The 57,671-nt window shown below is 70.5% G+C and carries 47 protein-coding genes and 3 rRNA genes (2 of these 50 only partly in view); 25 read left to right on the top strand and 25 right to left on the bottom strand.

All coding sequences use genetic code 11. The annotated features are described in order from the left end of the window. Positions 1 to 100, top strand: the 3' portion of a protein-coding gene (locus tag G569_RS0116705; protein ID WP_028064249.1) for an ABC transporter ATP-binding protein. The gene continues 1,082 nt to the left of window position 1, outside the view; 100 of the gene's 1,182 nt are visible here — the last part of the coding sequence; its start codon lies off the left edge, out of view; it ends in the stop codon at positions 98 to 100. Here G569_RS0116705 and G569_RS0116710 read toward each other — a convergent pair. Then, on the bottom strand, positions 97 to 1,755 hold the full coding sequence (locus G569_RS0116710; protein WP_028064250.1) for a right-handed parallel beta-helix repeat-containing protein: 1,659 nt from the start codon (positions 1,753 to 1,755) through the stop codon (positions 97 to 99). The genes G569_RS0116705 and G569_RS0116710 overlap by 4 nt on opposite strands. A gap of 87 nt (positions 1,756 to 1,842) precedes the next feature. On the opposite strand from G569_RS0116710, the gene G569_RS0116715 reads away from it, so the two are divergent. Beyond that, the gene (locus G569_RS0116715; protein WP_028064251.1) at positions 1,843 to 2,028 is read left to right on the top strand and encodes a hypothetical protein; all 186 of its coding nucleotides are present in this window, start codon (positions 1,843 to 1,845) and stop codon (positions 2,026 to 2,028) included. A gap of 67 nt (positions 2,029 to 2,095) precedes the next feature. Then, a complete protein-coding gene (locus G569_RS58180; RefSeq protein WP_053226485.1) occupies positions 2,096 to 3,919 on the top strand; it encodes a methyl-accepting chemotaxis protein in 1,824 nt (607 codons plus the stop codon). A 19-nt stretch (positions 3,920 to 3,938) separates the two neighbouring features. Here G569_RS58180 and G569_RS49120 read toward each other — a convergent pair whose 3' ends face one another. From G569_RS49120 to G569_RS0116740, 4 genes are read right to left on the bottom strand one after another with little or no spacing between them, the layout of a single operon-like run. After that, positions 3,939 to 4,805, bottom strand: coding sequence for an ABC transporter permease (locus G569_RS49120; protein WP_037497221.1), 867 nt, complete (start codon positions 4,803 to 4,805; stop codon positions 3,939 to 3,941). Next, complete coding sequence (locus G569_RS0116730; protein WP_028064252.1) at positions 4,806 to 5,669, bottom strand: ABC transporter permease; 864 nt, start codon at positions 5,667 to 5,669, stop codon at positions 4,806 to 4,808. Then, positions 5,666 to 6,823: an ABC transporter substrate-binding protein gene (locus G569_RS0116735; protein WP_028064253.1), complete on the bottom strand. Its 1,158-nt coding sequence runs from the start codon at positions 6,821 to 6,823 to the stop codon at positions 5,666 to 5,668. Before G569_RS0116735 ends, G569_RS0116730 begins: the two co-directional genes overlap by 4 nt. Continuing rightward, positions 6,816 to 7,922 carry an ABC transporter ATP-binding protein gene (locus G569_RS0116740; protein WP_028064254.1) on the bottom strand — a complete coding sequence of 369 codons (1,107 nt, stop codon included), beginning with the start codon at positions 7,920 to 7,922 and terminating at the stop codon, positions 6,816 to 6,818. Before G569_RS0116740 ends, G569_RS0116735 begins: the two co-directional genes overlap by 8 nt. Before the next feature lie 102 nt (positions 7,923 to 8,024). Here G569_RS0116740 and G569_RS49125 point away from each other — a divergent pair, with 102 nt between their 5' ends. Continuing rightward, the gene (locus tag G569_RS49125) at positions 8,025 to 9,689 is read left to right on the top strand and encodes a PucR family transcriptional regulator (RefSeq protein WP_037497223.1); all 1,665 of its coding nucleotides are present in this window, start codon (positions 8,025 to 8,027) and stop codon (positions 9,687 to 9,689) included. On the opposite strand, the gene G569_RS49130 is transcribed toward G569_RS49125, so the two are convergent. The 7 genes from G569_RS49130 to G569_RS0116780 form a co-directional block, all read right to left on the bottom strand. Beyond that, positions 9,670 to 10,128 carry an NADH-quinone oxidoreductase subunit B family protein gene (locus G569_RS49130; protein ID WP_053226487.1) on the bottom strand — a complete coding sequence of 153 codons (459 nt, stop codon included), beginning with the start codon at positions 10,126 to 10,128 and terminating at the stop codon, positions 9,670 to 9,672. The genes G569_RS49125 and G569_RS49130 overlap by 20 nt on opposite strands. Beyond that, entirely contained in the window at positions 10,128 to 11,495 is a 1,368-nt protein-coding gene (locus G569_RS49135; RefSeq protein WP_053226488.1) for a hydrogenase large subunit, read from the bottom strand. Before G569_RS49135 ends, G569_RS49130 begins: the two co-directional genes overlap by 1 nt. Next, positions 11,492 to 12,913 (bottom strand): proton-conducting transporter transmembrane domain-containing protein, encoded by a 1,422-nt coding sequence (locus G569_RS49140; protein WP_053226489.1) that lies wholly within the window; start codon positions 12,911 to 12,913, stop codon positions 11,492 to 11,494. Before G569_RS49140 ends, G569_RS49135 begins: the two co-directional genes overlap by 4 nt. Continuing rightward, positions 12,906 to 13,502, bottom strand: a complete 597-nt coding sequence (locus G569_RS58185; RefSeq protein ID WP_053226490.1) for a hypothetical protein — start codon at positions 13,500 to 13,502, stop codon at positions 12,906 to 12,908. Before G569_RS58185 ends, G569_RS49140 begins: the two co-directional genes overlap by 8 nt. A 70-nt stretch (positions 13,503 to 13,572) precedes the next feature. Further along, the gene (locus G569_RS61155; RefSeq protein ID WP_028064255.1) at positions 13,573 to 14,439 is read right to left on the bottom strand and encodes a respiratory chain complex I subunit 1 family protein; all 867 of its coding nucleotides are present in this window, start codon (positions 14,437 to 14,439) and stop codon (positions 13,573 to 13,575) included. After that, positions 14,436 to 16,331 (bottom strand): proton-conducting transporter transmembrane domain-containing protein, encoded by a 1,896-nt coding sequence (locus G569_RS49150; RefSeq protein WP_053226491.1) that lies wholly within the window; start codon positions 16,329 to 16,331, stop codon positions 14,436 to 14,438. Before G569_RS49150 ends, G569_RS61155 begins: the two co-directional genes overlap by 4 nt. Positions 16,332 to 16,333: 2 nt before the next feature. Beyond that, a complete protein-coding gene (locus G569_RS0116780; RefSeq protein ID WP_028064256.1) occupies positions 16,334 to 16,690 on the bottom strand; it encodes an ArsR/SmtB family transcription factor in 357 nt (118 codons plus the stop codon). A gap of 121 nt (positions 16,691 to 16,811) precedes the next feature. Between G569_RS0116780 and G569_RS0116785 the strand changes: the two genes are divergently transcribed. Next, the gene (locus G569_RS0116785) at positions 16,812 to 18,209 is read left to right on the top strand and encodes an aspartate aminotransferase family protein (RefSeq protein WP_028064257.1); all 1,398 of its coding nucleotides are present in this window, start codon (positions 16,812 to 16,814) and stop codon (positions 18,207 to 18,209) included. Then, positions 18,206 to 19,612 carry an NAD(P)/FAD-dependent oxidoreductase gene (locus tag G569_RS0116790; protein ID WP_028064258.1) on the top strand — a complete coding sequence of 469 codons (1,407 nt, stop codon included), beginning with the start codon at positions 18,206 to 18,208 and terminating at the stop codon, positions 19,610 to 19,612. The genes G569_RS0116785 and G569_RS0116790 overlap by 4 nt, the downstream gene beginning before the upstream one ends. Here the strand turns inward: G569_RS0116790 and G569_RS64615 are convergent. The 6 genes from G569_RS64615 to G569_RS0116820 are packed head-to-tail and all read right to left on the bottom strand — an operon-like array spanning position 19,609 to position 26,734. After that, positions 19,609 to 23,046 (bottom strand): hypothetical protein, encoded by a 3,438-nt coding sequence (locus G569_RS64615; RefSeq protein ID WP_028064259.1) that lies wholly within the window; start codon positions 23,044 to 23,046, stop codon positions 19,609 to 19,611. The two genes, G569_RS0116790 and G569_RS64615, sit on opposite strands and share 4 nt — an antisense overlap. A gap of 47 nt (positions 23,047 to 23,093) precedes the next feature. Next, positions 23,094 to 23,339: an FmdB family zinc ribbon protein gene (locus tag G569_RS0116800; protein ID WP_028064260.1), complete on the bottom strand. Its 246-nt coding sequence runs from the start codon at positions 23,337 to 23,339 to the stop codon at positions 23,094 to 23,096. Beyond that, complete coding sequence (gene fmdA, locus G569_RS0116805) at positions 23,339 to 24,583, bottom strand: formamidase (RefSeq protein ID WP_028064261.1); 1,245 nt, start codon at positions 24,581 to 24,583, stop codon at positions 23,339 to 23,341. Before fmdA ends, G569_RS0116800 begins: the two co-directional genes overlap by 1 nt. A gap of 18 nt (positions 24,584 to 24,601) precedes the next feature. Further along, positions 24,602 to 25,216: an acetate uptake transporter gene (locus tag G569_RS0116810; RefSeq protein ID WP_028064262.1), complete on the bottom strand. Its 615-nt coding sequence runs from the start codon at positions 25,214 to 25,216 to the stop codon at positions 24,602 to 24,604. Between the two features lies 1 nt (position 25,217). Continuing rightward, complete coding sequence (locus G569_RS0116815; protein ID WP_028064263.1) at positions 25,218 to 26,240, bottom strand: alpha/beta fold hydrolase; 1,023 nt, start codon at positions 26,238 to 26,240, stop codon at positions 25,218 to 25,220. Positions 26,241 to 26,296: 56 nt separating this feature from the next. Further along, entirely contained in the window at positions 26,297 to 26,734 is a 438-nt protein-coding gene (locus tag G569_RS0116820) for a MarR family winged helix-turn-helix transcriptional regulator (protein WP_211233012.1), read from the bottom strand. A gap of 25 nt (positions 26,735 to 26,759) precedes the next feature. Here G569_RS0116820 and G569_RS0116825 point away from each other — a divergent pair, with 25 nt between their 5' ends. From G569_RS0116825 to G569_RS49155, 4 genes are all read left to right on the top strand, one after another. Then, a complete protein-coding gene (locus tag G569_RS0116825; RefSeq protein WP_037497227.1) occupies positions 26,760 to 27,809 on the top strand; it encodes a substrate-binding domain-containing protein in 1,050 nt (349 codons plus the stop codon). Next, positions 27,810 to 28,436 (top strand): YukJ family protein, encoded by a 627-nt coding sequence (locus tag G569_RS0116830; RefSeq protein WP_028064266.1) that lies wholly within the window; start codon positions 27,810 to 27,812, stop codon positions 28,434 to 28,436. Next, positions 28,437 to 28,832 (top strand): PPOX class F420-dependent oxidoreductase, encoded by a 396-nt coding sequence (locus G569_RS0116835; RefSeq protein WP_028064267.1) that lies wholly within the window; start codon positions 28,437 to 28,439, stop codon positions 28,830 to 28,832. It abuts the gene before it with no gap. A gap of 143 nt (positions 28,833 to 28,975) precedes the next feature. After that, the gene (locus G569_RS49155; RefSeq protein WP_053226492.1) at positions 28,976 to 30,550 is read left to right on the top strand and encodes a 2-isopropylmalate synthase; all 1,575 of its coding nucleotides are present in this window, start codon (positions 28,976 to 28,978) and stop codon (positions 30,548 to 30,550) included. Here the strand turns inward: G569_RS49155 and G569_RS0116845 are convergent. From G569_RS0116845 to G569_RS0116860, 4 genes are all read right to left on the bottom strand, one after another. Then, positions 30,547 to 32,157 (bottom strand): hypothetical protein, encoded by a 1,611-nt coding sequence (locus G569_RS0116845; protein WP_028064268.1) that lies wholly within the window; start codon positions 32,155 to 32,157, stop codon positions 30,547 to 30,549. The two genes, G569_RS49155 and G569_RS0116845, sit on opposite strands and share 4 nt — an antisense overlap. A gap of 38 nt (positions 32,158 to 32,195) precedes the next feature. Continuing rightward, on the bottom strand, positions 32,196 to 33,326 hold the full coding sequence (locus tag G569_RS64620; protein WP_157592102.1) for a right-handed parallel beta-helix repeat-containing protein: 1,131 nt from the start codon (positions 33,324 to 33,326) through the stop codon (positions 32,196 to 32,198). A gap of 33 nt (positions 33,327 to 33,359) precedes the next feature. After that, complete coding sequence (locus G569_RS64625) at positions 33,360 to 34,481, bottom strand: collagen-like protein (RefSeq protein ID WP_053226494.1); 1,122 nt, start codon at positions 34,479 to 34,481, stop codon at positions 33,360 to 33,362. An 86-nt stretch (positions 34,482 to 34,567) separates the two neighbouring features. Next, positions 34,568 to 35,500 carry a patatin-like phospholipase family protein gene (locus G569_RS0116860; RefSeq protein ID WP_028064269.1) on the bottom strand — a complete coding sequence of 311 codons (933 nt, stop codon included), beginning with the start codon at positions 35,498 to 35,500 and terminating at the stop codon, positions 34,568 to 34,570. Positions 35,501 to 35,549: 49 nt separating this feature from the next. Here G569_RS0116860 and G569_RS0116865 point away from each other — a divergent pair, with 49 nt between their 5' ends. Genes G569_RS0116865 through G569_RS0116900 form a run of 8 tightly spaced genes read left to right on the top strand, consistent with a single transcriptional unit; the run spans position 35,550 to position 43,050 of the window. Next, positions 35,550 to 36,134, top strand: a complete 585-nt coding sequence (locus tag G569_RS0116865; protein WP_028064270.1) for a helix-turn-helix domain-containing protein — start codon at positions 35,550 to 35,552, stop codon at positions 36,132 to 36,134. Then, positions 36,131 to 37,498 carry a 3-isopropylmalate dehydratase large subunit gene (gene leuC, locus G569_RS0116870; protein WP_028064271.1) on the top strand — a complete coding sequence of 456 codons (1,368 nt, stop codon included), beginning with the start codon at positions 36,131 to 36,133 and terminating at the stop codon, positions 37,496 to 37,498. Before G569_RS0116865 ends, leuC begins: the two co-directional genes overlap by 4 nt. Then, positions 37,498 to 38,058, top strand: a complete 561-nt coding sequence (leuD, locus tag G569_RS0116875; protein WP_028064272.1) for a 3-isopropylmalate dehydratase small subunit — start codon at positions 37,498 to 37,500, stop codon at positions 38,056 to 38,058. The genes leuC and leuD overlap by 1 nt, the downstream gene beginning before the upstream one ends. Continuing rightward, positions 38,055 to 38,423: a VOC family protein gene (locus G569_RS0116880; protein ID WP_028064273.1), complete on the top strand. Its 369-nt coding sequence runs from the start codon at positions 38,055 to 38,057 to the stop codon at positions 38,421 to 38,423. Before leuD ends, G569_RS0116880 begins: the two co-directional genes overlap by 4 nt. A gap of 17 nt (positions 38,424 to 38,440) precedes the next feature. After that, positions 38,441 to 39,469, top strand: a complete 1,029-nt coding sequence (gene leuB, locus G569_RS0116885; protein WP_028064274.1) for a 3-isopropylmalate dehydrogenase — start codon at positions 38,441 to 38,443, stop codon at positions 39,467 to 39,469. Further along, positions 39,466 to 40,392, top strand: a complete 927-nt coding sequence (locus tag G569_RS0116890) for a branched-chain amino acid transaminase (protein WP_028064275.1) — start codon at positions 39,466 to 39,468, stop codon at positions 40,390 to 40,392. The genes leuB and G569_RS0116890 overlap by 4 nt, the downstream gene beginning before the upstream one ends. Before the next feature lies 1 nt (position 40,393). Beyond that, positions 40,394 to 41,947 carry a citramalate synthase gene (gene cimA, locus G569_RS49170; RefSeq protein ID WP_037497230.1) on the top strand — a complete coding sequence of 518 codons (1,554 nt, stop codon included), beginning with the start codon at positions 40,394 to 40,396 and terminating at the stop codon, positions 41,945 to 41,947. Beyond that, positions 41,944 to 43,050, top strand: a complete 1,107-nt coding sequence (locus G569_RS0116900) for a DegT/DnrJ/EryC1/StrS family aminotransferase (RefSeq protein ID WP_028064276.1) — start codon at positions 41,944 to 41,946, stop codon at positions 43,048 to 43,050. Before cimA ends, G569_RS0116900 begins: the two co-directional genes overlap by 4 nt. On the opposite strand, the gene G569_RS58200 is transcribed toward G569_RS0116900, so the two are convergent. After that, the gene (locus tag G569_RS58200; protein ID WP_028064277.1) at positions 43,032 to 43,646 is read right to left on the bottom strand and encodes a GNAT family N-acetyltransferase; all 615 of its coding nucleotides are present in this window, start codon (positions 43,644 to 43,646) and stop codon (positions 43,032 to 43,034) included. The two genes, G569_RS0116900 and G569_RS58200, sit on opposite strands and share 19 nt — an antisense overlap. Positions 43,647 to 43,668: 22 nt before the next feature. Here G569_RS58200 and argH point away from each other — a divergent pair, with 22 nt between their 5' ends. Next, complete coding sequence (gene argH, locus G569_RS0116910; RefSeq protein WP_028064278.1) at positions 43,669 to 45,036, top strand: argininosuccinate lyase; 1,368 nt, start codon at positions 43,669 to 43,671, stop codon at positions 45,034 to 45,036. A 215-nt stretch (positions 45,037 to 45,251) separates the two neighbouring features. Continuing rightward, positions 45,252 to 45,815, top strand: a complete 564-nt coding sequence (locus G569_RS0116915; protein ID WP_028064279.1) for a DNA-3-methyladenine glycosylase — start codon at positions 45,252 to 45,254, stop codon at positions 45,813 to 45,815. Between the two features lie 305 nt (positions 45,816 to 46,120). Here G569_RS0116915 and G569_RS0116920 read toward each other — a convergent pair whose 3' ends face one another. Further along, on the bottom strand, positions 46,121 to 48,532 hold the full coding sequence (locus G569_RS0116920; RefSeq protein WP_028064280.1) for a transglycosylase domain-containing protein: 2,412 nt from the start codon (positions 48,530 to 48,532) through the stop codon (positions 46,121 to 46,123). 114 nt (positions 48,533 to 48,646) lie between these two features. On the opposite strand from G569_RS0116920, the gene tyrS reads away from it, so the two are divergent. The 5 genes from tyrS (at position 48,647) to G569_RS64630 (ending at position 55,896) form a co-directional block, all read left to right on the top strand. Continuing rightward, positions 48,647 to 49,810 carry a tyrosine--tRNA ligase gene (gene tyrS, locus G569_RS0116925; RefSeq protein WP_028064281.1) on the top strand — a complete coding sequence of 388 codons (1,164 nt, stop codon included), beginning with the start codon at positions 48,647 to 48,649 and terminating at the stop codon, positions 49,808 to 49,810. Between the two features lie 492 nt (positions 49,811 to 50,302). After that, positions 50,303 to 51,849: ribosomal RNA gene (locus G569_RS0116930) — 16S ribosomal RNA — on the top strand. Between the two features lie 280 nt (positions 51,850 to 52,129). After that, positions 52,130 to 55,116 (top strand): 23S ribosomal RNA (locus G569_RS0116935). 79 nt (positions 55,117 to 55,195) lie between these two features. Then, positions 55,196 to 55,312 (top strand): 5S ribosomal RNA (rrf, locus tag G569_RS0116940). Together the 16S, 23S and 5S rRNA genes form the textbook arrangement of a ribosomal RNA operon. Positions 55,313 to 55,569: 257 nt before the next feature. Then, complete coding sequence (locus G569_RS64630) at positions 55,570 to 55,896, top strand: GNAT family N-acetyltransferase (RefSeq protein ID WP_306765065.1); 327 nt, start codon at positions 55,570 to 55,572, stop codon at positions 55,894 to 55,896. Positions 55,897 to 57,112: 1,216 nt separating this feature from the next. On the opposite strand, the gene G569_RS49185 is transcribed toward G569_RS64630, so the two are convergent. Continuing rightward, a protein-coding gene (locus tag G569_RS49185) for an alpha/beta hydrolase (protein WP_053226496.1) crosses the window boundary here: on the bottom strand, positions 57,113 to 57,671 show its 3' portion. 1,823 nt of this gene lie beyond the right edge of the window; only the last 559 of its 2,382 coding nucleotides appear in the window; the start codon falls outside the window, past its right edge; it ends in the stop codon at positions 57,113 to 57,115.

The raw sequence follows: 57,671 nt of genomic DNA on the forward strand, positions 1-57,671 counted from the left end.
GCTCACCGTCGACGCCGCCCGCCTGCACGGCTTCGACCTCGAGTCCGGAGCCGCGCTCGGCAACGACGTCGAGCCCGCGCGCGCCGCCGTTCCCGCCTAACCGCTCACGCGGAACGTCGCGGTCGACGGCGCGCCGACGTTGCCGGAAGGATCGGTCGCGACGACGGTCGCCTGATACGTGCCCGGACGCAGCTTGCGTGTGCCCACGGTGCCGGTGAAGCGGATCCGGTTCTCGCCGGCGACCGCGTCGCGGCGTATCACGCCGATGGCGACGAGCCGCTGACACGCTCGGCGGCGCTTTCGCGCGCGGCTGTCCGGCAGGCAACGCTTGCCGACCCGCCGGCCGCGATCGAGGCGGCCGATCCGGATCTCGAGGCGCGCGGGCTCGGAAGACCGCAACGCGATGGTCGTCCCGCGGCGCACCGTGAACGTCTTCGGCTTCACGGACAGCCGAGAGAGCACGGGCGCCGTGGTGTCGCGGACCGGAGCGGGGACGGGCGTCGCGGTCGCGGCGGGCGGAGGCGGGCCGGCCAGCACGCACTTGGAGAACTCCGACGTCCCGTCCGCCGTGGTCGCCGTCGCCGCGAACGCGGTGCGGTCCGCGACGGCCGAGATGCTCACACTCGTCGAGGCATGCCCGGACGTGTCGGTCGTCGAGGTCGTGGAGCCCACGAAGCGCTCACCCTCGCCGTTTCCTGACGGGTCGCAGGCTTCCGAGGCGAACAAGTCGACGGCGACCTGAGTCCCTGGCGCGCCGTCGAATGTGCCCGAGACCGTGGTGACGCCGGCGCTGGTGACGGCACTGGTCAGGACCGGGTAGTTCTGGAGGCCGTTCGGCCCGGTGTCGACGTCGAGCGGGTCGTTGGGCAGCACACCGGGCGCGTCGAGGTCGATGCCGAGACCGCCGTTGTCCTCGAACTCGGTCCCGCGGATCTCGTTTCCGGCCCCGGAGACGACCGCGACGCCCGGCCCGCGACTGCCGTAGACGGCGTTGTCCGTGACGAGGTTGTCGGATCCGCGCACCCGTACGCCGGTCGAGTTGCCTCCGTAGAAGCCCGACGGCCCGACGAGGTTCAGCTCGACGGTGCTGTCGCGCGTCGCCGGGGCGAGATCGACGCCGATGAAGTGCGCGGCGATGATGTTGCCGATGACGTCCGTGCCGGCTGCGGCGGTACGGACGCCGATCGAGCCGCCCACGAGGTTGTTGGTGTCCTTGATGGCTAGCCCCCCTATCGTCGCGTCGGATCCGCCGGCCACGTCCACGACCGGCGAGAGCTCGGCCAGCGGATAGCTGCCACCGGTGTCACCAAGCACCGAGCCCGTGATCGACGTGTTCCGGCCCGAGGTCACGCGGACCGCGGGACTGAAGTCCTCGAACCACATCGCGTTGATGGTCACGTCGTCGGAGCGGACGTCCAGACCCGGCGAAGCGTTGCCAGACGGATTGAAGACCAGGAAGCTCAGCGTCGCGTTGAACCCGGCGGGATCGGTGTTGTCGACGTGTCCCGGATTGGTCGCCCCGTCGATGACCAGGGGCGCGGTGATCGCCGGCAGTGGCGAATCGAGGTTGATCTGCCTCGCCGTGAGGTTGAACTGGATCTCATCGCGCACCGGCGTGTCGTTCGCGTCGAGGATCGCCTGCCGCAGGGTGTTCGCGCCGGCGGACTGCTCGCTCGTGACGACGAACGTCGTCGCGTGCGCCGGAGCGGCGAAGGCCAGACAGGCGGCTGCTCCGAGGAGACATCGGAACACCATTCGCCGACCCTCTCACCCCAGGGCTGGCGACGCAACCGCGAGAGATCGATCGTCGGCCAGGCGCTCCGCGGCCGCCGCGACGGGGTCGTGCTCGAGACCAAGCTCGTGTTCGGACTGGGGGACGATGCCGATCCCAACCGGCGCGGAGCGCCGCAGCGCTGGATCGTGCAAGCCGTCGAGGACCCGCTGCGGCGCCTGGGGACCTACCCGGCGTCGCTGATCGTCGACGGCTCGCGACCATCGCCTGGTGCGTCCGCACACCGGCGCCGGTGATGCCACCGGCGTCGCATTGCGGACACCTACGGTCGACCGCATTCCGGTGCGGCCGATGACCCGATGCATGACCCGCCGTTTCTCCATCCGCGCCAAGCTGTTCACGCTGGCCGGCGTCCTGCTCGCGTTCGCCGCGGTGCAGGGCGTCATGTCGATCCGCAACCTCGGCGCCGTCGATGCGAAGGGCGGGTCGATGTACCGCGACCGCGTCGTGCCCGTCCGCGACCTCGGCCAGGCTCGGAGCCTGCTGGGTGACATCGACAGCCAGATCCTGCGGACGTTCGGCACCACCGCCGACGAGCAGCCGATGCTCGCCGCCGCGCGCAAGGATCAAGCGGGCGTCGACGCGCTGATCAAGACGTACGAGTCGACGTACCTGGTCGCGGAGGAGAAGGAAGGGCTCCGCGGCTTCCATTCGGCGTGGGACCAGTACACGCAGGCCTACGCCCAGGTGGCGCAGCTCGGCGCCGCGCACCGGGACGCGGAGGCGTCGAAGCTCTACCTCGCACAGGCGGCGCCGCTCTACGCGAAGGTCGACGGCCAGCTCGCCAACCTCGTGCACGTCAACGACCACGTCGCGCGCGGGCTCAACGAGGACATCGCCGCCACCTACGGCTCGAGCCGCACCCTGACGATCGCGCTGCTGCTCGCCGCCCTGGCGCTCGGCGCCGGGCTCGCCTGGCGGGTCTCGGCCGGGATCGCGGCCGGCATCGGGCAGATGCTGCGCGCCGCCCGCGGCCTCGCCCGCGGCGACACCGAGCAGGAGCTGACCGTGCGCTCGCGCGACGAGATCGGCGAGATGGCCGAAGCCTTCGAGGAGATGATCGCCCACCAGCGCGCCATGGCCGCCACCGCGGGCCAGATCGCCGGCGGCGACCTCACGGTCACGGTGACGCCGAAGGCGCCCGAGGACCAGCTCGGGAACGCGTTCGCCGAGATGGTCGCCAACCTGCGCGACCTCGTGGGCGAGGTGGCGCACAGCGCGGGCACGCTCTCGAGCACCTCGCAGCAGATGGCCGCGACCTCGGAGGAGACCGGCAGCGCGGTCAGCGAGATCGCCGCCGCGGTCGCCGACGTCGCCCAGGGCGCCGAGCGCCAGGTGCGGATGGTCGAGTCCACCCGCCACGCGATCCAGGAGGCCGCCAAGGCCGCCGACGAGAGCGCCGGCACCGCCCAGGCGACCACCGAGGCCGCCGGCGAGGCCCGCCGGGTCGCCGGCGACGGCGTCACCGCGGCCGCGCACGCCACCGAGGCGATCCGCGGTGTCGCCGACTCCTCACGTCAGGTCGCGGCCGCGATCGAGGAGCTCTCCGAGCGCTCCCGCCAGATCGGCGGGATCGTCGAGACGATCACGGGCATCGCCGAGCAGACGAACCTGCTCGCCCTCAACGCCGCGATCGAGGCCGCACGCGCCGGCGAGGAGGGCAAGGGCTTCGCGGTCGTGGCCGAGGAGGTCCGCAAGCTCGCCGAGGAGTCCGAGGGCGCGGCCGGGCAGATCGCGTCGCTGATCGGCGAGATGCAGACCGAGACCGCCCGCGTCGTCGGCGTCGTCGCCGACAGCGCCAAGCTCACCGAGGACGGCGTCGCCACCGTGGACCGCACCCGCGACGCGTTCGAGGCGATCGGCGTCGCGGTCGAGGACATGACCTCGCGCGTCGGCGAGATCGCCACGGCGGTACATCAGATCAGCGCCGAGACGCGTCAGGCCGAGCAGGACGTGGCCGAGGTCGCCGCGGTCGCCGAGCAGTCCTCCGCCTCCGCCGAGCAGGTCTCGGCCTCGACCCAGCAGACGTCCGCGACGACGCAGGAGATCGCCGCCTCCGCCGACTCACTGGCCCGCACCGCCGGCCAGCTCGAGGAGCTGGTCCGGCGGTTCAAGGTCAGCGCGTAGATAAAGGGGTCAGGCCCCTTTAGGTTTCGGTGCGGATCCGGTCGCGTCGGGCCAGGCGCTTTTGGACGAGGACGTTCAGGCCCATCAGGACCAGCACGGCGAGCAGCAGGATCGTCGCCAGCACGTTGACCTCGGCGGGGACGCCCTGGCGGGTGGCGCCGAAGATGAACAGCGGGAACGTCTGCGTCTGACCCGCGTTGAACGAGGTGATGACGTAGTCGTCGAAGGAGATCGCCGCGGCCAGCATCGCCGCGGCGGCGACGCCCGGGGCGATCATCGGCAAGGTGATCTTTCGGAACGTCACCCACTCGGTCGCGCCGAGGTCCATCGACGCTTCCTCGATGTGTCTGTCCATCCCCTCCAGTCGCGCTTTCACCGTGACGACGACGTAGGAGATGGTGAACATCACGTGGGCGATGACGATCGTGATGAAGCCCGTGTTGACGTTCAGGGTCAGGAACATCGCCAGCAGCGCCGCGCCGAGGACGACCTCGGGCGAGGACAGCGGCAGGAACACGAAGAAGTCGACGGTGCTGCGCCCGCGGAAGCGGTAGCGGACGAGCGCCATCGCCATGAACGTGCCCAGCGCGGTGGCGATCGCGGTGGAGATCAGCGCGATCTCCACCGAGTTGGTCAGCGCCTTCGACAGGTCGCTGTCCGCGAACGGGTGCTGCCAGTGGCGCAGGGTGAAGCCCTGCCAGGTGAAATTGAACCGGCCCTTGTTGTCGTTGAACGAGAACAGGACGACGATGAAGACCGGGATGAACAGGTACAGCAGCGCGAGCCCGGACCAGATGCCGAGCGCCCAGTGGCGGAGCTTGTCGTGTGAGCGGCCGCTGACGACGGGCGGCGCGGCGGGCGGCGCGGTCTGTTCGGCGACCGCCATCTAGATCGCCGCCTCGGTGAGGTTCTGCGCGCCGAGCAGACGGGCGTACAGGAAGATCCCGACGAGGATCATCAGCATCAGCGTGAACGACAGCGCGGCCGCGGTCGGGTAGTCGAGGATGTTGATGAACTTCGACTGGATGACGTTGCCGATCATGTACTGGCGCGGCGTCCCGAGCAGCGCGGCGTTGACGAAGTCGCCGCAGGCGGGGATGAACGTCAACAGCGAGCCGGCGAAGATGCCCGGCAGCGCCAGCGGCACCGTCACCTTGCGGAACGCGGTCGCCCGTGACGCGTAGAGATCGGTCGCGGCCTCCAACAGCCGCCGGTCGATCTTCTCCAGCGCCACGTAGAGCGGCAGCGCCATGAACGGCAGGAAGTTGTACGTGATGCCGGCGATCACCGCCGTCCGCGTGGCGAGCAGACGCCCGTCGTCGCCGAGCAGGCCGATCGTCCGGAAGAAGCTCACGACCGCGCCGTCGTCGGACAGGATCAGCTGCCAGGCGACCGTGCGCAGCACGTAGGACATGAAGAACGGCAGGATGATCAACAGCAGGATCAGCCCGCGCCAGCGACCCGCGTGGAACGCGGCGAAGTACGCCAGCGGGAACCCGATGATCAGGCACAGGCAGGTGGCGATCGCCGCGTAGGCGATCGAGCGCCCGAACTGCTCCTTGTAGCCCGAGATGGCGTCCCAATAGGTGTGAAACGCCCAGGTGAGCGTGTACCCCTGCTCCGGGTTGCCGCTCATCAGCGACACGCTCGCCTGATTGAGCAGCGGATACAGGAAGAAGATCACCAGCCAGAGCAGGCCGGGACCGAGGAACAGCCAGGGGAGGAGCTTGCGGCGGGTTGCGAGACTCATGCGCCCGTCACCTTCGCCATCGCCTCCTTCATGGTGCGCTCGTCCGTGTCGGAGAGCGCCGGGTACGGGTGCAGCTTCTTGAGGATCTCGTCGGGCGGGAAGATCAGCGGGTTGTTGGCGATGTCGGGGTCGGTCTTCTCGACGATCTCCTTCACTCCCTTGACCGGCGAGAGGTAGTTCACATAAATGGCGACCTTCGCGGCGATCTCCGGGTCATAGAGGAAGTTCATCATCGTCTCGGCCGCGAACACGTGCTCGGCCTTGTTCGGGATCGTCATGTTGTCGGTGAACGTCATCGCCCCCTCGTCGGGGTAGATGAACTCGAGCTCCGGGTTGTCGGATTGGAGCTGGACGATGTCGCCCGAGTAGGCCAGCGCGACCCAGATGTTGCCCTTGGTCAGATCCGTCGAGTAGTCGTTGCCGGTGAAGCGCCGGAACTGGCCGGCGTCGTTGGCCTGCGAGATCTTCTCGATCGCCTTGAGGATCTGGTCGATCTTGGCCGTGGTCGGGTTGATGCCCATGCCGAGCAGCACGGAGTTCGCCGAGTCATACGGCTCGGAGAGCATCGTCACCCGACCCTTGAACGCCGGGTCGAACAGGTCATTGATCGAGTTGAGCTTGCGCTTGGTGTTCTTTGGGTTGTAGCCCAGCCCGATCGCGCCCGACTGGTACGGGACGGTGAACTGCCGCTTCTTGTCGTAGGGGATCGACCGGAGGTTGTCGACGAGGTTCTTCTCGACGTTCGGGAGGTTCTTCTTGTCGAGCGCCTGCACGTAGCGGTTGCGGACCCACTTGCCCATCATCGGGTCGGTCAGCACGACGATGTCGCGGTTGATGGACTCGTTGGCCTGCAACTGCTGGCGGACCTTGCCGTAGAACTCGTCGTTGTCGTTGATGTCCTCGACGTACTTGACGTGCCCGCCGTAGCGCTGGTCGAAGGTCTTCAGAACCTTCTTGTCGATGTAGAGCGGCCAGTTGGAGAACGTCCAGTTGCCGATCGGCACCTTCGGGTGGGTGACCGTCGGGACCGGGGTCGCCTGCTTGGCCGCGCGCTCGAGCGTTCCCTCGATCCCGCAGCCGGCCAGCGACGAGGCCAGCGCGAGCGACCCCGCGCGGCCGAGGAAGACGCGCCGCGTCGTGCGCGGGTCAGCCACGGGCGACCACGAACGTGTGCTCCGGGCTCCAGGCGAGTTGCACGTCGCGGCCGACGCCGAGCGAGTCCGGCTCGGCGCCCTGCGTGTTCTGCGTGAACACGTTGAGCTCCTCGCCGGCCGCGGTCTGGATCACGTACTGGATCGAGACCCCGAGGAACGCGGCGACCACGACCTTCCCGCGCAGGACGTTCGAGCCGTCCGGCACCGGCTCGCCCTCGGGGACGAGCGTGATCTTCTCCGGCCGCACGCCGACGCTGACCTCGTCCGCGCCGTTGCAGCGCTCCGACGGGACGTGCAGCGCGGCGCCGTCGTGCGTCTCCACGCGCGCGTGGCCGTTGTCGCGCGCCTTGATGCGGGCGTCGACGAGGTTCGAGATCCCGAGGAAGTTGGCCACGAAGGCCGTCTGCGGGCGCTCGTAGAGGTCGGTCGCTCCGCCCGCCTGCTCGATCCGCCCGCCGTTCATCACCGCGATCGTGTCGGCCATGCTCATGGCCTCCTCCTGATCGTGGGTGACGTGCACGAACGTGATCCCGATGTCCTGCTGGATGCGCTTGAGCTCGATCTGCAACTGCTTGCGCAGACGCAGGTCGAGCGCGCCGAGCGGCTCGTCGAGCAGCAGCGCGCGCGGCCGGTTGACGAGCGCGCGGGCGAGCGCCACGCGCTGCGCCTGGCCGCCGGAGAGCTGGCCCGGCTTGCGCTTGGCCAGGTGGGAGAGCTGGACGAGCTCGAGCGCGTCGCCGACGCGCTTGCGGACCTCTTCCTTGGAGACCTTCTTGCGCTCCAGGCCGAAGGCGACGTTCTTCTCGACCGTCAGGTGCGGGAACAGCGCATATGACTGGAAGACGGTGTTGACGTCGCGCTTGTACGGGGGCGCGTCGGTGACGTCCGAGCCACCCAGGAACACGCGCCCCATCGTCGGGTTCTCGAACCCGCCGATCATCCGCAGCGTCGTGGTCTTGCCGCAGCCGCTCGGCCCCAACATGGCGAAGAAGTTCCCGCGCGGGATCGAGAGCGTGAGATCGTCTACCGCCGTCATATCGGCGAAGCGTTTCGTCACACCCTCGAGATGGATGTCGGCCTCGGCCTGCGTTGCTGCCACCCTCGCTCCTTCCGTCTGACCATTGCCCACCCTTCCGGTTGCGGCGGACCCCCGCAATGGACACTGGGTCGGATGTTCCGTAATGATGCATGACGAAGCGTCATGCTGAGCCTTGCCGACGTGTTGGATCTCCCCGTGGTGCGCCGTGCGCTGCCCGAAGTTGTAATCGGCGATGCCGCGCTCGGAAGGCCCATTCGCTGGGCGCACGTGGTCGAGATGCGCGATCCCGACGATCTGCTCAAAGGCGGTGAGTTGGTCCTGACGACCGGGCTCGGCGCCGGCGACGAGGCGCGCCATCAGGCGGTGTGGACGGGGTCGCTGATCGAGCAGGGGATCGCGGCGCTGGCCGTGGAGCTGGGCTCGAGCTGGCGCGAGGTCCCCGCGCCGGTCGTGGCCGCGTGTGCGCGCGCCAACATCCCGGTCGTCGCCTTCCACCGCCCGGTGCGCTTCATCGAGATCACCGAGGCGGTGCACGGCGCGGTCGTCAACGCCCAATACGACCTGCTCGCGCGCGGTGAGGAGATCCACCGCCGCTTCACCGAGCTGATCCTGCAGGGCCGCGGCGTGCCCGAGATCCTGGCCGAGCTGGTCGGCGCGGTCGAGAACCCGGTCGTGCTCGAGGACGCGGGCGGCGCGCTCGTCTACTACGTGTCAGGGCCGTACGGCGACGATCTCACCCTCTCGGCATGGGCGGACGTGCACCGCGCCGAGGACCGCGGCGAGGCCGCCGAGGGCATGTTCGCCGCCGAGGTCCGGCTGCTGGACTCCTCGTGGGGCCGCCTGGTCGCCCTCGCACTCGAGAACCCGCTCGACGACTTCGACCGCGTGGCGATGGAGCGCGCGGCGCTGGCGGTCGCGATCGGCCTGCTCGCCCAGCAGCACGACGAGCAGCTGCGCGCGCGCTCGCGCGGGGCGTTCCTCTCAGACCTCGCAGACGGGCGCGTGGAGGAGGCCGACGCCCGCCGGCGCGCCGAGGCGCTCGGGCTGAACGCGTCCAACCGCGGCGCGCTGCTGCCGATCGTCGCCACCTGGCGCGCCCCGTCCTTCGCGCGGCGGCGCGGCGGCGTGCGCGAAGCGGGCGGGCGGCGCGCGCTGGGCGACACGGCCGAGCCGCAGGTCGCCGACGCGATCACGTGGACGCGGCTCTCCGGCGAGCTGCGCACCGCGCTGTCGTCGACGGGCCTGGCGGTGCTGCTCGGCCCGCGCGACGTCGACCTGCTGATGGTCGTGGCGCTCGGGGCGCGCGAGTACGACGCGGCGCTGGCCGAGCACATCGCGCACCTCTTCCACGGTGCGCTGGACCGTCACGGGCTCGGCCCTGACGACGCCGCCCTGGCGATCGGGGCACCGGCCGACACGTGGGCGGCTGCCGGTCAGGCCCTGCGGCGGGTGCGGCGCTCGGCCGGCGCGGCGACCGCGCTCACTCCCGCCCGCTGGCACGACGCCCGCCGACCCGGCGTCGCCGACCTCCTGCACGACCTGCGCGACACACCCGAGCTCGATGCCTTCGTCGAAGAGCAGCTCGGCCCGCTGCTGAACGACACGACGCCGCGCTCGCGGGCGCTGCTGGAGACGCTCGAGGCGTACCTGGCGGCGGGGGCGCGCAAGGCCGAGGCCGCGCGCGTCCTGCACCTCGAGCGCCAGTCGCTCTACCTGCGGCTGCGCCGGATCGAGGAGGCGCTCGACGTCTCACTCGACGACGAGGACGTCGTGCTGGGGCTGCACCTGGCGGTACGCGCGCGGCGCTTCAGGCGCGCCCGGCGTTGAGTGCGGCGAGCAGGTGCTCCGCGATCGCCTCCGGCGTGGGCGGGCAGCCGGGGACGCGGATGTCGACGGGCAGCACCGCATCCAGCCGGCCGATCAGCTCCTCGGGGTCGCCGAGCACGCCGCACCCGAGCGCGCAGTCGCCGAGCGCGGCCACGAGACGCGGCTCGGGCATCGCGTCGTAGGCGGTGCGCAGGGGCCCGGCCATCCGCGTCGTGACCGGGCCGGTGACGAGCAGGATGTCGGCGTGGCGCGGTGAGGCGACGATGTCGAGGCCGAGCCGCGGCAGGTCGTAGAACGGGCTCGAGACCGCCCCTAGCTCGTGCTCGCACCCGTTGCAGGAGCCCGCGTCGACGTGGCGGATCGCGAGCGAGCGCGGCGCGCCCCGGCGCAGCTTCGCCTGGTGACGGACCGTCTGCAGCTGGCGGAGCAACACGAACATCAGCGGTCCACGCAGGCGTAGCAGAGCTCGAAGCTCTTGTTGATCAGGGGGAAGTCCGGCAGCAGGCAGCCCGCGGCGGCGTGCGCGACCGCCGGCCAGTTGGCGTAGGAGGCGGTTCGCAGCCGGATGCGGGCGATCCGGCCGGAGCGGAGCTCCACCGCGCAGGTCGTCGCGCCGCGCGGGCACTCGACGCGGCCGACCCCGACCGATCCGGCGGGCGCCTGCGCGCTGACCGCGCCCGCGCCGGCCGGGTGCGCGAGCAGATCGTCGAGCAGCTCGAACGTCGTCGTCAGCTCAGCGGCACGCACCTGCAAGCGCGCGGCGACGTCCCCGCGCTCCTGAAGCGGTCGCGCCGGCACGAAGCCGCCGTACCACAGGCGCGGGCTGTGCTCGCGGGCGTCCTCACGCACGCCTGAGGCCCGCGCGGCAGGGCCGACGGTGCCGAGCCGCAGCGCGTCCTCGCGGGTGAGTACGCCGACTCCGTCCAGGCGTGCCTGCAGCGAGGTGGCGAACTCCAGCTCGCGCCACGCCGCGGCAGCGTCGGCGCGCAGGTCGCGCAGGTCGGCGCGGGCGCTGTCGGCGGGAACGAAGACGCCTCGGCCGACGGCGATCGTGCCGAACAGGAACCGGTGCCCGCAGAGGCGAGCATTCAGCCGCTGCGCACGCTCCTTGAGCGCGGCGAACGCCATCGTGCCCGCGGCGAACCCGACCCCCGCGCACAGCGCGCCGATGTCGTGCAGGTGGTTGTACAGACGCTCGAGCTCGAGCAGGGTCGTGCGCGCGACGCGCAGATCGCGGTCCGGCCACAGCCCGAGCGCGTCCTCGACGGCCTGGGCGTAGGCCACGGTGTTGGTCACGGCGCACGCGGCACACGCGCGCTGGACGTGGGCCAGAGCGGCTTCCGGGTCGCGTCCGCGCGCGGCCTGCTCGAGCCCGCGGTGCTTGTAGAACAGGCGCGGGTCCATCGCCAGGACGCGGTCGCCGACGGTGTGGAAGCGGAAATGGCCGGACTCGATCACGCCGGCGTGGATCGGGCCGACCGCGACCTCGTGCACCCCGTCGCCGGTCACGGGCGTCGTCCAGCCTTGATCCGGATGGGCGACCAGCGCCCGCAACGGCGCGTGGCCTTCGAAGCGCAGGCCGGCGAGATCGTGCGCCTCGCGCTCGTCCCAGGCGGCGGCCTCGACGAGGTCCACGATCGTCGGCGCGTCGGCGGCCGGGGTCGAGAGGACGCGCAGCGTGCCCGCCGTCTCGAACGCGGCGCGCCACTGGCCGGCCGAGGCCCAACCGGCGGCGAAGCGCCCTCCGCTCGCCAGCACACGGCCCACGGCGTCGCGCCAGTCGGCGACGGTCTCGACCTGGGTCACAGCAGCCGCTCCATGAAGGCCGAGCCCGGCAGCAGCGCCGCGGCGGCGGTCAGCGAGAGCAGCCCGACGCCGAGCACGCCGGTCAGGGCGAGCATCGAACGGTCGCCGCGGCGACGCTCCCCGGTACCGGTCAGCACGCCCTCGAAGAGCGCGTGCAGGAGCCCGAGGAACCCGAGCGCCAGCGCGAGCACCGCGACGGCGACGACGACCGGCTCGCCCGCGTCGACGCCGCCGAGCCCGATCAGCAGCTCCGACGCGAACAGCGGCGACGGCGGGAGCGCCGCGAGCGCGATCAGGCTGACGCCCATCGCGGTCGCAGTCGGGACGCCCGCGCGCCCGGTGGGCGGCCGCGAAGCCGCTTCCGGGTCCGCGCGCAGCAACGGGAGCGCCGCGTAGAACCCGAGCGCCTTGGCCAGCGCATGCCCGGCGACATGGACGAGCACGCCCGCGATCGCGAGCGGCGTGCCGAAGCCGATGCCGAGCGCGATCACGCCCATGTGCTCGAGGCTCGAGTACGCCAGCAGCCGCTTCCACGGCAGCGAGCGCCAGAGGAACGGCACGGCCACGATCATCGATGCCAGGCCGAAGCCGATGAACAGCGCGCCCGCCGCGCCGGGTCCCGCGACGGGCGCCAGCGCCGTCTTCACCCGCCAGGCGACGAGCGCGACGGTCGGCAGCAGGGCGGCCGAGAGGAGCGCGCTGATCGGCGCGGGCGCCTCGCTGTGGGCGTCCGGAAGCCAGTTGTGGACCGGTGCCCAGCCGATCTTCGTCGCCAGCCCGGCGACGATCAGCACCAGCGCCACGAGCGCCGTCTCGCGCGGGAGCGTGGCCTGCTCGAGGGCGTGCCAGTCGAGCGCGCCGAGCCCGTGCTCGCCCTGGCCGATGGCGAGGATCACGATCCCCAGGAGCGCGATCGCGAGGCCGAGCGTCGTCAGCACGAGATATTTCCAGCCCGCCTCCAGCGCACGCCCGCTCCCGCTGAAGGACACCAGCAGCGCCGAGGCGCCGGTGGTGGCCTCGATCACCAGCCACGCCAGCGCGAGGTTGCCGGCCAGCGGGACGAAGAGCAACGCGGCCCAGAAGGCGTGCAGCGCCGCGTAGTAGGCGCGACGCGAGCGTGCGGCGGTGAACCAGCTGCGGCCGCTCGTGCGCAGGTACGCGGGCGAGACGAGCGCGCTGCACAGGCCGACGGCGGCGATCACGGCCACGAAGACGCCGCTCGCGCCGTCGATCTCCAGCCAGCGAGTGTGCCGTTCTTCGCCCGCGATCGCGAGCGCGGCGAGGACGAACGCGGCGAGTGCGGTCGCGAGGGCGGCGATCGAGTTGAGGCGGTCGGCCTGCGCGGGCGTCCGGGCGAGGCACGTCAGCAGGCCGCCGGCGAGCGCGATGAGCGGCACGGCCGCGGCGAGCTCAGTCACGCAGGCCCCGCAGCAGGTGGGTGTCGCCGGTGCCGAGCTCGTCGTGGATGCGACGGGCGAAGAACGACGCGACGACGACGATCAGCGCGAGGTCCAGGAGCGCGCCGAGCTCGATCACGTACGAGAGCCCGCCGGGGACCGAGACGGCCAGGAGCGAGAGGCCGTTCTCGGCCACGATCAGGCCGAGCAGCTGGAACAGGACCGGGCGGCGCGCGACGACGATCGCCAGCCCGGTCACGACGATCGCGACCGCCATCCGCTCGGCGTGGACGTCGCCGGTGCCGAGCGCGGGGAGCAGCGCCGCGGCCGTTCCCGCCGCCGCGGCGGTCGCGGCGAGCCGGGCGAGAGGGCCCGCGGCGGCCGGGACCAGACGCGGCTCGCGGGTGCGTTTGAGCACCGCGCCGAGCAGCACCGGCAACGCGACGGCCTTGACCACGAGCACGATCCCGGGGACGAGCAGCTCGTCGGCTTCGCCCAGCGCGAGCAGGCCGATCGCCAGCGACTGCGCGGCCACCAGCGCGATCGCCAGCGACCGGCGGCGGACGAGCACGACGCCGAGGCCGAGCGCGAAGACCAACGTCTCGGTCATCGGGCAACCTCCGCCACGAGATGCCTGAAACCGAACGGTTGGTCCCGGCACAGCCGGTGGCCAGGCTCGGTCATGCCAGCCACGCTCCGACGCCGACCAGCGCGATCAGTGCGCCGAGCCCGAGCAGCGCGGGCACGCGCAGGATCCGCATCTTGGCCTGCGCGGTCTCGACGGCCGCGAGGACGACGCACAGCGCGAGCAGGGCCGGGGCGAGCGTGAGCGTGGGCGACGCGCCATGCGGGAGCGCGAGCTCGGCGGCCAGGACCAGCACGACCCAGTGGCGCGCGGCCGCCGCCCACTGCAGGTAGGCGAGATCGCGGCCGGCGTACTCGAGCAGCGGGCCTTCGTGGATCATCGTCAGCTCGAGGTGGGTGTCGGGGTTGTCGACCGGCTGCCTGCCGGTCTCGGCCACGACGACCAGCGCGAACGCCAGCAACGCGCACCAGTGCGACGGCTCGCGCCAGATCTCACCGCCGGCCGCGGCCGCGCTCATCGCGACCAGGTCGGTGCTGTGCGCCGGCTGGGCCGCGAGCAGCAGCGCGAGCACGAGCAGCGCCTCGGCGAACACGGCCAGCGCCAGGTCACGCGCCACGCCCATCAGCGCGAAGCCGTTGCCGGTGTCCCATGCCGCGGCGGCGATCGCGAACCGCGCGAGCGCGAGCAGACCCGCGAGCACGAAGGCGTCGTGGCCGAGGCCGACTCCGTGCGGGAGCACCGCGAGCGCGGCCAGCAGGCAGGCGGCGACGAGCGCGGGCGCGACCCCGTAGACGGCGGTCGTCCCCGCGGGGTCGACCGCGCTCTTGCCCCAGAGCCGTTTGAGTGTCCGGTACGGCTGCAGCGGCGAAGCGCCGCGGCGGCCTTGCGCGAACGCCTTGAGCGTCTGGATCGTCCCGGGCAGCAGCGGCGCGAGCACGACGGAGGCCAGCAGCGCGATCACCCGAGCCCGCCCACCCGGACGAGCGCCAGCAGGCAGAGCACGAGCGCGAGCAGGTATGCCGCGTACGTGCGGACGTTGCCGGTCTGCAGCCGGCGGGCGACCGCCGCCCCGGCCAGCGCACCCCGGATCGCCGGCCGATACAGGAGCCGATCGGCGGGCGAGGCCAGATGGCGCTCGTAGCGCATGCGCTGCACGACCCCGCCCGCGGACTCGACCAGCAGCGCACGCCGCGGCCTGAGCAGCGCTTCGAGGACGAGCCGGATCGGCTTCGTGAATCCGGCCGACGTCCAGCGCAAGGCGGCCGTGACGGGCTGCCCGCAGGCCCACGTCGGCGCGGGCGCGGCACGCCGGGCGCCTCGCGCCCGGACCAGCAGCGCGGTGAGCGCGACGAGGACGACCGCGAGCGCGGGGGCGGGCAGCGAGCCCGTCCCGGTCGGGGTCGGGTGCGCGGGCGCGCCAGGGGCGAGCTCGGCGAGCACTCCGATCAGCGCGGGCGCCGCCACGCCCAGCACGACGCACCCCGCCGCGAGGACCACCAGCGCGCCGCGCATCGCGAGCGGCGCCTCTCCGTCCGCGAGCGCGCCGCCGCTTGCCGCTGCGCTGCCGTGCGGCGCGCCCAGCAGCGTGAGGCCGGCGACGTTGACGAAGCACAGCAGCGCCAGCGCGGCCGTCGCGGCGATCGCGGCCAGCGCCGCGGCGCCCGCCAGCCCGTTCGCGACCGGTCCGTCGAACCCCAGGTGCGCCAGCGACTGCAGCGTCAGCCACTCCGAGGCGAATCCGCTCAGCGGCGGGACGCCGGCGATCGATGCGCAGCCGATGGCGAAGGCCGCGGCCGTCCAGGGCATGCGTCGCGCGAGGCCGCCGAGGCGATCGAGGTCGAGCGTGCCGGTGGCGCGTTCGATCGCTCCCGCCCCGAGGAACAGCAGCGTCTTGAAGACGGCGTGGGTCGCGGTGTGCAGCAGCGCTGCTCCGAACGCGAGCGAGGCCCACAACGGGTCGGCGATCAGCACGGAAGCGCCGAGCGCGGTGACGATCACGCCGACGTTCTCGATCGTGCTGTAGGCCAGAAGCCGCTTGAGGTCCTGTTGCAGCAGCGCCCACACGACGCCGCCGAGCGCCGACACCACGCCGCCCGCCAGCAGCGCGAACCCGAGCCAGCGCGGCGCCGGGCCGAGCCACTCGAGCTCGACGCGGATCAGCCCATAGAGCGCGACCTTGACCATCACCCCCGACATCAGCGCCGAGAACGGCGCCGGGGCGACCGGGTGCGCACGTGGCAGCCAGCTGTGGAGAGGCACGAGGCCGGCCTTGGTGCCGAACCCGATCAGCGCCGCGATCGCCACCACGGTCGTCGCCGCGGCGCTCAGCGGCCCGGGCGCGGCGAGCACCAGCAGCGCGATCCACACGCCCGCGCCGCCCAGGTGCGTGATCGCGACGTAGCGCTGGACCGCGGAGCGTGTCGGCGCGTCGTTGTGCGCCACGAGGATCGCCGCGGCGGGAACCAGCGTCATCAGCTCCCAGAACGCGAGGAAGGTCGAGACGTCCCGCGCGGCCAGCAGCCCGGCGAGCGAGAGCAGGAACGGCGCCATGAGCGCGCCCGCCGCCCGCGAGCGCAGATACGAACCGGCGAAGACGAGCGCGGGCACGGCCGTGACCGCGAGCACGGCGAGGAAGAAGCCGCTGAGCGGGTCCAATCCGAGCGCGGGGGAGAAGCCCTCGCGCCATTCGGCGCCGACGGTCCCGCCGTCCACGAGCACACCCACGCCCGCGGCGCCCAGCAGCGCGATCCCCGCGGCCTGGAGCGCCAACCCGCCGCGCAGCCGCCCCGGTAGCGCCGTCACGACGCCGGCGAGCGCGAGCACCAGCGCTCCGGTCAGCGCGACGACGCCCATGTTCAGCGGGGGCTGAAGTCCTCGACCGCGAGCTCGTCGAGCAGCGCTCGGTTGTCCTCGAGCCCGGCGGTCAGGATCGCCTTGGCGAGCTCCAACAGCTCGAGGATGCGCGGGTCCTTGACGCGGTAGAAGACGCTCGTCCCCTCACGACGACTCGTCACGAGGCCCTGCTTGCGCAGCGCGGCCAGGTGTTGGGAGGTCCCGCCGGAGTCGAGGTCCAGCGCGGCCTGCAGCGCGCCGACGGTCTGCTCACCCTCGCGCAGGATCTGGAGGATCCGGACGCGTGCCGGATGACCGAGCGTCCGGAAGAAGTCGGCTTTGAGGGCGTAGACGGGCGGTTGGCCGGTGCGGTACGGCATTGACTTAGAATCTTACAAACTTCGAAGATGAACAGGAATGACGGTCCGTCGACGATTCGCCGGCCGAACGCGACGCTTCGCCCATTGCGAGGCCCCCACGGGCAGGGCGAGCATGGTCGGCATGACTGTGGCCGACACGGTGGGTTCGGAATCGCTCCAGGAGCAGGCGCACCGGCACCTGCTGATGCACTTCACCCGCAACGGGGCCTTCGGGCCGGACGGCAAGCCGCTCCTGGTGCTGGAGCGGGGCGAGGGCGCCTACGTCTTCGACACCGACGGCAAGCGCTACTTCGATGGCCTGTCGTCGCTGTTCTGCTGCCAGATCGGCTACTCGTTCGGCGAGGAGATGGCCGCGGTCGCCGGCACGCAGCTCTCGACGCTCGCCTTCAACACCAACTGGGCGACCGCGCACCCGCCGGCGATCCAGCTCGCCGCCGCGCTCGCCGAGCGCGCGCCGGGCGACCTGAACCGCGTGTTCTTCACCAACGGCGGCTCGGAGTCGGTCGAGGCCGCGTGGAAGATCGTCCGCCAGCACTACCTGGCCAAGGGCGAGCCGCAGCGCACCAAGGCGATCGCGCGTGAGATCGCCTACCACGGCGTCACGCTCGGCGCCCTGAGCTTCACCGGCGTCCGGCCGATGAAGGAGCCGTTCGGCGCGGCGCCGATCCCGGTCGTGCGGATCTCCAACACGAACCGCTACCGCGACCCCGACGGCGACGACGACGCCGCGCTGTGCGCGCGCCTGCTCGACGAGGCCGAGCGGACGATCCTCGAGGCGGGGCCGGAGACGGTCGCGATGCTGATCGCCGAGCCCGTCCAGAACGCGGGCGGGTGCCTGACGCCCCCGGACGGCTACTGGCCGGGGCTGCGCGCGCTCTGCGACAAGTACGGGATCGCGCTGGTCGCCGACGAGGTGATCACCGGCTTCGGCCGCATCGGCGAGTGGTTCGCGTCCTCGCGCTACGACGTCGCCCCGGACCTGATCACATGCGCGAAGGGCATCACGTCGGCCTACGCGCCGATGGGCGCGGTGCTCGTGAGCGACCGGATCGCCGAGCCGCTGTACGAGGACGGCCGGATGCTGATGCACGGCATCACGTTCGCCGGGCACCCGGTGGCGGCGGCGATCGCGCTGCGCAACGTCGAGATCTTCGAGCGTGAGGGCGTGCTCGAGAACGTGCGGGCGCTCGAGCCGTACATGGGCGAGCTGCTGGAGGGCATCAAGTCGCGGGTGCCGATCGTGGGCGATGTGCGCGGCGCCGGGTTCTTCTGGGCGCTGGAGCTGGTGCGCGACGCCGATCAGTCCCGCTTCTCCGCTGAGGAGCGCGAGAAGCTCCTGCGCGGGTTCATGGCCGGGCGGCTGCTCGAGGAAGGGCTGATCGCGCGGCCCGACGACCGCGGCGACGCCGTCCTGCACCTCGCGCCGCCGCTGATCTCGACCCGCTCCGAGCTCGAGGAGATGGCGGCCAAGGCGGAGGCCGTGCTGGCCGACGCCTCCGAGCGCTTCTACGCGGGATGACCGTCGCGGTGCGGCGCGGCGCGGCGATGCCGGGCCTCGTCCACACAGCGCACGGCTACTGGCTCGCCGAAGCCGGCGGCGTCGATCCGGCGCCGCCGCTCGACGGCGACGTCAGCGCCGATGTCGTCGTCATCGGCGGCGGCTATACCGGCCTGTGGACGGCGTGGCAGCTGCGCGAGCGTGGCGCGTCGGTCGTGCTGCTCGAGGCCGAGCTGTGCGGGCATGGGCCGAGCGGGCGCAACGGCGGGTTCTGCGAGACGCTGTGGACGCATCTCCCGTCGCTGATCGAGCGCTTCGGCCGCGACCGCGCGATCGAGATCTGCCAGGCCTCGACCGAGAGCGTCGAGATGATCGGCGCCTGGTGCGACGAGCAGGGCGTCGACGCGTGGTTCCGCCAGGGCGGGTACATGATGGCCTCGACGGCGCCCGCCCACGACGCGGTGGTCGACGAGATCCTCGCCGTGGCGCCCCGGAGCCGCGTGCGCGAGCTCAACGAGTCCGGCGTGCGCCACCGCTGCGACTCGCCGCGGTTCCGGCGCGGGCTGTTCGTGCGCGACGACGCCACCGTCCAGCCCGCGCGGCTGTCGTTGGGCCTGCGCGATCGCGTGCGCGGAGCGGGCGTCGAGGTCTTCGAGCGCTCGCGGGTGCGGGCGCTGCACACCCACGCGGCCGGCGTGACCGCGGAGACCGGCGGCGGGCGCGTGCGCGCGGGCGCCGCGGTGCTCGCCGTCAACGCCGCGACCCGCGGCTTCGGCCCGCTGAAGTCGCGCATCTCGGTCACGTCGTCGCACATCGTCCTCACCGAGCCGGTCCCGGATGTGCTGGACGAGCTGGGCTGGCGCGGCGGCGAGTGCATCACCGACGCGCGCGTGTTCGTGCACTACTTCCGCACGACCCGCGACGACCGGATCGCGTTCGGGTGGGGTGGGGGACGGCTGGCTCCGGGCGCCCGCCTCGGCGGCAAGGTCGAGGTCGACGCCGCGGTCGCCGCCGAGACCGGCAAGCACCTGGTCGAGATGTTCCCGGCGCTCGAAGGCCGCGCGATCACGCACGCCTGGGGCGGTCCGATCGACGTCTCCCCGAGTCATCTCCCGCAGATCGGCACGCTCGACGGCGCGCCCGTCCACTACGCGTTCGGCTTCACCGGCAACGGCGTCGGGCCCTCGCACCTCGCCGGCCGCGTGCTCGCGTCGCTGGCCTCAGGCGAGCGGAGCGACCTCGCGGTCGTCGACCCCGCGCCCGTCCGTGTGCCGCCCGAGCCGATCGCATTCGCGGGCGGAATGCTGGTGCGCCGTGCCTTCATACGTAAAGAGCGTCTGGAAGAGCAGGGTCGCACTGTCGACCCGTTGACGCGCGCGGTGGCCGCGGCCCCGCGCGCGCTGGGCATCCACGTCGCGCGTTAGAGCCGCCTGACCGCGCTGCGCGCCGAGCCCACCTCGGCGCGCACGCGCAACCCGGCCCGCCCCTTCACGGTGATCCGCACGGTCCGCGCGACCCCGGCGCGGAACGAGACGGTCGTCCTGCCGAGCACGGTCCGCCTGCCGGTCGCGAGCCGCACCACCACGGCTTGACGACCGCCGGCGGGGTCGGTCACGACGACCGCCACACGCCGCGCCGACGCGCTCTGGATCCTGATGCGCGTGGGGGCGACGACGCCGTCGCGCACGCGCCCGGACGGATCGCGCACGCCGCCCACGGGAACCGCCACGGGGGTCTCGGCGGACGCCGGAGTGGGCGTGGCGGTCGGCGTCGGCGTTGCGGTCACGGTCGGCGTCGGCGTTGCGGTCGGCGTCGGCGTTGCGGTCACGGTCGGCGTCGGCGTTGCGGTCGGCGTCGGCGTTGCGGTCACGGTCGGCGTGGGCGTCGCGGTCGGCGTCGGCGTTGCCGTCGGGTCCGGAGCGATCAGCGCGCTCGGCGCGCTCACCGCCCGCGCGGACCTGCCGCCCGCGCCGTACGCGATGACGAAGGTGCGGAGGCGGTGGCCGACGTCCCTGTCGTCCAGGCGGTGGCCGCGTCCCGTGCCGGCGATCTCGGCGCACGTGTCGCCCGCGGCGTCGCAGCGCAGCCAGCCGTAGCGCGACGATCCGGTGGCCTCGGACGCGCGGAGGATCTCGCCCGCGCGGGCCGCGCCGTCGAGGGTCGGCGCGACCGCCGCCGGCGGCGCACCTGCCGGCGACGCCACGATCGGCCCGATCTCGTTCGAGAGCGGCTCGACGAAGTCGTCGTCGGCGTAGCCCGGCCACGCGCGCACGCGGATGCGGTACCCGACGTCGCTCGCGCGCACCGTGTACGTCCCGTCGACGCCCGTCAGATCCGTGCAGCCGGACGCGTTGCAACGCTCGAAGCCGACGCTCGCCGTCGCGGCGTCCGGCTCGTAGAGGCCCGCGTCCGCGGTCAGCAGCGACCCGACGACCGGCCGCCCCCACAGCTGCGGCCCGACCACGGTCCGCGGCCCGTGCCCGACCATCAGCGGGCCGGGAGCGGACCGCACCGGGGCGGACATCCCGCCGTCGTTGAACGCGACCGCCTCGACGCGGAAGCGATGGCCGGCGTCGGCCTCGCGCACGCCCATCAGCCAGGTGTCGTCCTCGACCTCGACGCAGCCCTCGCCGTCGGCGTCACAGCGCAGCCAGCGGGTCTGCACGAACGTCGGCGAGCCGCTCCACTCGAGCCCTTCGAAGCGCTGCGTGCCACCCGGGAACCGGCTCCCGTAGATCCGCGGGGCCGACACCGCGACCGGCGGCGGCACCGACTGCGCCGGCCCGAACCGCGCCAGCCCGTTCGCGCTCGTCAGCTCGGTCATCTGAAACAGCCCGGACGCCAACACGCCTCCGGGCGCGATCGCCAGGTCCAGCACGGTGGGATCGAGGTGCGGCCGGAACGACGTCACCACCCGGTCCGGGAGCCGGATCTCCGCGAACCCGTCGCGCGGAACCCCGTTCACCGCGTCGAAGTAGCCACCCAGGTACAGCCGGTCCGGCGCGACCGCGATCGCGTACACGTCCTTGTCCACCCGCGGCACCGCCGGGTCGACCGAGCCGTCCGCGCGCAGGTGACCGACACCGCCGTCGAACTGGCCCGCGTACCAGACGCCGCCGGACCCGTCCGGGACGATCGACTCGACCCACGACCCCGCCGTCGTGGTGAACACCGTCGACCGCGCCAGCGTCGACGCGTCGTACGCGACCAGATACGGCGAGAACCGCCCGCCGACGTGCAGCGTCGGGCCGGATAGGGCCATGGCGATGACCTGGTCGTCGAGCACCGGGCTCCACGGCAGCGCGGTTCCCGTCGCCAGGTCGATCGCGCCGAGGTTGAACACGTCGACGCCGCCGATCTTCGAGATCCGGCCGCCGACGAACAGCCGGTCGCCGCTGACGGCCAGCGCCGTCACGAGCCCGGTGACGTCCGGCAGATCCCGCCACTCGCCCGTGCGCACGTTGTATCCGGCGACGCCCTTCTCGGCCCGGCCCGAGATCTCGGTGAAGTCGCCGCCGACGTAGAGCCAGTCGCCGGCCTTGGCGACGACGCCGGCGCCGCCGTAGCGGGGCGGGAAGCCCGGCAGCTGCCCACCGGCCTTCAGCGACAGCCCGGTCGGCACGCCCGTCCGCAGATCGATCGCGGCGATCCCGTCGCGCGTCGCGCTCGGCCCGTTGCCCACGCTCCGCCCGGCCACGGCGATCCGCCCGCCGCCGATCGCGATGTCGTTGGCCCGACCACCCGCGCCTCCGACGAAGCCGTCCGGAGCGCCCGTCCGCAGATCGATGCCCACGAGCCCGCCGCTGAGCCCGGACACGAGCAGGCGATCGCCCCAGACCTCGAACGCGGTCGGTTCCCACTCGCCCGCGAACCACCCGAGGCGGGTCGCGGTGCCCGGCGCGAACGCCTGCACGTTGCTGTCGTCCTTGAACTCGCCGCCGATCACCACCGCCCGGGACGTGGCGACGACCTCGCCGCCCTCATAGATCCCGAAGTCCAGCGGCAGGAGCGACCCGTCCGACGCTCGCAGCGCGACCGCGCCGATCCGCATGTCCTCGTAGCGCGCATCGTGCATGTCGCCCGACACGTAGACGGTGTCGCCGTACGCCGACACGCGCGACGCCTCGCCCGGCGGCAGCGCCGCGGTCCAGTCCAGCACGGCGCCCGTGTCCGGGTCGATCGCCGCCATCCGCGGATGCGCGTCCCCACCCGCCTGCGAGAACCCGCCGACGACGTACAGCCGCTCGGACACCGGGTCCAGCGCCATGTCCCACGCGGCGCCGTTGAGGCCGTGCGGGAAGCGATCCAACACCGCGCCCGTGCTCGGATCGAGCGCGGCGAGCCCCTTGATCGTGCGCCCGCCGATCCGGTTGAACGTGCCCGCGACCCACAGCACGCCGTCACGCAGGAGCATCCAGTACGCGACGCCGTTGCTCTCCGGCCGGAACACCGGGTCCACGCTCCCGTCCGCGCGGATATGGACGAGGTTCTCGATCGACGTTCCCTCGACCCGCTGGAAGCTCCCGCTCACGAACCAGCCGCCGGCGCCGTCGGACTCGACCGACTCGGCCTCGGTGGGCAGCACGCTCCCGTCCGTGTACGGCGGGATCGCCCAGTCGACCATGCCCGGGTAGCCGCGGATGAATGCGCCGTCCACCGCCGAGATGACCGAGAACGGCGAGGACGGCGGCCCGAGCCGGAACGCGCCCGCCATGTAGACGACGTCCCCGTCGACGACCATCGAGGACGGGCTCGAGCCGGTGGGGAACGGCGAAGGCACAGACGAGGTCTGCGCGGCGGCGGGGGCGGCCGCGGCGGCCGCGAGGACCGCCGCGATGCACAGGGGCCTGAGGATCATCGCGGCGGAGCGGGTACCCGCTCCGCCGTCGTCTCATACTCCTTTAATCAGTGCGAGTGCAGGTGGAGCGGCCGGCCCGGCCCCGGCCGCGACACGACCTCGGGCGTACCTGCGCTGCGCTCCTCGCGATCGAGGGCCCGTCGCAGCGGCGCGCCCATGCGGCGCACCCCCGGCGCGCTGAAGACGCGCCGGGCCGGGGCGGAGCACGACGGGCAGGCGGCGCCCGGATCGGAGACCGGGCGCCGCGCCTCGAACGGCCCGCACCCCTCGCACACGAAGTCGTAGAGCGGCATCAGCTCGCCAGCGCCGAGGTCCCGCGGTCGGTCGGCGTCGGGCCGTCGGCGGTCGGCCGGATGTCGACGTCGAAGATCGCGGTCGGCAGATACAGCGAGCAGCACGCGTTCGGGATGTCCACGACGCCCGAGATCCGTCCCTCGATCGGCGCCGATCCCAGCAGCAGGTACGCCTGCTCGCCGGTGTAGCCGAACGTCTTGAGGTAGGCGATCGCGTTCAGGCACGCCCGCCGGTAGGCGATCGTGGCGTCGAGGTAGTGGTTCTCGCCGCCCTCGTCGACCGAGATGCCGATGAACGTCAGGAACTCCGAGTAGCGCGGCTCGACCCGCCCCGGCATGAAGATCGGGTTCGTGGTGACGCCGTACTTGGCCATGCCGCCCTTGATCAGCTCGACGCCGAAGTCGATGAACCCGCCCATCTCGATCGCGCCGCAGAACGTGATCTCGCCGTCGCCCTGGCTGAAATGGAGGTCGCCGCCGGACAGCAGGGCGCCGTCCACGTGCACCGGGTAGAAGACGCGGCTCCCACGCGTGAAGTTCTTGATGTCGTGGTTGCCGCCGTTCTCCCGGGCCGGCACGGTGCGCGCACCCTCGCGCGCGACCTTCGCCAGCGCGTCGCCGGAGAGGGTCCCCGCGAGCGTCTGGTCGATCAGCGGCGGCAGCGCAAGCGGCGGCACGCGATCGGGGTCCTTGTCGATCAGCGCCTGCTCGCGGCGGTTCCACTCGGCCAGCAGCTCGGCCGACGGCGCCGTGCCGAACAGCCCGGGGTGCGTGATGCCCGTGTAGCGCACGCCCGGGATGTGCCGCGAGGTCGCCTCCTGACCGTGGAAGTCCCAGATCGCCTTGGCGGACTCCGGGTAGTGGTCGGTGAGGAACCCGCCGCCGTTCTCGCGCGCGAAGATCCCCGTGTAGCCCCAGCCTTGGCCCGGCGCGTCGCCGACCTCCTGCGGGCACGGCCCGAGGTCGAGGATGTCGACCACCAGCAGGTCGCCGGGCTCGGCGCCCTCGACCGCCACCGGCCCGCTCAGCATGTGCGCGCGGTTGAGGTCGACGTCGCGCACGTCGTTGGCGGAGTCGTTGTTGTGAATCTGGGCGTCGGTCCACTCGCGGCACTCGACCCGGAACTCACTCCCGGGCTTGACCGACGCCGCGGGCGGGATGTCGGGGTGCCAGCGGTTGTGGCCGGGCACCGCCTGCTCGGCCATCGGCTTGGACTGGTCGACGGAGAAGACGACCTCGGGCATGGCAGTTGCCTCCCTTGACTACTTGCCGTAGGGGTACGGAATGAGCGGGATCAAGGCCTTAGGCCCCATCCCGTTGAGCACCAGGCCGAAGCCCACCCACCACGCGCAGATCCCGTCGAGGATCCCGATCCAGCCGGTGATCCGCAGCAGCGTGGTGCCCTCAGGCCCGGCGATGTTGACGATGCCCGCCAGCAGGTACACGAGCACGAGCAGCAGGAACGCCAGGAACGCCGGCAGGTTCACGTAGTAGGCGCCATATGTCATGAACGCCGTGAAGACGGCCCACATGAGCAGGTACGCGCCGAACGAGTCACCGAACTGGCCCGCGTCGGAGACCTCCGGCGCGAACCAGCGCAGGATCATCGGCGTCGTGAACAGGAAGCACGCATAGCCGACGCCGAACGTCGCGCCGAACAGGTTGCCGCCGCGGAACTCCCACAGCCCGCCGACGAGCATCCCCAACGCCCCGGTGCCGAAGGCGACCGGCACGAACAACCCGGCCGAGGCGTCCACCCAGCCGGCATTGGCGAACGAGAGCGCCAGCACCGAGAACCCGAACGCGAACACGCACAGCGGCACGCCGCTCGCGGTCTCGCTCGCCGCCACGGGCGGCGCATCGATGGTCGCGGCCATGTCAACTCGCCAGCAGCTCTTTGAGGGTGTCGTCGATGAACTTCGTGTCGACCGGGTTCGCGCCACCCCCAGCGAAGTGGCCGTACACGCCCGGGATGACGCGCAGCTCCCCGTTCGGGATGTGCTGCACCGCGAACTCCTCGTCCTCGGGCGGGAAGTAGAGGTCCTTCAGCGCGGGCAGGACGATCGTCTTGGCCTTGATCGTCTTCAGCGCCGCGACCTGGTCGCCGTCGAAGCCGGGCGTGGCACCGACGTTGCCGTTCTGCCACGTCCACAGCATCGTCAGGAGGTTGTTCGGGTCGCGGCGGTCCAGGAAGAAGCCCTCCCAGAACCCGACGAGGAAGTCCTCGAGCGACGAGAACCCCATCGCCTTGTACTCCTGCTGCCAGTAGAAGGCCTGCGAGAAGCCCCAGCCGGCGTACACGCGCGCCGCGGCGCGCAGGCCCTTGGCCGGCTTCTCCGTGTACCAGCCGTCCTGGAAGGCGGCGTCCGCCGTCAGCGCGGCCTTCACACCCTCCAGGAAGACGATGTTGTGCTCCGACGTCTTCGAGGAACCGCAGAACGGGCACGCGCGCTGGACCATGTCCGGGTAGCTGACCGCCCACTGGTAGGTCTGCCCGGCGCCCATCGACCAGCCGGTGACCAGCGGAAGCGTCTCGATCCCGAACGAGGTCACGAGCTTGTGCTGCTGCGCGACCTGGTCGTAGAACGTGACCTTCGGGAAGCGCGCGCCGTTGTAGGGTGGCGGCGTGTTGGACGGCGAGCTCGAGAGCCCGTTGCCCAGCATGTTCGGGACGATGATGAAGTACTTGGCCGGGTCGAGGGCCATGCCCTCGCCGATGAGCCACTCGTTGTCCCAGTGGCGCCCCGAGTACCACGTCGGGTACACGATCGCGTTGCTCTTGTCGGCGTTGAGCTGCCCGAACGTCTTGTACGCGAGCTTGGCGTCGCGCAACGTCGCCCCGTGCTGCAGCGCGACATCGCCGAGATCGAACACCTCGTAGTCCTGCACGAACTCATCCATCGACTCCTCCCCAGGAGCGAAATGTTTCCGTTCGGAACTATTTCAGATGGACGAATTCAACGCAACGCGGCGAGCACGGAGGAGAGCGCGTCCAGCAGCGCTGCGGCCTCCCGCTCGTCGACGTCGCCGAGCAGCCGCTCGGCGGCGATCCGCTCGGAGAGCGCCGCGGCGAGGGTCTGCCCGCGCTCGGTGATGTGCACCAGCACGCCGCGCCGGTCGCGCGGGTCGGGCTTGCGATGCACGAGGTTGTCGGCGACGAGGCCGTCGACGAGGCGGGTGAGGCTCGCCGGCGGCAGCTGGGTGAACTCGGCGAGCTCGGACATGCGATGGCTTTCGCCGTGCACGAGCAGATTGAGCGCGCGCCAGCGCTCGACCGTGCAGTCGTGGTGGGCGAGCACGGCGGCGAGCCGGCGCGTCAGGCGCCGTTCCGCGTCGCTGATCGCGAGCACGAGCGCCTCACCGGTATGCAGCGTCCCAGCCTCTCCACTGGCCACGTGTGGAAGACTAACGCCAGCGTCGATGGACTCCGCCGTCAATGTTGCGCTGGTCGTCCCGCTGCACGGCTCGGCAGGGATCTTCGGTCCCTCGTGCGAGCTCTGCGCGCGCCTCGCCGTGGCCGAGGTCAACGCCGCCGACGGCGTGCTCGGGCGCGAGCTGCAATTGAGCGTGATCGACGGATCGAAGACCCCGGGCGCGGTCGCCGACGAGGTCGGCGCGCTGGCCGCGGCGGGCCTCGTCGACGCGGTCGTCGGCTGGCACATCTCGGCGGTGCGCCAGGTCGTCGCCCCGCGCGTCGCCGGGCTCGTCCCGTACGTGTACACCGCCCTGTACGAGGGCGGCGAGCGCACGCCGGGCGTGTTCCTCACCGGCGAGGTCCCGTCACGACAGCTCCTGCCCGCGATGCAGTTCCTCAGCCGCGAGCACGGCGTCCGCCGCTGGGCGATCGTCGGCAACGACTACGTCTGGCCGCGCGTCACCGCCCGCGCCGCGCACGCCTACGCGGGCGCCCCGCACGGCAGCATCTGCCACGAGGTCTTCCGCCCGCTCGGCACCAGCGACTGGCGCGCGACGGTCGAGGCGGTCGAGCGCTCGCGCGCCGACGCCGTGCTGATGCTGCTCGTGGGGGAGGACGCGGTGACCTTCAACCGGGCGTTCGCCGCCGCCGGCCTCGACCACGCGTGCCGTCGCCTGAGCACCTTGATCGACGAGAACACGCTCGCCGGCTCCGGGGCCGAGAACACCCGCGGGATCTGCGCCGCCGCGGCCTACTTCGAGACGCTCGCCACGCCCGAGTCGCTCGACTTCGGCTGGCGCTACACGCGCCGGTTCGGCCTCGACGCGCCGACGCTCAACAGCGTGGGGGAGTCGTGTTACGAGGGCATCCTGCTGCTCGAGGCGCTCGCCCGCCGCGCCGGCAGCCTCGACGTGGGCCGGATGACCGCGGCCGCCGAGGCGCTCTCCTACGCGGGCCCGCGCGGCGAGGTCCAGATGCGCCGCCGCCATCTCGACCAGCGCGTGTACCTGGCCGAGGCCCACGACCTCGAACTCGACGTCGTCGCGCAGCTGTAGATGCCGCTCGAACGCTATGGGGTCCTCAAGGCGAGGATCCTCGACCGGCGCTCGGCCACGTCCCGCGATCCGCACTACCACGTGCTCTGTGGCGTCGGCACCACCCGCTGGCGGGTCGCGATCAACTCGTGGTCGGACATCAAGCCCTCCGAGGTCGCGCAGGCGGTCATCCCCCGCTTCGCGCACCCGATCCTGGACCGGGTCGAGGCGCTCAACGAGGGCTGGCACGTGCTCGACCGCGGCCTCGACTACGTCCGCGGCGACCTCTGCCGCCCCGAGCAGTTCACGCCGCTCCCGCTCTCCAAGCCGGGGGCGAACAACGACCTCAACGAGCTCTTCGACCTCCATCTGACCCGCGACGCGCTGCTGTACGCGTTCGGTGAGCCGTGGGGTCCGGACGACGCCAAGGACCCTCTCTTCGGGTTCCGGCCCGGCCGCGGCATCCACGACGTCCACGCCAACCAGGGCAACCTGCGCCAGTTCAAGCGCGACGACGGCGTCTGGCAGGACGGCGGCCTGATCGTGCGGGCGGGCGCCAGCTGGACCGCGATCCTGCTGCGCTTCCAGTCGCAGTCGTGGACGACCGACGACCGCACCGGCCACGCCCGATCTGCCAGGGTTCCGTGAATGCCGAGACCGCCTCTGCCCGACGAGCTCCAGGCGCTGCTGCGCGAGCCCAACCCCGCCGTGATGGCGTCGCTCAAGCCGGACGGGAGCCCGCTCAGCGTTGCCACGTGGTACCTGTGGGAGCCCGACGGCCGCGTGCTCATCAACCTGGACCACAGCCGAGCCCGGCTCGAGCACCTGCGCGCCGACCCGCGCGTCTCGCTGACCGTGCTGGACAGCAATTGGTACCGCCACGTGAGCCTGCAGGGGCGGGTTGCCGAGCTCGCGGCCGACGAGGACCTGAAGGACATCGACCGGCTCTCCGTCCAGTACCGCGGTGAGCCCTACGGCAATCGCGAGAGCGCGCGCGTCAGCGCCTGGATCGAGATCGATCGTTGGCACGCGTGGAACGTCTGAGCTAGTCTTTGCCGCGAATGGCGTTCTCGCTCGGCCTTTCCCTTCTTCTTCTCCTCCCCCGCAAGGGGGATTAACGCGTGGGCGGCCGCTAAGCCGCGAGAGAAGACGAAGCAGGAGCAGGCCAAACTTCAAAGGAGAACGTCATGGACCCCAACCGGGTCATCATCTTCGATACGACCTTGAGAGACGGCGAGCAGTCGCCGGGCATCTCGCTCAACGCGACCGAGAAGCTGGAGATCGCCCAGCAGCTCGCGCGGCTCGGCGTCGATGTCATCGAGGCTGGTTTCCCGATCGCCTCCCCGGGTGATTTCCAGGCCGTACGGGCGATCGCCCGCGAGGTCCAAGGCCCGGTGATCGCGGGTCTGGCTCGCGCCCATGCGGCTGACATCGAGCGAGCGGCGGAGGCGGTGCGCGACGCGGAGCGCCCGCGCGTGCACACGTTCATCTCCACGAGCGACATCCACATCCAGCACCAGCTGCAGTCCACTCGCTCCGACGTGCTGGGCCAGGCGCGCGCCGCCGTCGCGCACGCCCGCTCCTTGGTCGAGGACGTCGAGTTCAGCCCGATGGACGCCACCCGCGCCGACGTCGAGTTCACCGCCGAGGTCCTGCAGGCGGCGCTCGAAGAGGGTGCGACCACGATCAACATCCCCGACACCGTCGGCTACACGATGCCCGACGAGTACGCCGCGTTCCTGACCCGCCTGTACGAGTTGGTCCCGGGCCTGAACGACGTCGTGCTCTCCGTCCACTGCCACAACGATCTGGGCCTGGCCGTGGCCAACTCCTTCGCCGGCCTGAAGGCGGGCGCGCGGCAGGTCGAGTGCGCGATCAACGGCCTCGGCGAGCGCGCCGGCAACGCGTCGCTGGAGGAGATCGTGATGCTCCTGCGCACCCGCGAGGCCGACATCGGGCTGACGACCGGCATCAACACCAAGGAGATCGCCCGCGCCTCGCGGATGGTCTCGCGCCTGACCGGCTACAGCGTGCAGCCCAACAAGGCCGTCGTGGGCCGCAACGCGTTCCAGCACGAGTCCGGCATCCACCAGGACGGCGTCCTGAAGGAGCGCTCGACCTACGAGATCATGTCCGCCGCCTCCGTCGGCTTCGACGACGTGAGCTCGATCGTCCTCGGCAAGCACTCCGGCCGCCACGCCCTGCAGTCGGCGCTGATGGACCTCGGCTACGACGTGTCCGGCCAGACGCTCAACCAGGCGTTCAAGCGCTTCAAGGAGCTCGCGGACAAGAAGAAGACCGTCACCGCGATGGACCTCGAGGCGCTGGTCACCGACGAGCTGCGCTCCGACGTGCACGCGTACACGCTCGAGTGGTTCGACGTCGAGGCCTCGACGCGGCGCCCGCCGCACGCGACGGTCTCGATCGTCACCCCCGACGGCGACACCGTGCGCGGCGACTTCACCGGCGACGGCCCGATCGACGCGATCTTCCGCGCGATCAACTCCGCCACCCGCCGCGAGGTCAAGCTCCGCGAGTTCCGGATCGACGCCGTCACCGGCGGCCAGGACGCCCTCGGCGAGGCGTCCGTGATCCTCGAGCTCTCGGGCTCCACCGCCGCCGGTCAGGGCGTCTCGACCGACATCATCGAGGCCGCCGCGCTGGCCTACGTGCGCGCACTCTCCAACGTCGAGCGCAAGGTCGTCCTGGCGGCCGAGGAGCCCGAGGCGGCGACGCCGCTCGAGCTCACCGGCACCCCCTAGCTGCAGGTGACCCGGCCGTGGTCGTCGAGCGTGAAGTCACGCACCGGCGGCGGGCACGGCCGGGTCACGTTCGTCCCGTCGTAGTCGCGCACGGTCAGCTCGTGGCCGGTGGTGAGCACGGCGATCCTCAGGTCGGACTGCTCGATCGCCGCGACCTCGGCCGGCGCTCCCAGGTCGACGCGGTTCCACGTGACCAGACGCCCGCCGGTGATCTGCAGGCCGACGGTCACCACTCCGTCGGCGATCGGCTCCGCGCCCGCGACGTGGAGGTGCGTGCGCCGCCCGCGCCACACGACCAGCGGGCCGCGGACCCGCAGCGAGACGCCCTTGTCCACGTCCGGATAGGCGCCGGTCACGGTGTCTCCGGCGCCGTCAGCGGTCAGATAGGCCCCGATGCCGGTGTCGCCGACCGCGACCTGCTTCATCCCGCTGGCGGACGCGGGCGTTCCGGTGATCGCGCCCGTCGTGAGGTCGTACACGGTCAGCGTCTCGCCGCGCCGGTGCACGGCGGCGAAGCGGCCGGCCATCGCGACGCCGATGAAGTCCTTCGCCGCGCCGAGGGCGATGGCCGTGGGTCCGGCGCACCCGACGATGCCGGCACCGTTTCGGTAGACGCGGGCCGTCGCGCTCTGGATGAGCGTCGCCTCCGTCGGCGGGCCACAGGGGACCTCGCCGGGAAGCGGGCCCTGGACCGTCTGGCCGTCATGGCGCCAGGTCAGCCGGTCGCCCTCGCGCGTGAGCGTGGTGGTCGTCCGGTCGAAGCGGTCCAGTATCAGCCCGTTGGAGTCGATGCGGGTGGTCGCCGGTTCGTCCACGACGCAGGCCACGCCGCCCGTCGTCACGACCACGTCCCCGACCGCGTCCCCTCTACAGAACGTGCGGGTCCGGCCCGAGGCGGCGCGCAGCACCTGCACGTCGGCGCCCGCCGGGTCGCCGCCGATCCCGTAGAAGTACGAGCGGGTGTAGACCGTCGTACCCACCACCCACAGCGCTTCGAGGCCGCCGCCGGCGGAGGCCGAGTCATCCAGGTACGCCTCGCCGATCAGCCGGCGCGGGTGGTCGCGGTAGCGCACATAGACGCTGCCGTCGGCAGCCTCGACGCGCAGGTTGCCGACCCGGAGGAGGGTGCCGGCCGCCGTCGTCCGGTAGTCGGACACCCAATCCAGCGCGTAGTACCCGTGGTCGTCGGTCACCAGCACGCTGCCCGCCAGCGCGACCGTCTGGCCTGGAAGTGGATGCGCGTTGATGTAGGCCGTCCGGCCGGCGATCCAGCTCGCCACTCCCGACGCCGTCACCAGGAGTTGCCTCACCGGGTCGCCCGGCGTTCCGCGCACGGTCCTCACACGTCGGCGGAGGTCATGGACCGTCACCCGCCGCTCGCGGACGACCGCGGCGTAGTGCCCCGCGAGCCGATACTGCTGCACGCGGCCGAGCGCGATCGGGCGATGGCCGCGCATGCACGCGTAAGTGCGCGTCGAGGACCAGTAGATCCGCGCCTCGCCGTTCGCGGCCAACGTGCGGGCCGTGGCCGCTCCGCAGACGGGTCGCGCGTCGGCGACGCCGGCGGGGAGGAGGAGCAGACCGATCGAGACGAGCAGAACGCGCATGCGCCTTCAACGAAGGCGCATGCGCCGAGTTGCGCGGCCTACTTCGTGAGCTTGAGCGCGACGTTCGCGGTCGCGCGCTGTCCGTCGCCGCCCACCGCGCTGAGCTTGAGCGCGTAGGTGCCGGTGGCCGCGCGGGCCTTCCAGCGGATCACGTTCGCGCCTTCGTTGCTCGTGGTGCGGACGGTCGCGACCGTCTTGCCGCCGCGGGTGACGGTGAGCGTCGTGTCGGCGGCCGCGGTGGCGGCGTAGCGGAGCGTCAGCACGCGGCCCGTCTTGACCGCGAGCTTGGTGCCCGGGGTGGCGAGCAGCAGCTTGGTCGCGGGCTCGCCCTGCGGGCCCTGGGCGCCCGTCGGGCCGGCGGGACCGGCAGGGCCGGCCGGACCCGGCGTGCTGAGGTCCTTGGTCGCGACGCCGTCGGCGGTGTTGGCGATCAGGTGGTTGTCGCCGTAGTCGTTGATCTGGCCCGCGCCGAGCGGCTGCAGGCCGAGTGCGTTGGCGAAGAGCGTCGTGCCGGTCAGCCACGCGATGCCGTTGTCGGCGACGCTCAGCGCGGTCCCGGAGTTCGAGATCGTCGCGTCCTTGACGGTGACGTTGGCGGAGCCGCCGGCGCCGGGGGCGACCGCGACGCCGTTGACGCAGTTGTCGGCGACGTCGGCGCGGTTGATCATCACGTTCACCGGGCTGGTGGGCGCGATGTCGATCGCCTTCTGCTGCCGGGTGATCCGCACGTCCTCGAGGCGGACCGTGCCGGCCTTGAGGATGCGGACGCCGCTCACGCCGGCGTAGCCGCACGCGGAGCCGTTGGCGCCGCCGGTGATCGCGAGCCCGCGCAGCACGACGTTGTCGGTCGCGCCCGCGTTGATGACCACGCCGTAGGTGCCCGTGTTGAGGATCCCGCCGGAGATCCCGGCCATGTCGATCGTGATCGCCTTGGTGATCGTCACCGCGCCGAACCCGCCCGGATCGAGCACGTTGATCTCGCCCCCGGCAGCGGTCTCCGCGATCGCGCCGGCGAACGTCTTGCACGGCGCCGTCCGCGAGCACGGGTTGACGTCGTCGCCGACGCCGGAGACCCAGGTGCGGGTCGCCTGGGCGTTGGCTTGGGTGGCGAAGGTCAAAAGGAGGGCGCCGGCGATCAGCAGGGCGCGCAGGGGCGAGCGTCGTGACATCGCCCCTGTAGTCGGCCGGAACGCCCCCAGGTGTCAGCGCGTGAGCTTCAGCGCCACGCTCGTCTTGGCCGTCTGCCCGTCGGCGCCGACCGCGATCAGCGTGAGCGTGTAGGCACCGGCGGCCGCGGCCTTCTTGCCCGCCTTGCCGTTCCACTTGATCGTGTTCGCGCCGGCCTTGGCCGCGGTGTTGACGGTCGCGATCTTCTTGGTGCCCTTGGCGATCGTCAGCGTGCTCTTGGCCGCGGTCGTGGCCGCGTAGCTGAGCGACACGGCCTTGCCGGCCTTGAACGTCAGCTTCGGCTGGGAGGCGGCGACGAGCAGCTTGATCGCGGGCTCGCCCGCCGGACCCTGCGGGCCGGTGGCGCCGGTGGGGCCGGCCGGTCCTTGCGGGCCGGGGACGGCCGCGTTCTGGGTCGGCTTGGTCGTCGGCGCGCCGTTGTCGGTGTTGCCGATCGACGTGGTGTTGCCATCGTCGGTGATCGTGCCGGTGCCGAGAGGCTGCAGGCCGAGCGCGTTGCCGAACAACGTGACGCCCGACAACCAGGCGGCGCCGTTGTCGCCGACGCTCAATCCGGTGCCCGAGTTGGAGATCGAGCTGTCCTGCACGAGCAGCTGAGCGGTCGCACCCGCCGGGGCGACCTTGATGCCGTACGCGCAGTTGTCGCTGATGTCGACCCGGTTCACGAAGACCTTCGCCGGGGTCGTGTTCGCGATCTCGATGCCGTTCTGCTGGCGGGCGATGCGCGAGTCCTCGATGCGCAGCGACCTCGCCTTGAGCACCCGGACCCCGGAGGTCCCGGCATACGCGCACGGCGCGATCGGCGGGGTCGTGTCGTCGGATCCGTAGATGTCGAGACCGCGGAGCACGACGTCGCCGTCGGTGTTGACGATGACGCCGTTGATGCCGGAGTTCAGAACCCCGCCGAGCACCGAGCGGGTGTCGATCGTGATCGGCTTGGTGATCGTCACCGCGCCGAAGCCGCCCGAATCGGTCGCGTTGATCTCGCCGCCCGACGCGGTCTTGCTGATGGCGCCGGCGAACGTCTTGCAGGGCGCGGTGCGCGAACACGGGTTGGCGTCGTCGCCGACGCCGGAGACCCAGGTACGCGTCGCCTGGGCGTGTGCCGCCGGCGTGAAGGAGAGAACGACGGCCACAGCGGCGAGAACCGCGGGCAATGTAAGAGTTCTGAACACTGCGGCGCACTGTGCTGCACGCGCGGCGACGGTCCCAGCCCGAAGGTCTAGTTCGACGCGAGGCGGCGGCCCTGCGCGTACCCGGCGGCGGCGACCAGCCCGCGGCGGGTCGGGTCCATCAGGTTCGGGCCGATCGCGGCGAGGCTGTCCTCGTCCGGGGCGACCGTGCGGACCGACGCGCCGCGCGCGGTCATCGCCATGCCCTCATAGCCCGCGGCGGCCGCGCTCGCCGTTCGCAGCGGCGTCAAAGCCGCGCCCGCGGTGGGGATCAAGCAGAGTACGTGCGAACCGCGCCCCGCCGGGACGGCGTCGAGGTTGGTCGGGCTCCACACGCCACCGTCGACGTACTCGCGTCCGCCGATCGTCACCGGCGCGAAGATCCACGGCACCGCGCACGACGCGAGCACCGCGTCGCTCACGCTCGCGCGGGGAGCGTCGGGCGCGCCGAACGTCACCCGCTTCCCGCTCGCCCGCTCGACGGCGAAGATCCGCAGCCGGCCGTCGAAGGTCGCGCCCAGCGCGTCGAGATAGCCGCGCAGGTCGCCGAGCGTGCGCACGCGGCGCGGCGCGCGGCTGAGGACCGCGGCGCGAGCGAGCCGTCCCGCCGGCGCGGTGGTCGCCAGGGCGAACGGGGCGAGCGGCGTCGCGACCGCCTTGCCGAACCGCGCGGCCCCGCGCCCGACGGCGCCGAGCGGGTTCGCCCGCGCCGGGACGTCCGGCGCGCCGGGCGGCTCGGGGAGCGCCGCCGCGTGCGCCCACTCCTCCGCCGCACGATCGCCCGCCTCAGGCCGCTTCCCACCCGCCAGCGTCGCGGCGACGATCGAGCCCGCCGAGGTGCCGAGCAGGTACTCGCAGTCGCGGAAGTCCAGCCCGGAGCCCGCTTCGATCCCGCCGAGAACGCCCCGCAGCCACGCCTCACCGAGCGTTCCGCCCGCGCCGAGCACGAGCGCGTCAGGCAGGTCGCGGATCGCTTCGCTCACGCCTCCCAGGCTACGTGGAGCGTGACGTACGTGATAACGTACAAGCGTAATGGCGGCAGCTGCCGATCCCACCATCGCGGCTGTCGGGCCGCGCGTGAAGGCGCTGCGGGAGGCGATGGATCTCTCGCTGCGCGAGCTCGCCGAGCGGTCCGGCGTCTCCGCGCCGATGCTCTCGCAGGTCGAGCGCGGCGAGACCAGCCCGACGCTGCAGGTCGCCAGCAAGATCGCCTCCGGGCTGGAGTTGCGGCTCTCGCAGCTGCTGCGCCTGGACGAGGAGGGCATGGTCTCGGTCGTGCGCCGCGGCGAAGGTCGCCGCGGCGGGGCGGGCGGACATGCCTACGTGGTGCTCACCCCGCCGCTGCCGGGCCTGCGCGCCGAGGTCACCCGCCACACGCTGGCGGCGGGAGCCGTCACCGGCGGCCCCGGCGACCCGCCGCGCCACGAGCCCGGAGCGCGCGAGACCGCCGTCGTCGAGCTGGGCTCGGTGACCCTGCACGTCGACGGCTCCGAGCACCCGCTCGAGGCGGGCGACTGCGTCACGTTCGACGCCGACCTGCCCCACCATTTCGCCAACCACTCCAAGGAGGAGGCCGTCCTGCTGGCCATCGTGTCGGCTGGGCTGCGCCGGTCATGACGCCCACCACGCTGTTCGACAAGATCTGGTCCGCGCACGAGATTGCGCCTGGGCTCATCTACATCGATCTCCATCTGGTCCACGAGGTCACGAGCCCGCAGGCCTTCGAAGGGCTCCGGCTTGCCGGCCGCGAGGTCCGCCGCCCGGATCGCACGCTGGCGACCGCCGACCACAACGTGCCGACCGACGGCACGCCGGTGTCGGCCAAGATCGCCGACGCGCTCTCGCGCCGGCAGGTGGAGGCGCTCGAGGCCAACTGCGACGAGTTCGGCATCCCGCTCTACTCGATCGGGTCCGACCGTCAGGGCATCGTGCACATCATCGGGCCGGAGCTGGGCGTGACCCAGCCGGGCATGACGATCGTCTGCGGCGACTCGCACACGGCCACGCACGGCGCGTTCGGCGCGCTCGCGTTCGGGATCGGGACGAGCGAGGTCGAGCACGTGCTCGCCACGCAGACGCTCTCGCAGCCGAAGCCGAAGTCGATGCGCATCAACTACGTCGGTGACCTCGCGCCGTTCGTCACCGCCAAGGACCTGATCCTCGGCACGATCGGCCAGATGGGCACCAACGGCGCCGCCGGCCATGTCGTCGAGTTCGCCGGCGAGGTGATCCGCGCGATGAACATGGAGCAGCGCATGACCGTCTGCAACATGACGATCGAGGGCGGCGGGCGTGCCGGCATGATCGCGCCGGACGAGACGACCTTCGAGTGGGTCCGCGGTCGCCCCGGCGCCCCGGAGGACTTCGAAGAGGCCTTGACGTACTGGAGGACGCTGCAGAGCGACGAAGGCGCGACGTTCGACCGCGAGATCACGGTCGACGCGTCGGCGCTCTCGCCGCTGGTGACGTGGGGGACGAACCCCGGCCAGGTCGTCGGCGTGGCCGGCGCGGTGCCGTCGCCGAGCACCGAGACCGACGAGCGCTCGCTCACCTACATGGGCCTGGAGGCGGGCACGCCGATCACCGAGCTCAAGCTCGACCGCGTCTTCATCGGCTCCTGCACCAACGCCCGCATCGGCGACCTGCGCGCCGCCGCGGAGATGATCAAGGGCCGCCACGTGGCCTCGACCGTCAGCGCGATGGTGGTCCCGGGCTCCCAGCAGGTCGCCGCGCAGGCCGAGAAGGAGGGCCTGGACGAGGTCTTCCGCGCCGCGGGCTTCGACTGGCGCACCGCCGGCTGCTCGATGTGCCTGGGCATGAACCCGGACATCCTCGATCCCGGTCAGCGTTGCGCGTCGACCTCCAACCGCAACTTCGAGGGGCGCCAGGGCCGCGGCGGGCGCACCCACCTCGTGTCCCCGCAGATGGCGGCCGCCGCCGCGATCGAGGGCCACTTCGTCGACATCCGGGAGTGGAACTGATGGAAGCGATCAGCGTCATCTCCGGTCCGGTCACGTCGCTGCCGCGCGCCGACGTCGACACCGACCAGATCATCCCCAAGCAGTTCCTCAAGCGCATCGAGCGCACCGGGTTCGGCGAGTTCCTCTTCTACGACTGGGCGCAGGAGGACGGCTGGTCGCTGCCCAAGAACCCGATCCTCGCCACCGGCCCGAACTTCGGCTGCGGCTCCAGCCGCGAGCACGCCCCGTGGGCGCTGCAGGACTACGGGTTCAAGGCGATCATCGCGTCGAGCTTCGCCGACATCTTCTTCTCCAACTGCACCAAGATCGGCCTGCTGCCGGTCGTCCTGCCGGAGGAGGACGTGAAGGCCGTGATGGAGGCGGGGGAGGCCGAGGTCGACCTCGAGGCGCTCGAGGTCCGCTTCGCCGGCCGCGCGGTGCCGTTCAACCTCGACGCCGACCGCCGCCACCGCCTGCTCAACGGCCTCGACGACATCGCGCTCACGCTCCAGCAGGCGGAGGAGATCAGCTCGTACGAGTCCTCGCGCGAGCGCCCCGGCCCGGTCACGCTGAACCTGTGACGCTCGATCACTTCGTCATCGCCGTCTCGGACTGGGAGGCGTCCAACGCCTTCTATCGCGACGTCGTGCGGGCCGAGGTGGTCGAGCGCGGCGCGGGCTTCGCGTACCGGTTCGGCAAGCAGCAGCTGAACGTGCACGGGCCGGGGCTGGATCCCCAGCCCGTCGCGCGCGACCGCGTCCGCCCCGGCAACAGCGACATGTGCTTCGTCTGGGACGGTCCGATCGACGACGCCGTCGCGCATCTGCGCGCGAACGACGTCGAGATCGAGCTCGGCCCGGTGGTGCGCCACGGTGCGCAAGGCGAAGGCCAGAGCGTCTACTTCCGCGACCCCGACGGGTCGCTTCTTGAGTTCATCACCTATTAGGTAGGGTCCCGCAACTTATGCCGAATATCGCCCTTCTCCCCGGTGACGGGATCGGCCCGGAAGTGGCCGCCGCCGCCGTCCAGGTCCTGAACGCGGTCGCTGACGATCTGAGCTTCGACGAGCACCCCGCGGGCGGTGCCGCGATCGACCTCCACGGGGTCGCGATCACCGAGGAGGCGATGGCCGCCGTCAAGGCCTCCGACGCCGTCTTTCTCGGCGCGCTGGGCGGTCCCAAGTGGGACACCAACGAGCCCGGCGCGGTCCGTCCCGAGCAGGGCCTGTTCCGCCTGCGCGCCGATCTCGGGCTCTACGCGAACCTGCGCCCGATCCGCCCGCTCCCCGCGCTGTATGACGCGTCGCCCTTGAAGCGCGAGCTGATCGAGGGCGTCGACATGCTGATCATGCGCGAGCTGACCGGCGGCCTCTACTACGGCGACCGCGGCACGGAGAACGGCCGCGCGTTCGACACGATGGTCTACACGGTCCCCGAGATCGAGCGGATCGTCCGCGCGGCCTTCCGCGCGGCCAAGTCGCGCGTCACCAGCGTCGACAAGGCCAACGTGCTCGACACGTCGCGGTTGTGGCGCGCGGTGACCACGCGGATCCACCAGGAGGAGTTCCCCAACATCGAGCTCGAGCACATCCTCGTCGACGCGGCCGCGATGAAGCTCATCAACGCGCCGCGCCACTTCGAGGTGATCGTCACCGAGAACATGTTCGGCGACATCCTCAGCGACGAGGCGTCGATGCTCACCGGGTCTTTGGGCATGCTCCCCACGGCGTCTTTGGGCGGCGACGGTCCGTCCCTGTTCGAGCCCGTGCACGGTTCGGCGCCCGACATCGCGGGCCAGGGGATCGCCAACCCGATCGGGATGATCCTGTCAGGCGCCTTGCTGCTGCGGCACGGACTCGGGCGGGAGGACGCTGCCGCTGCCGTAGAATCGGCGGTCGACAAGGCCCTGGAGCAGGGCGTCCGCACCGGGGATCTGGGCGGCAATGCGACCACCGCCGAGGTGACCGAGGCGGTGCTGAAGGAGCTCACGTGAGCCAAGTGATCTGGATGAATGGCGAGCTCGTCCCGTACGAGGACGCCAAGGTTCACGTACTCACGCACGCGCTGCACTACGGCACGAGCGTGTTCGAGGGCGTGCGGGCGTACGAGACGCCGGACGGCGGGACAGGTGTGTTCCGCCACGCCGACCACATCGACCGCCTGTTCCGCTCGGCCGCGCTCTACCACATGGACGTCCCGTTCTCCAAGGAGGAGATCCGGGCCGCGACGTTCGAGACGATCACCCGCAACGGCCTGAAGTCGTGCTACATCCGGCCGCTGGTCTTCCGCGGCGCGGGCCCGATGGGCCTGTACCCGCTGGACTGCCCGGTCGACGTGATGATCGCGGTGTGGGAGTGGGGCGCCTATCTCGGCGACGAGGGCAAGGTCAACGGCGTGCGGGCGAAGGTGTCCTCGTGGCGCCGGATTCCGAGCGACTCGCTGATCCCGACGGCCAAGGCCGGCGGCCAGTACCTGAACTCGGTGCTGGCGAAGATCGAGGCCGACAAGTCGGGCTACGAGGAGGCGATCCTGCTCGACTCGCGCGGGTACGTCTGCGAGGGCACGGGTGAGAACCTCTTCCTGGTCAAGGAGGGCAAGGTCTTCACGCCGGGCTTCGCCAACGACATCCTCGAGGGCATCAACCGGGCGGCGGCGATCGACATCCTGCGCGACCAGGGCTACGAGGTCATCGAGCGCGACATCGCCCGCGGCGAGCTCTATCGCGCCGACGAGATCTTCATGACCGGCACCGCGGCCGAGCTGACGCCGATCCGCGAGGTCGACGACCTCGTCGTCGGCGACGGCACGCGCGGCCCGATCACGACCGAGATCCAGGCGATCTTCGAGGACGCGCTGCACGGGCGCTCGGAGCGCTACGCCGACTGGCTGGACAAGGTCCCAGCAGCAGTCTCCTGACATGGATCACGTCGTCGTCTACGACACCACCCTGCGCGATGGGATGCAGGGGGAGGGCATGTCGCTGTCGGTCGAGGAGAAGGTGCGCGTCGCCAAGATCCTCGACTCGCTCGGCGTGCCGATGATCGAGGCCGGGTTCCCGACGTCGAACCCGAAGGAGCTCGAGCTCTTCGAGCGGCTGGCCGAGGCCGGTCTGAGCGCCGACGTGTGTGCGTTCGGGATGACCCGCCGGCGTGGGGTGCAGGCCGCCGAAGATGCCGCTCTGCGCGTGCTGGCGGAGTCCTGGACGCCGGTCTCGACGATCGTGGGCAAGACGTGGGGTCTGCACCTGGAGAAGGTCGTCAAGGTCTCGCGCGAAGAGAACCTGCTGATGATCGCCGAGTCGGTCGCCTTCCTCGTGGCCTCGGGGAAGCGCGTGATCTACGACGCCGAGCATTTCTTCGACGGCTACCGCGACGACTCGGTGTACGCCATCGAGTGCCTGCGGGCGGCGCTGGACGCGGGCGCCGAGAACCTGACGATGTGCGACACCAACGGCGCGTCGCTCCCGCACGAGATCGCCGAGGCGGTCCACGTCGTGCGGAGGGCGCTGCCTGAGGCCTCACTCGGCATCCACACCCACAACGACGCCGAGTGCGCCGTCGCGAACTCGCTCGCCGGCATCGCCGAGGGCTGCCGTCTGGTCCAGGGCACGATGAACGGCTACGGCGAGCGCTGCGGCAACGCGAACCTGATCTCGATCATCCCGAACCTGCAGCTGAAGATGGGCTACTCGTGCCTGCCGTCGCTGGAAGGGCTGACCGAGGCGTCGCACATGGTCGCCGAGATGCTCAACCTGCCGCCGGACGCCAACCAGGCCTACGTGGGCAAGAACGCGTTCGCGCACAAGGGCGGGATGCACGTCGCGGGCGTCAATGCCGACCCGTCGACGTTCGAGCACATCGACCCGGCGGTCGTGGGCAACTCGCGCGAGGTGCTCGTGTCAGAGCTCTCCGGCAAGGGCACGGTGATCGCGCACGCCGGCGGCGACCTCGACGACGCCACGGCCGCGCGGGTCGTCGAGAAGGTCAAGGAGCTCGAGCACCGCGGGTTCCAGTTCGAGGCCGCCGACGGCTCGTTCGAACTGTTGATCCGGCGCGAGACGGGCGAGTACCAGCCGCTGTTCACGCTCGAGTCCTGGCGGGTGATCGCCGAGAAGCGGGCCGACGGGCGGGTCGAGACCGAGGCGACCGTCAAGGTCTGGGTCGGCTCGCAGCGCTTCGTGCGCACCGCCGAGGGCAACGGTCCCGTGCACGCGCTGGACATGGCGCTGCGGGCGGCGATCGGCGAGCGGCTCCCGCACCTGCGCGACATCAAGCTGGTCAACTTCAAGGTCCGCATCCTCGACGAGTGGAAGGCGACGGGCGCGACCACGCGCGTGCTGCTCGACGCGTCGGACGGGACGTCGACCTGGGGCGCGATCGGCGTGCACGAGAACGTCATCGAGGCCTCCTGGGACGCGCTCGTGGACTCCTTGGAGGCGGGGATGCTGCGCAGTCAGGCCGCGCTCAAGTGATCCCGGTCGCCCGCCCCGTCATCGGGGATCTCGAAGAGCAGGCGGTCCTGGAGGTGCTGCGGTCGCGGCATCTGTCACTGGGCCCGCGGGTTCCGGAGTTCGAGAAGCGGTTCGCCGCGCGGGTGGGGGCGCCGTTCGCGAGCGCCATCTCCTCGGGCACGGCGGCGCTGCACCTCGCGCTGCGCGCGGTCGGCGTCCAGGACGGCGACGAGGTCATCACGTCGCCGTTCTCGTTCGTGGCGAGCGCGAACTCGATCCTGTTCGAACGCGCGACGCCGGTGTTCGTGGACATCGACCCGGTGACGCTGAACATGGACATGGGCGCCGCGGTCGCGGCCATCACGGAGCGGACCGCCGCGTTCCTGCCTGTCCACATCTTCGGCTATCCGGCCGACACGCCCGCGCTGGAGAAGACGGCGCTGCCGATCGTGGAGGACGCGTGCGAGGCGCTCGGGGCGGTGCACGCCGACGGCCTGCCGGTCGGCGGCCGTGGACATCCCGCGGCGTTCGGCTTCTACGCGAACAAGCAGCTCACGACAGGCGAGGGCGGGATGCTCACGATGGCCTCGCCCGATCACAAGGAGCTCGTCGACTCCGAGCGCAACCAGGGCCGCGCGCCGAACATGGACTGGCTCGACCACGACCGGCTCGGCTTCAACTACCGCCTGACCGACATCGCGTGCGCGCTGGGGCTGGCGCAGCTGCAGCGGCTCGACGACATGCTCGCCGCACGTGCTCGCGTGGCCGCCTGGTACCGGGACGCGCTGAGCGGCTTCGAGGGCCTGACGCTGCCGTGCGAGAACCTCGACGGTGACGTGCGCGGATGGTTCGTCTACGTCGTCCAGCTGCCGCACGGGCGCGACCGCGACGACACGATCCGCGCGCTGCTCGAGCGCGGCATCCAGTCCAAGCCGTACCTGCCCGCGATCCACCTGATGAGCTTCTACCGCGAGCGCTTCGGCTATCGCGGGGGCGAGTTCCCGGTGTGCGAGGACGTCGCCGCGCGCTCGATCGCGCTGCCGTTCTTCCCGGAGCTGACGGAGGGCGAGGTCGCGCAGGTCGCGTCCGCCTTGGAGTCGGTGCTCTACACCGCCTTGAGGTAGCCGACGAACCCCGGCCCGCCGAGCGCGCGGGCCGTGCGGTCGTCGGGGGCTCGCCGGATCTCCCGCTCGCCGAACCCGTAGGCCTCGTAGAGCTTGCGCGCACCGGTGTTCTGCAGGCCGGTGTCGAGCGCGAGGCGGGCGAGGCCGGCCGCTTCGGCGTGGCGGTGCGCCTCGTCGAGCAGCTGGTGGGCGATGCCGCGGCGGCGCCACTCGGGGGCGACGGCCAGCGCGTCGACGTAGTAGGCGTCGTTGGGCGGGGTGGGGGCGACGTCGCCCGCGGCGCGCAGGTGCCGGAACGTCCCCCACCAGCGCCACGGCGGGAGCTTGGGGAGCGTCAGCCGGATGAACCGGCGCGAGAGCTGGTCGCCCCTGGAGACCGGGAAGCCGGCGACGACGCCGACGAGCTCGTCGTCGACGTACGCGACCGTGCAGCAGTCGTAGCTCGCGGCGTGGCCGGGCTCTCGGAAGACCGACTCCAGGATCGCCAGCGCGCGCTTCTCGCTGCCCGCGTACGCCGTGTAGTACGGCTTCGCCGATTCGAACAGGAGGCCGACCGCGGGGTCGCCGGGCGTCGCGGGGCGGACGAGCAGATTCATCTTTGGTCATGATGCCGGGTCCGTGTCCCGCTTCAGCCTTCCGCCCGATCCCACGTTCGTCGCACTGAACGCGTCGATCGGCTTCGACTGGCGCCTTGCGCCCTACGACGTCGCGCAGTCGCGCGCGCACGCGACGATGCTCGCCTCCGTCGGCATCATCAGCGAATCCGACCGCGACGAGCTGCTCGGCGGCCTCGATCGCGTCGAGGCCGAGCTCAACGACGGCGAGTTCAAGTTCCTCGACAACGACGAGGACATCCACATGGCCGTCGAGCGGCGGCTGACCGAGATCGTCGGGCCGGTGGGCGGGAAGCTGCACACCGCGCGTTCGCGCAATGACCAGGTCGCGACCGACATGGCGATGTTCACGCGTGCGCACGCCCTGCGGGCGATCGAGGCGCTGACCGACCTGCAGACCGTGATCGTGCGGGTCGCCGAGGCGCACCTGGACTGGCCGATGCCCGGCTACACGCATCTGCAGCGGGCGCAGCCGGTCTATCTCTCGCATCACTTGCTCGCGTACTTCTGGATGTTCCGGCGCGACGCGGCGCGGTTCGAGCTCGTGCTGGGCTCGACGGCGGAGCTGCCGCTGGGCTCCGGCGCTCTGGCCGGCGTCAATTTCCCGACCGACCGGCGGTTGGTCGCTTCCGAGCTCGGGTTCGCGGGCGTCGTCCCGAACTCGATCGACGGCGTCTCCAACCGTGACTTCGTCCTCGATTTCTTGAGCGCCGCCGCGACCTGCGCGACCCATCTGTCCCGGCTGGGCGCCGAGATCGTCCTGTGGTCGTCGGAGGAGTTCGGCTTCGCGGAGGTGCGCGACGACTGGGCCTCTTCCTCCTCGATCATGCCGCAGAAGAAGAACCCGGACGCCGCCGAGCTGCTGCGCGCGAAGGCGCCGCGGATCGTCTCGCACCTGGCCGGTCTCCACGGCGTGATGCACGCCCTCCCGCTGACCTACAACAAGGACATGCAGGAGGACAAAGAGCACCTCTTCGACACCGTCGACACTTTGGAGTTGTGCCTGGCTGCCGCGCGCGGGATGCTCGAGTCGATCACCTTCAAGCGCGAGCGCCTCGCCGGCGCCGCGACCGACGAGATGCTCGCGGCGGTCGACGTCGCCGACATGCTCGTCAAGCGCGGCGTCCCGTTCCGCCAGTCGCACGGCATCGTCGCCGGGCTGGTGCGCACTGCGGTCGAATCCGGCCGCGTGTTGTCGCAGTTGACGCGCGAGGAGCTCGCCCAGCACTCGGAAGTGCTGGATGACGACTTCTACGCGGTGCTATCCCAAGGGACGTGGCTGGAGTCCAAGGAGAGCGAGGGCGGGACGTCGCTGGCGCGGGTGCGCGAGCAGCTCGCCCACGCCCGGGCGGCGCTGGACACGACGTCGTAGCGGGCGCCGCCGCCCCCGCGCGGGCCGCCGGCCCGCGCGCCGCCGCGCCGAGCGCCGGCACCCCACGCGCGGCCGCGCCGAGCGCCGGCACCCCACGCGCGGCCGCGCCGAGCGCCGGCACCCCACGCGCGGCCGCGCCGAGCGCCGGCACCCCACGCAGCGCGGCGCCTCGCGCGGCCGCCGCCGCGTCGACCGACCCCGTCGCCGGCCGCGCCGTGCTCGACACCGCGTTCTACGACCGGCCGGTCCTCGAGGTCGCGCCCGCACTGCTGGGCTGTGTCGTCGTGCACGGCGACTGCGCGGGCGTGATCGTCGAGACCGAGGCCTACCACTTCACCGAGCCGGCCTGCCACGCCTACGTGGGCGTGACGCCGCGCACCGAGGTGCTCTGGGGCCCGCCGGGCATCGCCTACGTCTATCGCTCGTACGGCATTCACGCCCTGTTGAACGCGGTCTGCGAGCCCGAAGGCGTCGGCGCCGCGGTGCTGATCCGGGCCTTGTCGCCGCTGGACGGCATCGAGTTGATGCGCGTCCGCCGCCGCGGCGCCGCCGGCCTCACGAACGGCCCGGGGAAGCTCACCCAGGCGCTCGGCATCGAACTGACCGAGAACGCCTCGTCCCTGATCACCGGCCCGATCCAGATCTGCGCCGGCGACCCACTCCCATACGTCACCGGCCCCCGGATCGGAATCACCAAGGCGGCGGAGCTCCCGTGGCGCTTCTGCGCCGTTGGCTCCCGAGACGTCTCCCGCCCCTGGCCGCCTGGCCTGATCTCGTGACGGGTGCGGTCGCTGAGCGTCCCGACAGGACGCTCAGCGACCCCACCCGTCCAACCTAGGTGCGCCATCGCGCCGGGCCGCACGTCACCGCCCCGCGCCGCACCGCCCCCGCGCGCCGGCGCCGCGCGTCACCGCCCCGCGCCGCGTCGCGCCCGCGCGCCGGCGCCGCGTCACCGCGCCCGCGCAGCGTCACCGCCCGCGCCGCGCGTCACCGCGCCCGCGCCGCGTCACCGCCCGCGCCGCGCGTCACCGCGCCGCGCCCGCCGCGCCGCGCGTCGCCGCGCCCGCCCGCCAGCGCTGCTCGCCTAGCCCGTCGTCGTCGCGCCGGTCGTCGCGTCGCCGCCCGCAGGCGGCGCGGCCTGACCGCCACCCCCTGTGCCCTGTCCGGTCGTGCCGGGGTCGGTGGGCGGCGTGGTCGTCGTGCTCGGCGGTGCCGTCGCCGTCGGCGGCGGCGTCGTGTCCTGCGGCGGCGTCTCCTGCTGCGGCGCGGTGCCGCCGGTCCCACCGTCGGTGGTGGGCGGGGCGGTCGTCGCGGTCGGGGGCGCGGTCGTCGCGGTGGGCGGGGCGGTGCCGTCGCCGCTCGGCGTCGGGGTCGGCTCGAGGTCCTTGCCCGTCCCGTCGCCGCCCTCCTTCTTGGGCAGCGGGTCGATCTTGAGCAGCGACTGCATGAAGGTCTTCCAGATGCCGGCCGGGAACGTGCCGCCCGCGACGGGCTCGCCCTGGAACTCGGTCTTCATCGGCTTGAACTCGTCCGGATAGCCGACCCAGACGGCGACCGTGTACTCCTTGGTCCAGCCGACGAACCAGGCGTCGCCGTAGTTCTCGGTCGTCCCGGTCTTGCCCGCGACCATCACGCCGGGGATCCCCGCGCGCGTGGCCGAGCCCTTCTTGACCACACCCTGGAGCAGGAGCCCGACCTCCCCGGCGATCTCGGGCTTCAGGACGCGCTTCTCCTTGCGCTTGTTGATCATCCGCTCGCCGTCAGCCAGCTCGACCAACTTCTTCTTCTTGCCGGTGCCGCGGTCGATCCGCTCGATGCCCACCGGACCCGGCACCGGCAGCGACTTCTTGCTCTGCCCGGGCGAAAGACTGCCGTAGATCAGCTTGCCGCCGGTCGCGAAGGTCTCGTACGCGTGTGCCATGTCGAGCGGCGTCACGCCCTGGCGCAGGCCGCCGAGCGCGATCGCGAGGTTCGACGAGACCGGCGTCCGCACACCCATGCGCCGCGCGAGCTTGGCGACGTTCTTCGTTCCGACCTGCTTGCCCACCTGGACGAAGACCGAGTTGTCCGAGAACGCGGTCGCGTTGGCCAGCGTCGTCACGCCCGCGTACGCGTCGTCGTAGTTGTTGACCGTGAAGCGCTCGCCGCCCTTGAGGATGTACGTGAGCTTCTTGGACTCCCACGTGGAGTTCGGGCTGATGCCCTTCTTGAGCGCCTCGGCGAGCACGAACGGCTTGAACGAGGACCCCGGCTGGCGCTGGCCCTGCGTCGCGAGGTTGAACGGGGCGACCGCGTAGTTGTCGCCGCCCACCATCGCGCGGACGGCGCCGTCCTTGTTGGAGATCGCCACGAGCGAGGCGCGCGGGCCGGACTTGTTGGGCAGCCACGCGTCGATCGCCTTCTGCGCCGCGAGCTGCAGCTTGGAGTCGATCGTCGTCTTGACCTGCAGCCCGCCCTCGAACGCCAGCTGCGCGCCCTGCTGGCCGCCGCCGAGCCGGTCGACGACCTGCTGCTTGATCCAGGAGGTGAAGTACGGGAAGTCCGTGTCCTCCTTGGGGAAGGTCAGATCGTCGCGCTTGGGCAGGTCCTCGGCGCGCTCGCTGTCGTAGATCGAACGCGTCAGGTAGCCCTGTTGCCACATCCGCAGCAGCACCGCGTCCCGCTGGCGCTTGGACGCGACCGGATGCAGCACGGGGTCGTACTTGCTCGGCGAGGAGACCATCGCCGCCAGCAGCGCGGCCTCGTGGGGCAGCAGCACGCTCGCGCACCGCGGCTCGCCCTTCTGGCTGCCACAGCCGTCGTGGTTGTAGGCGAAGTAGGTCTGCGCTGCCGACTCGATCCCGTAGGCGCCGTTGCCGAAGTAGATCGAGTTCAGGTAGTTGCGCAGGATCCGCTCCTTGGACCACTTGCGCGTCAGGTGGTAGGCGAGCGCGGCCTCGCGGAGCTTCTGGAAGACGGTGCGGTCGTTCTCGGCCGCGAGTGAGATCTTCACGAACTGCTGCGGGATCGTCGAGGCGCCCTGGACGCCGCCGCCGGACTTGACGTCCTCGATCGCGGCGCGGGCCATGCCGCGCAGGTCGATGCCGGAGTTCGTGTAGAAGCGCTGATCCTCGATCGCGACGATCGCGTGTTTCATCACGGGCGCGATCTCGTTCTCGGACAGGTAGATCCGGCGCTCGTTGCCGGTCAGCGTGCCGATCTGGTGCCCGCGCGAGTCGAGGATCACCGACGGCTGGTGCGCCGGCTCCTCGAGCGGCGGCAGGTCGGACGCGACGGCCATGAACATCCCGAACAGCGCCGAGACGATGGCCAGGATCCCGAGGAAGAAGAGCACCGCCAGCACGCGGAGCTTGCGGACCTTGAAGCGCTTCTGGCGCCTGCGCCGGCGCGGCAGACGAAGCCGGCGCTTGGGCTTGCTCTCACGCGTACGCGGGAACTGGAGCACCTCGGCGCCTGCCTCTTCTGGGATCGTGCTCGTTCGCTCGTGATCGCTCATGGAGGGATGCCGACCTAATACCTTCGGCTCAAACACTGCCAAGGTTAAGCGTCGGCCGTGAGTCGACGCGGCGGACCAGGCCTCGTCGGCGGCGGAACTCTAGCATTGGGTCGGATGGAATCTCCCGCGTCGTTCCTCGCTCGTAACGCCGTCGAGGTGCTCCCGAAAGGGGCTCTCGAAGCGCGCCTGGCCGAGGGCCGGCCGCTGCGCGTGAAGCTCGGTCTGGACCCGACCGCGCCCGATCTGCATCTCGGCCACACGGTGGTCCTCCAGAAGCTCAGGGAATTCCAGGACCTCGGGCACACGGTGGTGCTGATCGTCGGCGACTACACGGCCCGGGTCGGCGATCCATCCGGGCGCTCCGCCACTCGGCCGGTGCTCTCGCCCGAGGAGATCGACGAGCACGCGCAGACCTATCTCGACCAGGCGACCAAGGTGCTGGCCGCCGACGAGCGGCTGGAGGTCCGCCGCAACAGCGAGTGGTTGGACATGCCGATGGAGGAGCTCTTCCGGCTCGTGAGGCGGGTGACCGTCGCCCAGATGCTCGAGCGCGACGACTTCTCCAAGCGCATGGCCGCCTCCGAGCCGATCTCGCTGTTGGAGATGCTCTATCCGGTCCTGCAGGGCTACGACTCGGTCGCGATCAATGCCGATGTCGAGCTCGGCGGCACCGACCAGACCTTCAACCTCTTCATGGGGCGCGCGCTGCAGACCTCATACGGGCAGCCACCCCAGGTGGTGCTGACCGTTCCGCTGCTCAACGGCACCGATGGCGAGCGCAAGATGTCGAAGTCCTACGGCAACCACATCGGGATCACCGAGCCGCCCGCGGACATGTACGGGAAGACGTTGAGCATCCCGGACGCGCAGCTCGGGTCCTGGTACGACCTCCTGATCGGGTCGCCGCCGCCGGCCGAGCTCGGTCCGCGCGACGCGAAGCGCGCGCTCGCGCGAGCGCTGGTGGCCCGGTTCTGGGGCGAGAACGAGGCGATGGCCGCCGAGGCCGGCTTCGATCGGATCCACATCGCGCACGACCTGCCCGAGGAGATCGACGAGTTCTCGTTCGCCGCCAACGGGGGCACGGTCCATCTGCCCGAGCTGATCGTGGGTGCGTTCGGGGGCTCGCGCTCGGACGCGCGGCGCATGCTCGCGCAAGGGGGAGTCAAGCTCGACGGCGAGCCCGTGCCCGCCGAGCCGCTCGATGTCCCGGCCGATTCCCTGGACGGTCGCGTGCTCCAGCTGGGCAAGCGTCGCTTCGCACGCCTGAAGGCCGCGTAGGAAAAAATCCGGAAACCTCTTGATGGAGGGATCCGTGCTGCTACTCTTCCGCGCCGTCGGGCAGCGAGAGGCGCTCCGCAGCCGCCAGGGACATTGATTCCCAGCGGGGATGCGCTAGACTGCAACGCCCGCCGGAGCAGCGCTCCGGGGGCAGATAGCTCGCAGAGGGGCTGCTAAGCTCCTCGCCCAGCACTGAAGCGCAGAGCACTGAGGAAACACCTCATGCTCCACAGGCGCAGCGGTCTTTGAAAACTCAACAGCATGCACATCCTTCGGCTCCTTGCCGATGGATTGTGTCCAGGTTTCGAGATGCCGGCCTGCTCTACCCGAGCACGGACCGGTACAAGGAATCCGCATTCGCGACTCTTACTTCTTCGAGTCGCGGTGCATTGTAGTGCCAGTAGTACTGAGCAGTAACCCTGTCAAGCGCCCGATCCACCGCATGTGTACTGGTGGGTCCTCGAGTGGCGTAAGACGCTCTTTGTGAAGTTCTTCACGGAGAGTTTGATCCTGGCTCAGGACGAACGCTGGCGGCGTGCTTAACACATGCAAGTGGAGCGACGAACCAGGGCTTGCCCTGGGGCAGAGCCGCGAACGGGTGAGTAACACGTGGGTAACCTACCCCGATGACCGGGACAACCCGAGGAAACTCGGGCTAATACCGGATGTTCTCGTTTCTCGTAAGGGAACCGAGTAAAGATAGCTTTGGCCTTCGCATCGGGACGGGCCCGCGGCCCATTAGCTTGTTGGTGAGGTAACGGCTTACCAAGGCGACGATGGGTAGCTGGTCTGAGAGGACGATCAGCCACACTGGGACTGAGACACGGCCCAGACTCCTACGGGAGGCAGCAGTGGGGAATCTTGCGCAATGGGCGAAAGCCTGACGCAGCAACGCCGCGTGGGGGAAGAAGGCCTTCGGGTTGTAAACCCCTTTCAGTTGGGACGAAGCTTCCAGAGTTAATAGCTTTGTGGAGTGACGGTACCTTCAGAAGAAGCCCCGGCTAACTACGTGCCAGCAGCCGCGGTAATACGTAGGGGGCTAGCGTTGTCCGGAATCATTGGGCGTAAAGCGCGTGTAGGCGGTCCGGTAAGTCCGCTGTGAAAGTCGGGGGCTCAACCCTCGGATGCCGGTGGATACTGTCGGGCTTGAGTACGGAAGAGGCGAGTGGAATTCCTGGTGTAGCGGTGAAATGCGCAGATATCAGGAGGAACACCAATTGCGAAGGCAGCTCGCTGGGACGTTACTGACGCTGAGACGCGAAAGCGTGGGGAGCAAACAGGATTAGATACCCTGGTAGTCCACGCTGTAAACGATGGGCACTAGGTGTGGGGGGTGTCGACTCCCTCCGTGCCGAAGCTAACGCATTAAGTGCCCCGCCTGGGGAGTACGGCCGCAAGGCTAAAACTCAAAGGAATTGACGGGGGCCCGCACAAGCAGCGGAGCATGTGGTTTAATTCGACGCAACGCGAAGAACCTTACCTGGGCTTGACATGTTCCTGACCGTCCTGGAAACAGGGCTTCCCTTCGGGGCAGGATCACAGGTGGTGCATGGCTGTCGTCAGCTCGTGTCGTGAGATGTTGGGTTAAGTCCCGCAACGAGCGCAACCCCCGTCGCATGTTGCCAGCATTTAGTTGGGGACTCATGCGAGACTGCCGGTGACAAACCGGAGGAAGGTGGGGATGACGTCAAGTCATCATGCCCCTTATGTCCAGGGCTACACACGTGCTACATTGGCGCGTACAGAGGGCTGCGATACCGCGAGGTGGAGCGAATCCCTTAAAGCGCGTCTCGGTTCGGATTGCAGGCTGAAACCCGCCTGCATGAAGGCGGAGTTGCTAGTAATCGCGGATCAGCATTGCCGCGGTGAATACGTTCCCGGGCCTTGTACACACCGCCCGTCACACCATGGAAGCAAGTAACACCCGAAGCCGGTGGCCTAACCCGCAAGGGAGGGAGCTGTCGAAGGTGGGACTCGTGACTGGGGTGAAGTCGTAACAAGGTAGCCGTACCGGAAGGTGCGGCTGGATCACCTCCTTTCTAGGGAAGCTCCAGGACTTGGAGCGCCGGCGAAGGCCAGGTGGGCATACCGTCCACCTCGAGCTCGACCCGGTACCTAATGTCGACCGAACCTGGCGCCCGATCAGCTTGCTGATGCGGGCGCATGCTGTTGAGTTTTGAGAGACCGAACACCCAGTCCGGGTGTGCGCCTCGCAGCGGACCTTGAAAACTGCACAATCATGCCAACGAAGCACCACCCGCAAGGGTGGTGTGAACGGGTATCACCACCTCGAATCCCGTAAGGATTCGAGTTGATCACCGTCAAGATAGGAAGGGCACACGGTGGATGCCTTGGCACCAGGAGTCGATGAAGGGCGTGAACGGCTGCGATAAGCCGCGGTGAGGCGCTGAATAGCCAGTGACCCGCGGATTCCCGAATGGGGAAACCCAACGCTGTTAGTACGGCGTTACCTCCCGCTGAATATATAGGCGGGTTGGGGGCAAGCCGGGGAACTGAAACATCTCAGTACCCGGAGGAAAGGAAATCAACCGAGACTCCCCGAGTAGTGGCGAGCGAAAGGGGATCAGCCCAAACCGGGCCGGTGTAAGCGCACACGCGTTGCCGGTTCGGGGTTGTAGGGCCTCTGTCCGAGAGGTGTGTCTCTCGGCGGGAGTTACAAAGCTAGTCGATAGCTGAAGCGCGTGGAACCGCGCACCACAGAGGGCAATCGTCCCGTAAGCGAAATCGAGCTAGTCTCCCGATGAGGTACCTGAGTAGGTCCGCACCCGTGAAACGCGGACTGAATCTGGGGGGACCACCCTCCAAGGCTAAGTACTCCCTGGTGACCGATAGCGGACAAGTACCGTGAGGGAAAGGTGAAAAGTACCCCGGAAGGGGAGTGAAATAGTACCTGAAACCGCGTGCCTACAAGCGGTCGGAGCAGGCTTGTCCTGTGACGGCGTGCTTTTTGCATAACGAGCCGGCGAGTTACTCGTCTGCGGCAAGGTTAAGCGATGAGCGGAGCCGAAGCGAAAGCGAGTCCGAATAGGGCGATTTAGTCGTAGGCGGTAGACCCGAAACTGAGCGAGCTACCCATGGGCAGGTTGAAGCGGGGGTAAGACCCCGTGGAGGACCGAACCGACCTAGGTTGAAAACTGGGCGGATGACCTGTGGGTCGGAGTGAAAGGCTAATCAAGCTCAGAGATATCTGGTTCTCTCCGAAATATATTTAGGTATAGCCTCGGATAAAGTCCGTGGCGGCCGTAGAGCACTGTTTGGTCTAGGGGCCCTACCAGGTTACCGAAATCAGGCAAACTCCGAAGACCGTCACGGTTACTCCGGGAGTCAGTTGCTGGGGGATAAACTTCAGCGTCAAGAGGGAAACAGCCCAGACCGACAGCTAAGGTCCCTAAGTTCTAGCTAAGTGGCAAACGATGTCCGGGTGCATAGACAACCAGGAGGTTGGCTTAGAGGCAGCCATCCTTGAAAGAGTGCGTAACAGCTCACTGGTCAAGTGTCCGGGCGCGGATAATGTAACGGGGCTCAAGCTAGACACCGAAGCTTCGGGTTCGACGTAAGTCGAGCGGTAGGAGAGCGTTCCCATGGCAGTGAAGCGGCGGGGGAACCCAGCCGTGGAGCCCTGGGAAGTGAGAATGCCGGCATGAGTAACGAAAGAGGGGTGAGAATCCCCTCCGCCGATTGCCCAAGGATTCCTGAGTAAAGTTCGTCTGCTCAGGGTTAGTCGGGACCTAAGGCGAGGCCGAAAGGCGTAGTCGATGGACAACAGGTTGATATTCCTGTACCACGTCGCACTCATTTGACTGATGGGGGGACGAGGAAGGCTATGGGAACCCAGGCGATGGTAGTCCTGGGTCAAGCATGTAGGGGTGGCTCATGATAAATGCGGAGCCGCATAACCTGAGGTGCGATGACAGCTGGCTTAAAGCCGGCGAGTCCCGGACGCCATGCCTCCGAGAAAAGCCTCTAGGGAGAGCGCACGTGCCCGTACCAAAACCGACACAGGTGGGCAAGTAGAGAATACTAAGGTGATCGAGATAACCATCGTTAAGGAACTCGGCAAAATCGCTCCGTAACTTCGGGATAAGGAGCGCCCCAGTAGGGTGAAGCACCTCGCGTGCGGAGCCTGAGAGGGCCGCAGTGAATAGGTTCAACCGACTGTTTACCAAAAACACAGGTCTCTGCTAAGTCGTAAGACGACGTATAGGGGCTGACGCCTGCCCGGTGCCGGAAGGTTACGTGGAGGTGTTAGGCGTATGCCGAAGCACTGAAACTAAGCCCCGGTAAACGGCGGCGGTAACTATAACCGTCCTAAGGTAGCGAAATTCCTTGTCGGGTAAGTTCCGACCTGCACGAATGGCGTAACGAGTTGAACGCTGTCTCAACGATGGGCTCGGTGAAATTGCAGTCTCGGTGAAGATGCCGAGTACCCGTGGCTAGACGGAAAGACCCCGTGAACCTTTACTACAACCTGGTATTGGAGTGCGGTGCATCTCGCTCAGGATAGGAGGGAGGCTTTGAAGCGCCGGCTGCGGCTGGCGTGGAGCCAACCTTGAGATACCTCCCTTGATGTATTGTGCTTCTAACACTGCGCCGTAATCCGGGCAGTGAACAGTGCCAGGCGGGTAGTTTGACTGGGGCGGTCGCCTCCCAAAATGTAACGGAGGCGCGCAAAGGTTCCCTCAGCACGGTTGGAAATCGTGCGTAGAGTGCAAAAGCAGCAAGGGAGCTTGACTGTGAGACCGACAGGTCGAGCAGGTGCGAAAGCAGGCTTTAGTGATCCGGCAGTAGCAAGTGGAAGTGCTGTCGCTCAACGGATAAAAGGTACTCCGGGGATAACAGGCTTATCGAGTCCAAGAGTCCACATCGACGACTCGGTTTGGCACCTCGATGTCGGCTCGTCGCATCCTGGGGCTGAAGTAGGTCCCAAGGGTTGGGCTGTTCGCCCATTAAAGCGGTACGCGAGCTGGGTTCAGAACGTCGTGAGACAGTTCGGTCCCTATCTGCCATGGGCGTTGGAGAATTGAAAGGATTCGTCCCTAGTACGAGAGGACCGGGATGAACGCACCTCTGGTGTATCTGTTGTCCTGCCAAGGGCACCGCAGGTTAGCTACGTGCGGACCAGATAACCGCTGAAGGCATCTAAGCGGGAAGCTGACCTTGAGATGAATTCTCCCACCTCCTCGAGAGGGTAAGACCCCTAGTAGACCACTAGGTTGATAGGCCGGATCTGGAAGGACAGTAATGTCCGCAGGAGACCGGTACTAATGGGTCGAGGGCTTGACGGATATATTTTCTTAGGTAGTGCCCGTTCGTTGGCGGGTTGTGCAGTTTTGAAGGCCCGCTGAGGCGTGGTCTTGACAAGTTTCCGGTGGCTATTGCGCGGGGGAAATACCTCTTCCCATTCCGAACAGAGCAGTCAAGCCCCGCAGCGCCGATGGTACTTGACCTGCAAGGGTCTGGGAGAGTAGGTCGCCGCCGGTCCTTCAATACGCTTAGAGCCGCCCCTGAGGCGGCTCTTCGTCGTTAATGCCCTTTCCGGACGTCACCACCGAGCGCCTGCAGCTGTCCCGCTGGTCTGCCGAGCTCCACACACCGGCGCTCGCGGCGCTGAACGCGTTGCCGGACACCGTCCGCTACCTGAACGAGGGCGTTCCGTACACGCCGGCGGAGTCCGCGGCACAGTCCGAACGCTTCTCGCGTCACTGGACGCTGCACGGCTTCGGCCTCTGGGCGGCGTCCTGCGGTCGACCGGCGAGACGATCGGCTTCGTGCGCGTCGCCCACCCACTGTGGTTCCCGGCCATGGCCCACGAGGTCGAAGTCGGCTGGCGCCTCCACCCAGCGTTCTGGGGCAACGGCTACGCGACCGAGGCGGCTCGAGCCGCCCTCACCGCGGCCTCCACCCACCTCGAGCTCTTGCGCATCATCGCGGTGATCGACCCGGCGAACACCCCGTCGACCGCCGTCGCGCGCCGCCTGGGCATGACCGTCGAAAGGACCCTCCCGCACCCCCAACGCCCAGGCGAGATCGACATCTACTCCACCACCCTCCCGTCTCGGCCATGAGATCCAGGACGGCCTGAAGGGCGCCGATGTCCTGACTCACCTCGAGCCCGAGGACCGCGTGCGCCCGCCCGACGCCCTCAAATGTGAGCGACGTCGGCGCCGGCGCGGCCGCCCTCGGCGCGCGAGGCCATGCGGCTGGCCCCGGCGGGGGTGTGACACGCCCGGTCTTGGGCGCGCGTCGGACGCCTCGGTGCGGTAGGTGACGGGGGCGGCCCCGCCCGCGGGTGACGCGCCCGCCTGCGTGTGGGGGATGACGCGACTGACGTCGGCGCGCGGGGGGGTGTGCTGCTGGTGTTTCGCTATGCGAGAGCGGAGCATCACACCCCCTTCGACGGCGGGGGTGTGTTGATCTACCGTCCTGTGGGGACAGTAGGGGATCACACCCCCAACGGATCGGCGTCCATGGTCGACGCCCCGTCAGAGCAGGTTGATCCCCGCGGCGAGGGTGACGCCGCCGTAGCCGTAGGACGCGCCGCTCCGCGCCCCCGCGCCGCACCGTGCCGCCGCACCGTGCCGCCGCGCCGCTCGGCCGCCCCGCGCCGCCGCGCCGCTCGGCTGCCCGTGCCGCCGCCCCGTGCCGCCGCCCCGCTTGGCCGCCCCGCGCCGCCGCCCCGTGCCGCCGCACCGTGCCGCCGCGCCGCTCGGCCGCCCCGCGCCGCCGCCCCGCTCGGCCGCCCCGCGCCGCCGCGCCGCTCAGGCCGCCCCGCGCCGCCGCCCCGTGCCGCCGCCCCGTCCCGCCGCGCCGCTTGCCCGTCCCGCGCCGCTTCGCCGCTCCGCTAGGCCGTGCCGTTCGGCGCGACGCTTCGCCGTCCCGCTCCGCGCTGTCCCGCCGTGGCTCGGGCCGCTCACGCTCACGCCGCGCCCGCTGCGTGGCTCGGCGCTGTGCGCGGCCGGCCCGGCTCGCGCTGCGGCACTGCTGTCCCCGCACCTCCTCGCCGCCCCGTCGACGGCGGCTCGCGCCGCGCTGGCTCGGGCGGCGCCCGCCCCCGGCTCTCGGCGCCGGTTCGCGCTGCGCGCCGCCATCCCGCACCACGCCGCGCCGCGCCCCCGCGAGGCGCGTTGGCGCCCGCGCCCCCGGCTCTCGGCGCCGGTTCGCGCTGCGCGCCGCCATCCCGCACCACGCCGCGCCGCGCCCCCGCGAGGCGCGTTGGCGCCTACCCCTTAACGCCGAAAGGGCGGCCCGAAGGCCGCCCTCTCACTTGCGTCGGAGCGGTAGTTACTTGACGGTCACGAGCTTTGTCTTCGCGGGCGCGATCTTGGCGCCGGCCACGCCCACGGGCGTGACGGTGACGCGGTACTTGCCCTTGGCGAGTGCGGTCACGGCTGTCCACTTGGAGTGTGCGAGGGTCGCGCGGAGTGCCTTGCTGGTGCGTGCGCCGTTCACCGTTGCGATCGTCACCTTCACGGAAGTGACGCACGGTGAGCTCGCGCCGGTCACGGTCAGGCGGCGCTTGGTCACCGTCGCGGCAGCGATGGTTGCCGAAGCGGTCGTGCAACTCGCGGTCGGGGAAGACGTGGGCGCGGATGCGGACGCGACGCTGACGGGCGCCGCCTGCGGCGCTTCTGGCGCGGGCGGGGTGGTCGGGGCGACGTCGGCGAGCTTGTCGGTGTAGACGGTCGGGCCGCTGACGGCCTCCTGGAAGCGCACGTCGGAGAGCTGGATCGACCCGGTGGCCGGCATGCCCGCGCCGCCGAACTTGAACTCGATCTTGCGGACGTTGGCGAGGTCGACGCCCTGGGCGGCGAAGTCGCCGAGCGGGACGCGGATCTGGTTG

Source organism: Solirubrobacter soli DSM 22325 (assembly GCF_000423665.1).
Lineage (GTDB): Bacteria > Actinomycetota > Thermoleophilia > Solirubrobacterales > Solirubrobacteraceae > Solirubrobacter > Solirubrobacter soli.

Bases quoted from the DNA above. Each gene is read 5' to 3' on its own strand.
- leuB (WP_028064274.1), top strand. From the start codon at position 38,441: ATGCCGAATATCGCCCTTCTCCCCGGTGACGGGATCGGCCCGGAAGTG.
- tyrS (WP_028064281.1), top strand. From the start codon at position 48,647: ATGGAATCTCCCGCGTCGTTCCTCGCTCGTAACGCCGTCGAGGTGCTC.
- G569_RS0116780 (WP_028064256.1), bottom strand. From the start codon at position 16,690: ATGCCGTACCGCACCGGCCAACCGCCCGTCTACGCCCTCAAAGCCGAC.
- G569_RS0116830 (WP_028064266.1), top strand. From the start codon at position 27,810: ATGCCGCTCGAACGCTATGGGGTCCTCAAGGCGAGGATCCTCGACCGG.
- G569_RS49155 (WP_053226492.1), top strand. From the start codon at position 28,976: ATGGACCCCAACCGGGTCATCATCTTCGATACGACCTTGAGAGACGGC.
- G569_RS58185 (WP_053226490.1), bottom strand. From the start codon at position 13,502: ATGACCGAGACGTTGGTCTTCGCGCTCGGCCTCGGCGTCGTGCTCGTC.
- leuC (WP_028064271.1), top strand. From the start codon at position 36,131: ATGACGCCCACCACGCTGTTCGACAAGATCTGGTCCGCGCACGAGATT.
- leuD (WP_028064272.1), top strand. From the start codon at position 37,498: ATGGAAGCGATCAGCGTCATCTCCGGTCCGGTCACGTCGCTGCCGCGC.
- G569_RS0116825 (WP_037497227.1), top strand. From the start codon at position 26,760: ATGGACTCCGCCGTCAATGTTGCGCTGGTCGTCCCGCTGCACGGCTCG.
- fmdA (WP_028064261.1), bottom strand. From the start codon at position 24,583: ATGCCCGAGGTCGTCTTCTCCGTCGACCAGTCCAAGCCGATGGCCGAG.
- G569_RS0116790 (WP_028064258.1), top strand. From the start codon at position 18,206: ATGACCGTCGCGGTGCGGCGCGGCGCGGCGATGCCGGGCCTCGTCCAC.
- G569_RS0116815 (WP_028064263.1), bottom strand. From the start codon at position 26,240: ATGGATGAGTTCGTGCAGGACTACGAGGTGTTCGATCTCGGCGATGTC.
- G569_RS49125 (WP_037497223.1), top strand. From the start codon at position 8,025: ATGCTGAGCCTTGCCGACGTGTTGGATCTCCCCGTGGTGCGCCGTGCG.
- G569_RS49120 (WP_037497221.1), bottom strand. From the start codon at position 4,805: ATGGCGGTCGCCGAACAGACCGCGCCGCCCGCCGCGCCGCCCGTCGTC.
- G569_RS58200 (WP_028064277.1), bottom strand. From the start codon at position 43,646: ATGAATCTGCTCGTCCGCCCCGCGACGCCCGGCGACCCCGCGGTCGGC.
- G569_RS49150 (WP_053226491.1), bottom strand. From the start codon at position 16,331: ATGGGCGTCGTCGCGCTGACCGGAGCGCTGGTGCTCGCGCTCGCCGGC.
- G569_RS0116835 (WP_028064267.1), top strand. From the start codon at position 28,437: ATGCCGAGACCGCCTCTGCCCGACGAGCTCCAGGCGCTGCTGCGCGAG.
- G569_RS64615 (WP_028064259.1), bottom strand. From the start codon at position 23,046: ATGATCCTCAGGCCCCTGTGCATCGCGGCGGTCCTCGCGGCCGCCGCG.
- G569_RS0116710 (WP_028064250.1), bottom strand. From the start codon at position 1,755: ATGGTGTTCCGATGTCTCCTCGGAGCAGCCGCCTGTCTGGCCTTCGCC.
- G569_RS49130 (WP_053226487.1), bottom strand. From the start codon at position 10,128: ATGTTCGTGTTGCTCCGCCAGCTGCAGACGGTCCGTCACCAGGCGAAG.
- G569_RS0116800 (WP_028064260.1), bottom strand. From the start codon at position 23,339: ATGCCGCTCTACGACTTCGTGTGCGAGGGGTGCGGGCCGTTCGAGGCG.
- G569_RS64620 (WP_157592102.1), bottom strand. From the start codon at position 33,326: ATGTCACGACGCTCGCCCCTGCGCGCCCTGCTGATCGCCGGCGCCCTC.
- G569_RS58180 (WP_053226485.1), top strand. From the start codon at position 2,096: ATGACCCGCCGTTTCTCCATCCGCGCCAAGCTGTTCACGCTGGCCGGC.
- G569_RS0116730 (WP_028064252.1), bottom strand. From the start codon at position 5,669: ATGAGTCTCGCAACCCGCCGCAAGCTCCTCCCCTGGCTGTTCCTCGGT.
- cimA (WP_037497230.1), top strand. From the start codon at position 40,394: ATGGATCACGTCGTCGTCTACGACACCACCCTGCGCGATGGGATGCAG.
- G569_RS0116810 (WP_028064262.1), bottom strand. From the start codon at position 25,216: ATGGCCGCGACCATCGATGCGCCGCCCGTGGCGGCGAGCGAGACCGCG.
- G569_RS0116845 (WP_028064268.1), bottom strand. From the start codon at position 32,157: ATGCGCGTTCTGCTCGTCTCGATCGGTCTGCTCCTCCTCCCCGCCGGC.
- G569_RS0116785 (WP_028064257.1), top strand. From the start codon at position 16,812: ATGACTGTGGCCGACACGGTGGGTTCGGAATCGCTCCAGGAGCAGGCG.
- G569_RS0116920 (WP_028064280.1), bottom strand. From the start codon at position 48,532: ATGAGCGATCACGAGCGAACGAGCACGATCCCAGAAGAGGCAGGCGCC.
- G569_RS0116865 (WP_028064270.1), top strand. From the start codon at position 35,550: ATGGCGGCAGCTGCCGATCCCACCATCGCGGCTGTCGGGCCGCGCGTG.